The sequence below is a fragment of the Gilliamella sp. B3464 genome (assembly GCF_026536145.1).
GTDB lineage: Bacteria > Pseudomonadota > Gammaproteobacteria > Enterobacterales > Orbaceae > Gilliamella.
On record NZ_JAFNOQ010000007.1, the window covers coordinates 57,672 to 115,342 of the forward strand.

The 57,671-nt window shown below is 35.6% G+C and carries 50 protein-coding genes, 1 tRNA gene and 1 pseudogene (2 of these 52 cut by a window edge); 24 read left to right on the forward strand and 28 right to left on the reverse strand.

Annotated features, from left to right (window positions below):
• The 3 genes in view from carA to J3U57_RS09025 are tightly spaced (at most 42 nt apart) and all read left to right on the forward strand, a layout consistent with a single transcriptional unit that may run on beyond the window.
• On the forward strand, positions 1-844 hold the 3' portion of the coding sequence (gene carA, locus J3U57_RS09015) for a glutamine-hydrolyzing carbamoyl-phosphate synthase small subunit (RefSeq protein WP_267344477.1). Its footprint begins 317 nt before the window's first position; 844 of the gene's 1,161 nt are visible here — the last part of the coding sequence; its start codon lies beyond the left edge, outside the window; the stop codon is at positions 842-844.
• A gap of 1 nt (position 845) precedes the next feature.
• Positions 846-4,061: a carbamoyl-phosphate synthase large subunit gene (gene carB, locus J3U57_RS09020; protein ID WP_267344478.1), complete on the forward strand. Its 3,216-nt coding sequence runs from the start codon at positions 846-848 to the stop codon at positions 4,059-4,061.
• A 42-nt stretch (positions 4,062-4,103) separates the two neighbouring features.
• Positions 4,104-4,949 carry a fumarylacetoacetate hydrolase family protein gene (locus J3U57_RS09025; RefSeq protein WP_267344479.1) on the forward strand — a complete coding sequence of 282 codons (846 nt, stop codon included), beginning with the start codon at positions 4,104-4,106 and terminating at the stop codon, positions 4,947-4,949.
• Positions 4,950-4,992: 43 nt separating this feature from the next.
• On the opposite strand, the gene J3U57_RS09030 is transcribed toward J3U57_RS09025, so the two are convergent.
• The 5 genes from J3U57_RS09030 to J3U57_RS09050 all read right to left on the reverse strand — a co-directional run bounded on the left by J3U57_RS09030 (position 4,993) and on the right by J3U57_RS09050 (position 8,987).
• Entirely contained in the window at positions 4,993-5,490 is a 498-nt protein-coding gene (locus J3U57_RS09030; protein WP_267344481.1) for an NADAR family protein, read from the reverse strand.
• A 125-nt stretch (positions 5,491-5,615) separates the two neighbouring features.
• Positions 5,616-6,035: a GFA family protein gene (locus J3U57_RS09035; protein ID WP_267344483.1), complete on the reverse strand. Its 420-nt coding sequence runs from the start codon at positions 6,033-6,035 to the stop codon at positions 5,616-5,618.
• Between the two features lie 139 nt (positions 6,036-6,174).
• A complete protein-coding gene (locus J3U57_RS09040) occupies positions 6,175-7,434 on the reverse strand; it encodes an MFS transporter (protein WP_267344485.1) in 1,260 nt (419 codons plus the stop codon).
• Positions 7,435-7,507: 73 nt separating this feature from the next.
• Positions 7,508-8,158, reverse strand: coding sequence for a bifunctional 4-hydroxy-2-oxoglutarate aldolase/2-dehydro-3-deoxy-phosphogluconate aldolase (gene eda / locus J3U57_RS09045; protein WP_267344486.1), 651 nt, complete (start codon positions 8,156-8,158; stop codon positions 7,508-7,510).
• Positions 8,159-8,180: 22 nt separating this feature from the next.
• Positions 8,181-8,987: an IclR family transcriptional regulator gene (locus J3U57_RS09050; RefSeq protein ID WP_267344488.1), complete on the reverse strand. Its 807-nt coding sequence runs from the start codon at positions 8,985-8,987 to the stop codon at positions 8,181-8,183.
• A 183-nt stretch (positions 8,988-9,170) separates the two neighbouring features.
• Between J3U57_RS09050 and J3U57_RS09055 the strand changes: the two genes are divergently transcribed.
• Positions 9,171-9,749 (forward strand): AAA family ATPase, encoded by a 579-nt coding sequence (locus J3U57_RS09055; protein ID WP_267344489.1) that lies wholly within the window; start codon positions 9,171-9,173, stop codon positions 9,747-9,749.
• Between the two features lie 175 nt (positions 9,750-9,924).
• A tRNA-Met gene (locus J3U57_RS09060) sits at positions 9,925-10,001 on the forward strand.
• 23 nt (positions 10,002-10,024) lie between these two features.
• Here J3U57_RS09060 and metF read toward each other — a convergent pair.
• The 3 genes from metF to J3U57_RS09075 all read right to left on the reverse strand — a co-directional run bounded on the left by metF (position 10,025) and on the right by J3U57_RS09075 (position 14,024).
• Positions 10,025-10,900, reverse strand: a complete 876-nt coding sequence (metF, locus tag J3U57_RS09065; protein WP_065633764.1) for a methylenetetrahydrofolate reductase [NAD(P)H] — start codon at positions 10,898-10,900, stop codon at positions 10,025-10,027.
• Positions 10,901-11,010: 110 nt separating this feature from the next.
• Positions 11,011-13,284: a 5-methyltetrahydropteroyltriglutamate--homocysteine S-methyltransferase gene (metE, locus tag J3U57_RS09070; RefSeq protein WP_267334006.1), complete on the reverse strand. Its 2,274-nt coding sequence runs from the start codon at positions 13,282-13,284 to the stop codon at positions 11,011-11,013.
• 188 nt (positions 13,285-13,472) lie between these two features.
• Positions 13,473-14,024 (reverse strand): YagU family protein, encoded by a 552-nt coding sequence (locus tag J3U57_RS09075; protein ID WP_267344490.1) that lies wholly within the window; start codon positions 14,022-14,024, stop codon positions 13,473-13,475.
• 407 nt (positions 14,025-14,431) lie between these two features.
• On the opposite strand from J3U57_RS09075, the gene J3U57_RS09080 reads away from it, so the two are divergent.
• The 6 genes from J3U57_RS09080 (at position 14,432) to J3U57_RS09105 (ending at position 20,913) form a co-directional block, all read left to right on the forward strand.
• Positions 14,432-15,784, forward strand: a complete 1,353-nt coding sequence (locus J3U57_RS09080; RefSeq protein WP_267334004.1) for an Nramp family divalent metal transporter — start codon at positions 14,432-14,434, stop codon at positions 15,782-15,784.
• Positions 15,785-16,046: 262 nt separating this feature from the next.
• The gene (gene recN / locus J3U57_RS09085) at positions 16,047-17,708 is read left to right on the forward strand and encodes a DNA repair protein RecN (protein ID WP_267344491.1); all 1,662 of its coding nucleotides are present in this window, start codon (positions 16,047-16,049) and stop codon (positions 17,706-17,708) included.
• A 52-nt stretch (positions 17,709-17,760) separates the two neighbouring features.
• Complete coding sequence (coaBC, locus tag J3U57_RS09090; RefSeq protein ID WP_267334002.1) at positions 17,761-18,984, forward strand: bifunctional phosphopantothenoylcysteine decarboxylase/phosphopantothenate--cysteine ligase CoaBC; 1,224 nt, start codon at positions 17,761-17,763, stop codon at positions 18,982-18,984.
• The gene (gene dut, locus J3U57_RS09095) at positions 18,968-19,426 is read left to right on the forward strand and encodes a dUTP diphosphatase (protein ID WP_065633758.1); all 459 of its coding nucleotides are present in this window, start codon (positions 18,968-18,970) and stop codon (positions 19,424-19,426) included. Before coaBC ends, dut begins: the two co-directional genes overlap by 17 nt.
• Positions 19,423-20,016: a nucleoid occlusion factor SlmA gene (slmA, locus tag J3U57_RS09100; protein ID WP_065633757.1), complete on the forward strand. Its 594-nt coding sequence runs from the start codon at positions 19,423-19,425 to the stop codon at positions 20,014-20,016. The genes dut and slmA overlap by 4 nt, the downstream gene beginning before the upstream one ends.
• A 60-nt stretch (positions 20,017-20,076) precedes the next feature.
• On the forward strand, positions 20,077-20,913 hold the full coding sequence (locus tag J3U57_RS09105; RefSeq protein ID WP_267344493.1) for a mechanosensitive ion channel domain-containing protein: 837 nt from the start codon (positions 20,077-20,079) through the stop codon (positions 20,911-20,913).
• Positions 20,914-20,966: 53 nt separating this feature from the next.
• On the opposite strand, the gene cysE is transcribed toward J3U57_RS09105, so the two are convergent.
• Positions 20,967-21,728 carry a serine O-acetyltransferase gene (gene cysE, locus J3U57_RS09110; RefSeq protein WP_416379673.1) on the reverse strand — a complete coding sequence of 254 codons (762 nt, stop codon included), beginning with the start codon at positions 21,726-21,728 and terminating at the stop codon, positions 20,967-20,969.
• A 176-nt stretch (positions 21,729-21,904) separates the two neighbouring features.
• Positions 21,905-23,146, reverse strand: coding sequence for an oligosaccharide MFS transporter (locus J3U57_RS09115; protein WP_267334000.1), 1,242 nt, complete (start codon positions 23,144-23,146; stop codon positions 21,905-21,907).
• 199 nt (positions 23,147-23,345) lie between these two features.
• On the opposite strand from J3U57_RS09115, the gene J3U57_RS09120 reads away from it, so the two are divergent.
• Positions 23,346-24,350 (forward strand): LacI family DNA-binding transcriptional regulator, encoded by a 1,005-nt coding sequence (locus J3U57_RS09120; RefSeq protein ID WP_267333999.1) that lies wholly within the window; start codon positions 23,346-23,348, stop codon positions 24,348-24,350.
• Positions 24,351-24,397: 47 nt separating this feature from the next.
• On the opposite strand, the gene J3U57_RS09125 is transcribed toward J3U57_RS09120, so the two are convergent.
• Positions 24,398-25,867, reverse strand: coding sequence for a glycoside hydrolase family 32 protein (locus J3U57_RS09125; protein ID WP_267344497.1), 1,470 nt, complete (start codon positions 25,865-25,867; stop codon positions 24,398-24,400).
• A gap of 308 nt (positions 25,868-26,175) precedes the next feature.
• Between J3U57_RS09125 and J3U57_RS09130 the strand changes: the two genes are divergently transcribed.
• Both J3U57_RS09130 and J3U57_RS09135 read left to right on the forward strand, forming a co-directional pair.
• Complete coding sequence (locus tag J3U57_RS09130) at positions 26,176-27,135, forward strand: aminoimidazole riboside kinase (protein WP_065633752.1); 960 nt, start codon at positions 26,176-26,178, stop codon at positions 27,133-27,135.
• 4 nt (positions 27,136-27,139) lie between these two features.
• Positions 27,140-27,694: a sugar O-acetyltransferase gene (locus tag J3U57_RS09135; protein ID WP_267344499.1), complete on the forward strand. Its 555-nt coding sequence runs from the start codon at positions 27,140-27,142 to the stop codon at positions 27,692-27,694.
• 8 nt (positions 27,695-27,702) lie between these two features.
• Here the strand turns inward: J3U57_RS09135 and ispC are convergent, their stop codons facing one another.
• The 12 genes from ispC to miaB form a co-directional block, all read right to left on the reverse strand.
• Positions 27,703-28,881 (reverse strand): 1-deoxy-D-xylulose-5-phosphate reductoisomerase, encoded by a 1,179-nt coding sequence (gene ispC, locus J3U57_RS09140; RefSeq protein WP_267348580.1) that lies wholly within the window; start codon positions 28,879-28,881, stop codon positions 27,703-27,705.
• Positions 28,882-28,883: 2 nt separating this feature from the next.
• Positions 28,884-29,645, reverse strand: a complete 762-nt coding sequence (deoR, locus tag J3U57_RS09145; RefSeq protein WP_267333995.1) for a DNA-binding transcriptional repressor DeoR — start codon at positions 29,643-29,645, stop codon at positions 28,884-28,886.
• Between the two features lie 55 nt (positions 29,646-29,700).
• On the reverse strand, positions 29,701-30,366 hold the full coding sequence (deoC, locus tag J3U57_RS09150; RefSeq protein ID WP_267344503.1) for a deoxyribose-phosphate aldolase: 666 nt from the start codon (positions 30,364-30,366) through the stop codon (positions 29,701-29,703).
• A 599-nt stretch (positions 30,367-30,965) separates the two neighbouring features.
• The gene (gene frr / locus J3U57_RS09155) at positions 30,966-31,523 is read right to left on the reverse strand and encodes a ribosome recycling factor (protein WP_065633748.1); all 558 of its coding nucleotides are present in this window, start codon (positions 31,521-31,523) and stop codon (positions 30,966-30,968) included.
• A gap of 29 nt (positions 31,524-31,552) precedes the next feature.
• Positions 31,553-32,287: a UMP kinase gene (gene pyrH, locus J3U57_RS09160; protein WP_065633747.1), complete on the reverse strand. Its 735-nt coding sequence runs from the start codon at positions 32,285-32,287 to the stop codon at positions 31,553-31,555.
• 119 nt (positions 32,288-32,406) lie between these two features.
• Entirely contained in the window at positions 32,407-33,267 is an 861-nt protein-coding gene (tsf, locus tag J3U57_RS09165; RefSeq protein WP_065633746.1) for a translation elongation factor Ts, read from the reverse strand.
• An 85-nt stretch (positions 33,268-33,352) separates the two neighbouring features.
• Complete coding sequence (gene rpsB, locus J3U57_RS09170) at positions 33,353-34,090, reverse strand: 30S ribosomal protein S2 (RefSeq protein ID WP_065633745.1); 738 nt, start codon at positions 34,088-34,090, stop codon at positions 33,353-33,355.
• Between the two features lie 1,058 nt (positions 34,091-35,148).
• On the reverse strand, positions 35,149-36,330 hold the full coding sequence (locus J3U57_RS09175; RefSeq protein WP_065633743.1) for a serine hydrolase: 1,182 nt from the start codon (positions 36,328-36,330) through the stop codon (positions 35,149-35,151).
• Positions 36,331-36,344: 14 nt separating this feature from the next.
• Positions 36,345-37,451, reverse strand: a complete 1,107-nt coding sequence (gene mrdB, locus J3U57_RS09180) for a peptidoglycan glycosyltransferase MrdB (RefSeq protein WP_267333993.1) — start codon at positions 37,449-37,451, stop codon at positions 36,345-36,347.
• 2 nt (positions 37,452-37,453) lie between these two features.
• Positions 37,454-39,322 (reverse strand): penicillin-binding protein 2, encoded by a 1,869-nt coding sequence (gene mrdA, locus J3U57_RS09185; protein WP_267333992.1) that lies wholly within the window; start codon positions 39,320-39,322, stop codon positions 37,454-37,456.
• Between the two features lie 87 nt (positions 39,323-39,409).
• A complete protein-coding gene (locus J3U57_RS09190; protein ID WP_267333991.1) occupies positions 39,410-40,432 on the reverse strand; it encodes a PhoH family protein in 1,023 nt (340 codons plus the stop codon).
• A 119-nt stretch (positions 40,433-40,551) separates the two neighbouring features.
• Positions 40,552-41,979: a tRNA (N6-isopentenyl adenosine(37)-C2)-methylthiotransferase MiaB gene (gene miaB / locus J3U57_RS09195; protein ID WP_267333990.1), complete on the reverse strand. Its 1,428-nt coding sequence runs from the start codon at positions 41,977-41,979 to the stop codon at positions 40,552-40,554.
• Positions 41,980-42,603: 624 nt separating this feature from the next.
• Between miaB and J3U57_RS09200 the strand changes: the two genes are divergently transcribed.
• A complete protein-coding gene (locus tag J3U57_RS09200; RefSeq protein WP_323849460.1) occupies positions 42,604-43,839 on the forward strand; it encodes an N-acetylmuramoyl-L-alanine amidase in 1,236 nt (411 codons plus the stop codon).
• A gap of 9 nt (positions 43,840-43,848) precedes the next feature.
• Here J3U57_RS09200 and rsmG read toward each other — a convergent pair whose 3' ends face one another.
• Both rsmG and mnmG read right to left on the reverse strand, forming a co-directional pair.
• Entirely contained in the window at positions 43,849-44,460 is a 612-nt protein-coding gene (gene rsmG, locus J3U57_RS09205) for a 16S rRNA (guanine(527)-N(7))-methyltransferase RsmG (protein WP_267344505.1), read from the reverse strand.
• Positions 44,438-46,330 carry a tRNA uridine-5-carboxymethylaminomethyl(34) synthesis enzyme MnmG gene (gene mnmG, locus J3U57_RS09210; RefSeq protein WP_065633736.1) on the reverse strand — a complete coding sequence of 631 codons (1,893 nt, stop codon included), beginning with the start codon at positions 46,328-46,330 and terminating at the stop codon, positions 44,438-44,440. The genes rsmG and mnmG overlap by 23 nt, the downstream gene beginning before the upstream one ends.
• 576 nt (positions 46,331-46,906) lie before the next feature.
• Between mnmG and hda the strand changes: the two genes are divergently transcribed.
• Together hda and J3U57_RS09220 are read left to right on the forward strand one after the other, a co-directional pair.
• Entirely contained in the window at positions 46,907-47,590 is a 684-nt protein-coding gene (hda, locus tag J3U57_RS09215) for a DnaA inactivator Hda (protein ID WP_065633735.1), read from the forward strand.
• 1 nt (position 47,591) lies between these two features.
• Positions 47,592-48,371, forward strand: coding sequence for a Cof-type HAD-IIB family hydrolase (locus J3U57_RS09220; RefSeq protein WP_267344506.1), 780 nt, complete (start codon positions 47,592-47,594; stop codon positions 48,369-48,371).
• Between the two features lie 607 nt (positions 48,372-48,978).
• On the opposite strand, the gene J3U57_RS09225 is transcribed toward J3U57_RS09220, so the two are convergent.
• The 3 genes from J3U57_RS09225 to tusB form a co-directional block, all read right to left on the reverse strand.
• Positions 48,979-50,085, reverse strand: coding sequence for an anhydro-N-acetylmuramic acid kinase (locus tag J3U57_RS09225; RefSeq protein ID WP_267344507.1), 1,107 nt, complete (start codon positions 50,083-50,085; stop codon positions 48,979-48,981).
• A 4-nt stretch (positions 50,086-50,089) separates the two neighbouring features.
• On the reverse strand, positions 50,090-50,653 hold the full coding sequence (locus J3U57_RS09230) for a Sua5/YciO/YrdC/YwlC family protein (RefSeq protein ID WP_267344508.1): 564 nt from the start codon (positions 50,651-50,653) through the stop codon (positions 50,090-50,092).
• 131 nt (positions 50,654-50,784) lie between these two features.
• Positions 50,785-51,066, reverse strand: coding sequence for a sulfurtransferase complex subunit TusB (gene tusB, locus J3U57_RS09235; RefSeq protein WP_267344509.1), 282 nt, complete (start codon positions 51,064-51,066; stop codon positions 50,785-50,787).
• A gap of 130 nt (positions 51,067-51,196) precedes the next feature.
• Here tusB and tsaE point away from each other — a divergent pair, with 130 nt between their 5' ends.
• The 7 genes and pseudogenes from tsaE to hflK form a co-directional block, all read left to right on the forward strand.
• Complete coding sequence (gene tsaE, locus J3U57_RS09240; protein WP_267333982.1) at positions 51,197-51,670, forward strand: tRNA (adenosine(37)-N6)-threonylcarbamoyltransferase complex ATPase subunit type 1 TsaE; 474 nt, start codon at positions 51,197-51,199, stop codon at positions 51,668-51,670.
• A 60-nt stretch (positions 51,671-51,730) separates the two neighbouring features.
• A pseudogene (locus J3U57_RS09245) lies at positions 51,731-52,435 on the forward strand (N-acetylmuramoyl-L-alanine amidase); the annotation flags it as partial.
• 20 nt (positions 52,436-52,455) lie between these two features.
• Complete coding sequence (gene mutL / locus J3U57_RS09250; RefSeq protein ID WP_267344511.1) at positions 52,456-54,291, forward strand: DNA mismatch repair endonuclease MutL; 1,836 nt, start codon at positions 52,456-52,458, stop codon at positions 54,289-54,291.
• 2 nt (positions 54,292-54,293) lie between these two features.
• Positions 54,294-55,205, forward strand: coding sequence for a tRNA (adenosine(37)-N6)-dimethylallyltransferase MiaA (gene miaA, locus J3U57_RS09255; protein WP_267333979.1), 912 nt, complete (start codon positions 54,294-54,296; stop codon positions 55,203-55,205).
• A gap of 301 nt (positions 55,206-55,506) precedes the next feature.
• The gene (gene hfq, locus J3U57_RS09260) at positions 55,507-55,752 is read left to right on the forward strand and encodes an RNA chaperone Hfq (RefSeq protein ID WP_065633726.1); all 246 of its coding nucleotides are present in this window, start codon (positions 55,507-55,509) and stop codon (positions 55,750-55,752) included.
• Between the two features lie 21 nt (positions 55,753-55,773).
• Complete coding sequence (gene hflX, locus J3U57_RS09265) at positions 55,774-57,069, forward strand: ribosome rescue GTPase HflX (RefSeq protein ID WP_267333978.1); 1,296 nt, start codon at positions 55,774-55,776, stop codon at positions 57,067-57,069.
• Between the two features lie 23 nt (positions 57,070-57,092).
• Positions 57,093-57,671, forward strand: the 5' portion of a protein-coding gene (hflK, locus tag J3U57_RS09270) for an FtsH protease activity modulator HflK (RefSeq protein WP_267333977.1). It continues 636 nt past the right edge of the window; 579 of the gene's 1,215 nt are visible here — the first part of the coding sequence; the start codon lies at positions 57,093-57,095; its stop codon lies beyond the right edge, outside the window.

Here is a 57,671-nt window from a genome sequence, read left to right on the forward strand (position 1 = left end):
TGTCATTGCTATTGCAGATATCGACACCCGTCGTTTAACCAGAATATTACGTGAAAAAGGTGCACAACATGGCGTAATCATAACAGCAACAAATAAACAAACCTTATTGGATAATGCCCAAGCGGCCAAGCAACAAGCAATAAATTTTAAAGGATTATCAGGGTTAGATTTAGCGAAAGAGGTGACCTGTGCTAAAAGCTATACATGGACACAAAGTGTATGGACAAGCGAGAATGAAAATCCTATGCCGAAAGCAGAGAACACACTACCTTTGCATGTTATTGCTTATGATTTTGGCGTAAAACGAAATATTTTACGTATGTTAGTTGATCGTGGATGTAAATTAACAGTGGTACCCGCTAAAACACCCGCGGCTGAAGTATTAGCACTAAACCCAGATGGCATATTCCTATCAAATGGTCCTGGTGATCCCGCCCCCTGTAGTTATGCTATAGATGCGATTAAGGCATTTTTAACCACCGATATTCCTATCTTTGGTATCTGCTTAGGCCATCAACTGTTAGCACTGGCGTGTGGTGCTAAAACCGTCAAAATGAAATTTGGGCATCATGGCGGTAATCATCCTGTCAAAGATTTAGAAAATAATCGCGTCATGATCACTGCGCAAAATCATGGTTTTGCTGTCGATGAAGCCAGTTTGCCAAGCAATTTACGCGCCACACATAAATCTTTATTTGATGATTCATTACAAGGTATTCATCACAATCAAAAACCGGCTTTTAGCTTTCAAGGCCATCCTGAAGCAAGCCCTGGCCCCCATGATGCCGCCCCACTTTTTGATCACTTTATTGAATTAATAAAAATTTATAAGCAGGAGCAATAATATGGCTAAGCGAACAGATATCAAATCGATTTTAATTATTGGCGCTGGCCCAATTGTTATTGGTCAAGCATGTGAATTTGATTATTCAGGCGCCCAAGCCTGCAAAGCCCTGCGTGAAGAAGGTTACCGCGTTATTTTAGTCAATTCCAATCCGGCAACCATTATGACAGATCCAGAGATGGCTGATGCCACCTATATAGAACCTATTCACTGGTCAACTGTTGCCAAAATCATCGAACAAGAAAGACCTGACGCTATTTTACCAACTATGGGCGGGCAAACGGCACTAAATTGCGCTTTAGCGCTTGAAAAGCAAGGTATTTTAAAACAATTTAATGTTGAAATGATCGGTGCCACCGCTGATGCTATCGATAAAGCAGAAGATCGTAAGCGCTTTGACCAAGCGATGAAAAAAATTGGACTTGATACAGCACGTTCAGGTATTGCGCACTCATTAAAAGAGGCTTATGCCGTACTTGAACAAGTTGGCTTTCCTTGCATTATTCGTCCTTCATTTACGATGGGTGGAACTGGCGGTGGTATTGCCTATAACACCGAAGAGTTTGAAGAGATTTGCGTTCGAGGATTGGATCTTTCTCCCACCAATGAACTATTGATTGATGAATCTTTGATAGGTTGGAAAGAGTATGAAATGGAAGTTGTTCGAGACAAAAATGATAACTGTATTATTGTTTGTTCGATCGAAAATTTTGATCCAATGGGCATCCATACGGGTGACTCTATTACTGTTGCTCCTGCCCAAACCTTGACCGATAAAGAATACCAAATCATGCGTAATGCCTCGATTGCGGTACTGCGTGAAATCGGTGTCGAAACCGGCGGCTCAAATGTACAATTTTCGGTCGATCCTAAAACAGGGCGACTTATTGTTATCGAAATGAACCCACGTGTATCACGCTCATCTGCACTAGCATCGAAAGCAACTGGCTTTCCTATTGCCAAAATCGCCGCTAAGTTAGCGGTTGGTTATACGCTTGATGAACTTTCCAATGACATTACTGGCGGTAAAACACCTGCATCATTTGAGCCGTCTATCGATTATGTTGTGACAAAAATACCTCGCTTTAACTTCGAAAAATTTGCCGGATGTAATGACCGCTTAACTACCCAAATGAAATCAGTGGGCGAAGTGATGGCTATTGGTCGAACTTTTCAAGAATCATTACAAAAGGCACTACGAGGACTTGAAGTCGGTGCGTGTGGTTTTGATCCGAAAATTGAAAATTATGATGATGAAAAAAATCTCAGCAAAATACGGTATGAACTGCAAGAAGCGGGGGCTGAACGTATTTGGTATATTGCAGATGCTTTTCGAGCAGGCTTTAGTTTAGATGAGATCTTCACACTAACAAATATCGATCGCTGGTTTTTAGTGCAGATTGAAGAACTTATTCGCCTTGAAAACCAACTAAAATCACAATCATTAGCTAGCCTTAATTCAGAATCATTATGGCAACTTAAGCGTAAAGGTTTTTCAGATTTACGTATTGCTAAACTGTTGAATGTTAAAGAACAAGACGTTCGTGATCGACGAAACCAATACGATATTCATCCGGTTTATAAACGCGTTGATACTTGTGCCGCTGAGTTTGCAACCGACACCGCCTATCTTTACTCAACTTATGAGCAAGAGTGCGAAGCTAAGCCGCAATTTAGTCGTCCTAAAATCATGATATTAGGTGGTGGACCGAATCGAATTGGGCAAGGAATTGAGTTTGATTACTGTTGCGTACATGCAGCGCTGGCGCTACGTGAAGATGGTTATGAAACCATTATGGTGAATTGCAATCCCGAAACGGTATCAACCGATTATGATACTTCAGATCGACTCTATTTTGAGCCTGTCACGCTTGAAGATGTATTAGAAATTGCTTATGTAGAAAAACCAAATGGGGTTATTGTGCAGTATGGCGGACAAACACCTTTAAAATTGGCTCGTGCGCTTGAAGCGGCTGGCATACCGATTATTGGTACCTCACCGGATTCGATCGATAAAGCGGAAGACCGAAAACGCTTTCAAGCTATTGTTGAAAAATTAACATTAAAACAGCCCGTTAATGCTACTGTTACCGATATTGAAGATGCGGTGATTAAGGCCGAACAGATTGGTTATCCCTTAGTGGTTCGACCATCTTATGTTTTAGGTGGACGAGCAATGGAAATTGTTTATAACGAACAAGACCTACGGCGTTATTTTAAAACCGCGGTCAGTGAATCGAATAATGCACCGGTATTACTTGATCACTTCCTAGATGATGCCATTGAAGTTGATATTGATGTGATTGCCGACGGTGAACAAATTGTCATTGGTGGCATTATGGAACATATTGAACAAGCCGGCATTCACTCGGGGGATTCTGCTTGTTCATTACCAACGTATACTCTCAGTCCAGAAATTTTAGATAAATTACGCAAGCAAGCCAAACAATTAGCACAGGAACTTCATGTTAAAGGTTTGATGAACGGTCAATTTGCGATTAAAAATAATGATGTGTATCTGATCGAAATCAATCCTCGAGCTGCACGTACAGTACCATTTGTATCGAAAGCGACTGGTTTGCCCTTAGCAAAAATTGCAGCTAGAGTAATGACAGGACAATCACTTGCTGAACAACATATTACGAAAGAAATCATCCCGTCTTATTACTCAGTTAAAGAGGTGGTATTACCGTTTAATAAATTTAGCGGCGTTGACCCCATTTTAGGGCCTGAAATGCGATCCACTGGTGAAGTAATGGGAATTGGTAAAACCTTTGCCGAAGCCTTTGCTAAAGCACAGTTGGGTAGTTTATCGAATATGAAAAAATCGGGGAAAGCGCTCTTATCAGTTCGTGATCAAGATAAAACTCGCCTACTCCAAGTGGCTAAGCGACTTGTTGCCCATGGCTTTACAATTGATGCCACCATCGGCACAGCTAAAATATTGCAACAAGCCGGTATTGCTTGTCAAATCGTTAAAAAAGAGAACGAGGGTCGACCCAATATTCATGACCACATTAAAAATGGTGAATATAGTTATATTCTTAATACCACTTCGGGACGCGCAGCCATTGAAGCATCAAAAATCCTGCGTCGAAGTGCAATACAATATAAAGTACACTACGATACAACGATGAATGCAGCCTATGCCACCACCGCTGCACTCGATTGCGATCCGGCAAAAACCGTTATACCATTACAAGCACTGTACCAATAAGTTTTGGGCAAAATCAGCCTGTAAAATGATAGGGAGAGTAATATGCGATTACTGCGTTATGGTTTGAAAGGAAATGAGAAACCAGCCATCTTAGATGATAAAGATCAACTGCGCGATCTCAGTGCGGTAATTGCCGATATTGATGCACAAACATTAGCCGAAAATGTGCTAACAAAAATTAGCCAAATGGATATTGATACGCTACCAATAATTAATCGTCCTGAGCGTATTGCCCCTTGTGTTGGTAAAGTCGGTAAATTTATCTGTATTGGTTTGAACTATATCGATCATGCAAAAGAAACTGGCGCACCAATTCCTAACGAACCAGTTATTTTCAATAAATGGACCAGTGCCATTAGTGGTGCTAATGATAATATTGTATTACCCCGAGGCTCAACCCATACCGATTGGGAAGTAGAACTAGGTATTGTCATAGGCAAAGAAGGCAAATATATTCAAGAGCAAGAGGCATTAACTTATGTTGCTGGTTATTGCGTGGTGAATGATGTTTCTGAACGTGATTATCAAAAAAATCGTGGTGGAACTTGGGACAAAGGTAAAGGTTGCGATAGTTTTGGCCCTATTGGCCCTTGGCTAGTCACAGCCGACGAAATTAAAGATCCACAAAATCTTGAATTATGGTTAGAAGTCGATGGCAAACGCTATCAACACAGTCATACCAGCAACATGATTTTTAATGTTAAACAGATCATAAGTTATGTCAGCCAATTTATGAGTTTACAAGCCGGTGATATTATCGCAACCGGTACACCCGCTGGCGTTGGTCTTGGCATTAAACCTAAATCAATCTTTTTGAAAGCAGGACAAAAGGTTCGTTTAGGCATTGCCCAATTAGGTATTCAAGAACATTTAGTTGTCAGTGAATAATTGTGTTTATTGCAATAACGAGCTTAATACCAAATAAAAAACATTAAAGCTTTGATGTTTTTAATGCCTCCCTAACTTGCATTAAAACTTCACCCAATAAGTTTTGACCTCGCCATTTAGTCATATTAAAGCGCATCTCATCATCCATACTTAAACCTATTCCCCAAATTTTATCGTACGGACTTGCCTCTGCTAATACTTTACCTTTGGTCGATAATAAATAGGTTTTGAGCTCAGCATTTTGCGAAAACTTAGCAAAATTTCCTTTGAAAACTATCTCTTTTTTATGAATATTCCAAATATTATCATCAAAATTAGTTACCTTTTTACCCAAATTTTTCTGCATTTTGGCAGAAGACGTCGCTAAAATAGCATTAGCACAATCCAAATCTTGAAATAACATTGCCTTGGCATACATCATCCATTGTTCGGTACTGGTAAATTCAATATCATCAATAATAAAACGACAAGGATACCATTGTGACAAGTAATGATCTGGGCTAAAAAAGAAAATGATTTTCTTTTTTCCTACTGGTTTCATGTATTAACATCACTTTTTAAAAATAAGTTTATCGTCAAATTAACCAATAAAACCACACCATAATAATGCGTTTTATTGGCTAATTATTGATGATCGATAATTACGTTAACAATTAACTTTTTGTACTATTTATTAGCCGCAGCCATGGCTAAGATATCAGCCTCTGTCAATTTATGGGTAGGATTAGCAAACGCATAACAAGTTGGTTTTTTGTCGATAAATACTTCAGTAGTAAATTGTAGATCGTTAATATCTTCAAAAATCCAAGTAGAAATATAATAGTGTTGTGTATCTTTCATATGATAATAAAGGTGAGTACCACATTCTTGACAAAATGCTCTTTCTGCCCATTGAGATGAATTATACACACTAATGTTTTCTTGCCCTTCAACCACGAATTGCCCATCATACATTAATGTCATAAATGGCCCCGCACCCCATTTAAGGCAAGTATGACAATGACAAGCACTAAATTGGGTATTTTTAAAAGGTACCGTTAATTTAACCTTTCCACATAAACATGATCCATGATATTGATTAGACATAAATATTCCTTATTTTAAATGGCTAAAAATGTTTAAAATTTAGGTTAATATAGTAAAGTTTTGTCGATATAACAAGCAAGAGCCCAACGAACATCGTTGAGCTCATTAAACAATGGGCATATAGTTTTAATAATAAAACCTAATCCTGCTTAGTGATCGGTTTTCTTAAAAAGATACCATAAGAAATAGCACCTAAAATAAGTAAGCATGCCCCTAAGATAAATACATAGCCAAAACTACCTGTAATATCGAGAATAATACCCGTTACAATGGGTGCCATTGCCGCACCTAAAAAGCCACCAAAATTTTGAATTGCGCCAAGAGAGCCAACTTGATGACTAGGAGCAACGTCAGCAGCTAATGTCCAAATAACACCAGAAGGTAATTGAGAAGCAAAATAACCTACTGATAATAAGATAATACTTAATGTGGTATTATCAATAAAAGCAATAGGAGCAACAGAAGCTGCAGCAATGATCGCTCCACCAACAATAGGAATTTTTCTAGCATTAATTGGTTTAAAGCCATGTCGAATAGCATAATCAGAAATGATCCCCCCCAATAAAACACCAATAATGCCACAGAAAAACGGAATTGAAGCGATCCATCCCATTTGTTTTATAGTAAAACCTTGTTCTTTTTCTAAATAGCTCGGTAACCAAGTTAAGTAAACCCAAATGGTAAACATGATGCCAAAATTACCCAGAATCATAAACCAAGTCATTTTTTGTTTTAACAAATCCCCCCAAGACGATTGAACTTGTTTAGTTTCAGGCTGTTCTGGATTATTTTCACCTTTAATAATGCTCATTTCTTGCGGTGTTGGATTACGATAAATTTTTAACCAAACTAGCATAACCAGTAAACCGAATACGCCAATAATGACAAACATACCACGCCAACTCATAGTTAACATTAAAATGGTTAATAAGGGCGGAGCTATCGCATTCGCTATTTGCGAACCAGTATTAATAATAGAAACCGGTACCCCTCGCTCCTCTTTTGAAAACCATGTTTGTGTTGTTTTCAATCCCGAGGTAAAAAATGGCGATTCAACCACACCTAATACCACTCGCATTGCATAAAACATAGAATAGCTATTGAGAAAACCACAAATAATAGTTACGATAGACCATAAACCAGACGCCCAAGCAAACATTTTTTTAGGGCCAAATTTATCAACTAACCATCCTGCAGGTAAATTGGCTATAGCATAAGGCCAAAGGAATGCTGATAATAGAAAACCCATCTGAGTTTGAGACAAACCAAACTCTTGTGCTATGGTTGTGTTGGCAATACTTAAATTCGATCTATCTAAATAATTAACGATAGCCCCAATTACAAGTAAAATAATGAATCCCCATCTTAATTTTGGTTTTGTTGTTTGTTGTATTGTCATATCTGCACCTTTTTTTAGACAAAACGATCCCACAGACATATAAAAATATGCCTTTACTTAACAAATATCGGTATTATTTATTCTTGGCGTTATTTACTGCCGCAATAAAGTTTTGAGCAGCTTTAGTTACTTTGCTATAGTCATTATCTTGTGCCGCCGCTTTTGTAATATAACTTGCAACACCAACACATACTGCACCAGCAGAAAACCATTCATGAACATTTTCTGGGGTAACACCTCCCGTTGGTGATATTGGTGCATGCGATAGCGGTGCCAATACTGATTTTACATAACTAGGATTAACAAACTCGGCAGGGAATAACTTGACTATATCGGCACCTGCTTCTAAGGTATTTTGGATTTCCGTAGGGGTATAAGCACCACTCATTGTGACAACTTGATAACGATTAGCCACTTTAATCATCTCAGGATTCAAATTGGGACTGACCAGTAATTCAGCACCAGCTAAAATTGCAGCTCTGGCAGTTTCACCATCTAATACAGTTCCTGTACCAACTAAAATTCCTTTATTTCTATATTTATCCGACAAATATTTAACTACTTGTAATGCATTAGGAACAGCCATTGGAATTTCAATAACGTTAATACCACCTTCAATGGCCGCTTCAGCAACTTTAATTGATTCACTTTCCGTTGCTAATCTGACAATTAAGACTATGCCAGAATCTACAATTTTATTAAGATTGTCTAATTTACGATACATTTATTATCTCCAATAATCTTGGTTAACCATTTACTTGATATAATTTATTTCCAGTAAATCCTAATTTTCTTGAAATTTGTACTGCAGTTTCTTTCACCAACTTAGCAATCATTTGCTCTTTATCTTTCGTCATACCGCTATACAAACTCGCTACACTAAATGAAGCCACTGGTTGATTTTCATAATTATAAATAGCAGAGCTTATACAATACATTTCTAAGTTATCTTCCCTGTCATCAATTGCATATCCTCGCTCTCGGGTTTTATATGCGTCATGCAACACCTCTTGTTGGTTGGTATGTGATAATGGTGTTTTACTTGGGTAAGGCTCTGGTCCTAAAATCTCAATAATTTTTTGATCCGAAAAAGCATTTAACAGTGCTTTTCCCAAACCTGTAGTATGTAAATTACGTCGAGAGCCTAGTCTTGCTGTTGGCTTAATTGTTGAATGATTTTCAGCCTTATCAATATAGACAATTTTACCTTTATCTTGAACACCAAGAAATACCGTGCTACCTGTCTGGCGATTAAGTTCTTGTATAAATGGTCTTGCAGCATCAGCTATACCCATATTGATAATCACAGAGCTACCAATTTCAAACGCCAATAAACTTAATCCATACGTTTTTTGCTTTACATCTTTTATCTCAATAATGCCTTTATAAACTAGCGTTTGTACTAATTCAAAAGCACTACTTTTAGGCAATTGCATCATTTCGCAAATATTATTCAGCGTTAAAAATTTCTCACTACTGACAAATAATAAAAGTAAATCGATGGTTCGAGCAGCCGATTTATTTAGTTTTAATGGTATATCTTGTCGTTTCATAATTTCGCAAATGTGAACTGTGAAGTAAGTTAAATAATTAAACTTTAATTCTGTATTAACTATAGCATGTCATATTATTATTGCATTTCCATTTTATCTTATATTATTCAATTTATTAGTTAGTTCACAATAATGGTTCGCACTTATGAACGATGTTTCGCAGATACGAAAAGGAAATAAAATATGAACAAAAAATCTAACCCTAAAGCCATCTTCTTAATTGGTTCAGCTGGAGCAGGAAAATCAACTGTCGGTAAGTTTTTAGCAACAAAACTGCATTACTGTTATTTAGATAAAGATATTATTGCTAATCGATTTACCGGAGAACTGTTAATATCTCGGGGGTATCAACCAACCGCAAGAGATGAATGTGAATATTATAAAAAGCAAGTGATGGATATTGAATACAAAACGCTGTTGGATATTGCCAGTGAGAATTTAAAACTAAATAATTCAGTGATACTTGATGCACCTTTTTTAAGTTATTTTTCAGATAAAGATTACATTAGTAAAATAATACAACAGTTTAATTTTTCTAATGTTGATACTTATGTGTTAGAAGTTTTTGTACCAGCTGAAATATTAAAACAACGAATTTTAGATCGTAATAATCCTCGCGATATATGGAAGTTAGATAACTGGGACCAATTTATTAAAGGTATAAATCAAAAAAAATGTTTATGGCAAAACGTTACCTATATAAGGTTTGATAATAGTGCAACACAAATACCTGAATTTACTCTTTTAAAAAATTTTGAATAAAACTGACTTAGTCTTTTAATTTAAAAAGTATTCATTTTGTAAAAAAGTTTAAAGAAACCTATTCGTTTTAGTAAAAAAAGTGTCTATTTATAGATAATATGTTCAAAAATGGGGCAGTTGTGCCAAAAAGGTATTGCTTTATTATTTTAATACTATAATATAGCGACCTCTTTGACGCGGGGTGGAGCAGCTTGGTAGCTCGTCGGGCTCATAACCCGAAGGTCGTTGGTTCAAATCCAGCCCCCGCAACCAATTTTCTGTCTAATCTATCTTTTCTAAGCCGATTTTGGCACTGCTAATAACGTTGATACCGCTTCACTGATTCTTCTAGCGATATAACTATTGTTCATTGTATATAAATGAATACCGTCAACATTTTGTGAAACTAAATCCACAATCTGATCGATAGCATAAGCAATACCAGCATCACGGAATGCATCAGGATGATGTTCATATTTTTCCATCATCTGTTTGAACTTCTTCGGTAGATTCACACCACACATTGAAACCATACGTTCAATTTGATTTTTATTCGTTACCGGCATAATGCCTGCTTCAATTGGTACGTTAATCCCCATATCACGCGCTTTATCTAAAAACGCATAGAAATAGTCATTATCAAAAAAGAGCTGTGAGATTAACTGATCGGTACCTGCATTCACCTTCTCTTTTAAATGAATCAGATCTTGTTTAAGGGTAGCAGCTTCAAGATGTCCCTCTGGATAGCATGCGCCAATAATATTAAAATCCCCATTTTCTTTAATGAACGATACTAATTCGCTGGCAAAACGAAAATCATTTTTGGGTTGTACATTCGGACTAATATCACCACGCAACGCTAAAACATTGTCAATACCTGCACATTTTAGCTCATGTAAAATTTTACTCATCTCAGCTTTATCAAAATTAATACCCGGTAAATGGGCAACACTTTCAATACCATAAGTGTGTTTAACTGAATGTGCAATATCAATGGTGGTTTGACCATTTAAACTACCGCCTGCTCCATATGTAACACTGATAAAATCAGGCTTAAAATAGCCAAGTTCACGTAATGTGCTATAGATAGTCTCTAATGGTGATGTTTTTTTGGGTGGAAAAACTTCAAAAGAGAACACCGTTTTTTTATTAAAAAGTAAATTTGTTTTCATCTGTTTCATCCATTCGTGTGACAACGATTGTCCTTACTGACATTTCCGCCACCAAAAAAGGTGGCGGAATCTGAGGTATAACCAAGAGACCTTACTTGGCAAACAGAGTATTAATTAAGTGTTTTTCGAACTTCTAAGGTTGCTTGAACTAAATGCTCTAAGCTTTCAACCACTTCTTTTTCACCTCGAGTTTTTAAGCCACAATCTGGATTGATCCAAAGTTTTTGCTTGTCAATTTTTGCAAGTAATTTTTCAATGGTTGTTTTAATTTCAGCAACAGGCGGAACACGTGGTGAATGGATATCATAGACACCCGGCCCAACTTCTGTTTTAAAGTTATTAGCTTTAAGTACATCAATCAATTGTAGATTTGAGCGTGAAGCTTCAAACGAAATCACATCGGCATCCATTGCATCAATATCTTTAATAATATCTGCAAATTCGCTATAACACATATGGGTATGAATTTGTGTATCGGCTTGCACTTTGCTGTGTACTAATCTAAATGATGGAATTGCCCAATCAAGGTATTCACTGTTCCAATCCGCTTTACGTAATGGTAATTTTTCTTTAAGTGCGGCCTCATCAATTTGAATGATTTTAATACCAGCAGCTTCAAGATCTAATACTTCATCACCTATGGCTAACGCAATTTGGAATACTGATTCTTTTTGTGAAATATCTTCACGTGGGAATGACCAGTTAAGAATTGTCACAGGTCCTGTCAACATACCTTTAACAGGTTTATCAGTAAGACTTTGCGCATATTTTGAATATTCAACCGTAATCGGTTTAGAACGTGAAATATCACCCCAAACAATTGGTGGCTTAACACAACGAGTACCATAAGATTGAACCCATGCTTTTTCGGTAAAGACAAAGCCATTTAAGCTTTCACCAAAATACTCCACCATGTCATTACGTTCAAATTCACCGTGAACTAATACATCAATACCAATTTTTTCTTGAAGCTTGATACATTCTGCAATTTTTTGCTTATTAAACTCAGTATATTCATTCAAACAAATTTCACCTTTTTTGAATTTTGCACGATTTACGCGCACATCGGGTGTTTGTGGGAAAGAACCAATAGTCGTAGTTGGCAATAGTGGTAAATTAAAGGCTTTCTTCTGTGCTGCCTCACGTACTGAAAATTCCGGTAAACGGGTAAAATCAGACGCTTTTAACGCAGCCACTTTTTCACGTACAGAATGATTTGCCCCTTCACGTTCACGGGTAAATAATGTTTGATTTGCTTTATAAGCTGCACTATTTTCAGGATTAGCTTCTTTAAATAATTGGCCTAACTCTGCAAGTTCTTGCAGTTTTTCTTGAGCAAAAGCAAAGTAAGCACGTTGTTGAATGGTTAGTTTGGTTTCATTCTGCAACGTATAAGGTACATGTAATAATGAGCATGAAGTATTAATAACGATGTTAGCCGCTTTTTGTTTAATCTTACCAAGTAAAGCTAACGTTTTTTGATAATTATTTTTCCAGATGTTTTTACCATTAACAACACCTGCAAATAACACTTTATTCGCTGGAAAACCATTAGCTTCAAGTAATGCTAGTGATTGTTTTCCTTCAACAAAATCAAGACCAATACCATCGAATGGCAGAGCAACTAACTCTTTATAACAATCACGTACATCACCAAAATAGGTTTGTAGAACCACTTTAGTCGCACCTTTGACAGATAAGATTGCTTGATAAAGCTCAGTAAATAAAGCGATATCATCGTGATTAAGATCAGTGACTAAAATTGGCTCATCAATTTGAATCCACTCTGCACCTAATGCCGTAAATTTTTGAATAATATCTTGATAAGCTTTAATAATATCAGCTTTAAAGTCAGTGATTTTTTTATTACCTAAATATTGGGCCAATTTAAAAAAGGTTAATGGACCAACTACAACGGGTTTAGTTTGAATACCGAGCGCTTTTGCTTCTTGATACTCATCAAATGGTTTGTTGCCAGCTAATTTAATTTGCACTGAATCTTCAATTTCAGGCACTAAATAATGATAATTGGTATTGAACCATTTTTTCATTGCTAAAGCTCGCACATCGCCTTTGTCACCTTGATAGCCACGCGCCATCGCAAAATAGCGATCAAGCTCAGGCAAACCTAAATCTTGATAACGTTTTGGAATCACATTAAGTAAACAAGCGGTATCTAAAACCGCATCATAAAATGAAAAGTCATTAGATGAGATATAAGCAATGTTTTGTGCACGTTGTTGTTTTAAGTGCTCTGCACGAAGCGCTTTTGCTTCGTTTAATAATTCAGCTTGGGTTTTATTACCTTTAAAATAAGCTTCAGTTGCAAACTTAAGTTCACGAAGTTTACCAACACGAGGATAACCAATAACAGCAGTATTCATTTTTTGTTTCCTTTTCATCTTAATCACATTTCTTTAGTGGTTAAAAAGATAACAAAAAAAAATGTTATTGAATAATTCTACTTTTTTATTGGTTAATATAGTTTTTAACTATAACAAATTTAATTTTAGCAAAAAAAATCCCGCTATTTAGCACAATAGCGGGATTGGTTTTTTATTATTTTATCTAATTACTTACGCCATTCACCACGAATTGGTCTTGAAAAATGAGCAAGTACGGCAATCATACAAATTTCAATTGATACGCCCCAATAGATGTGACCTAAAATTTCACTCCAAAGTTCATAACCATTTAAATTCCATAACCAACCCACCGTTCCTTCTGGATCATAAGCAGGATGACGAAAACCGAGTAATGGAATTAAAAATCCATGCATGGCAACGGTAATAATAATGCCGTAAAACGCACCATACCATAAACGAATATTATTCCAAAAATAAGCGATAAAAACATACACAAAGGCAAACGCAAAACTAAATAACCAATGGTAAAGTGTCACCGCTCCAGATACTATTGCAGTTTGATAGACATAATCGAGAGAGTGAGAGTTAATACCTAGCCAGCCAAGCCATGCATCAATATGTGCTGCTGGTGGTGAAATTTCGCCAGGAACGCGAGGCGGCATATTGACTTCAGAGCCCCATTTTACTAATGCACTAATAAACCCACCAATAAGTGTGGTCCAAATAATAATTTGCCGATTTGTTTTATTTCCAAACATTTAGATTAATTCCTAATATTATTGTTAATATGTTTTTAAATTATATTACACATTAATCCACGAAAAAATAAAATTTAGTTAGTTGGCAAACATTCTTCAACAAAAGAGAGAAATCTTATAAATCTGCATAAAATTAACCCACTAAAATTTAATGCAAATATTTGATAATTAATAAAATATAAATCAATCTTACAATAAGAGTGATAAGCATTTAAAAAATATATTAAAGGGATTATATTAGTTATTAATAAAAATTATTCGAATATAAAAATATGCATTGTGAGCTAAATCGAGTATTTATATACTATAGGTAACTGGCTTAATGGAATGAAAGGTTATTTTTATTTGATAATGATTCTCATTATCAATATAATAAAAACATACACTTTACTGTAGAGATCTTAGTTATGTTAAAAACGTCGACAATAAGCCTTGAAGAAATCAATAATACAGTCCAAATTCCGGATCCTCAGTCTGGTTTTTTTCGAAAACTCTGGGCTTTTTCGGGACCCGGCGCATTAGTTGCTGTCGGTTATATGGATCCGGGTAACTGGATCACCTCTATACAAGGAGGCGCCCTTTATAGTTATCTGTTACTGTCAGTTATATTAATATCGAGTTTAATTGCTATGCTTTTGCAAGCGATGTGCGTCAAAATAGGCATAGTCACTGGTATGGATCTTGCTCAAGCAACAAAATCGATGGTAGGCAAAAAATTTTCTTTTTGTTTATGGATATCAACTGAACTGGCGATTATCGCTACAGAAATAGCAGAAGTGATTGGTAGCGCTGTCGCATTAAACCTTTTATTTGATATCCCGCTATTGATCGGTGTGTTATTAACAGTCTTCGATGTTGTCATTTTATTAATATTAATACGGTTTGGATTTAGAAAAATAGAAGCTATCGTATTTTGCTTAATTGCCACTATATTTATTATTTTTTCTTACGAAGTTTTACGGGCCTCGCCTCAATTTAGTGACATAATTAATGGATTTATTCCTAAAATAGATATTTTTACCCAATCCATTAAAGGCCATGACTCAGCATTAGTAATTGCACTAGGTATTGTTGGCGCAACGGTCATGCCACATAATTTATATCTACATTCATCTATTGTCCAAACCCGAAAATATAATAGAACAAAAACATCTAGCCTAAAAAATGCTATCAAATATGCAACTATTGACTCTAACATACAATTATCTTTTTCATTTATTATCAATTGTCTGTTATTAATTCTTGGCGCTTCGCTTTTTTATGGTAATGATCCTGACAATCTTGGTCGCTTTACTCAGCTTTATGACGCTTTAAAAAATCCGCAAATGGTTGGACCTGTCGCCAGTTCAATAATGGCAACATTATTTGCTGTTGCTTTACTTGCATCAGGTCAAAACGCCACAATAACAGGCACACTTACCGGACAAATAGTAATGGAGGGTTTTATTAATCTATCTATTCCTCTTTGGGCTCGTAGAATGATAAGCCGAGGTTTAGCGGTCGCCCCTGTTATTTTATGCATCTATATATGGGGTGAAAAAGAGAGCATTGTTGAAAATTTATTAATCTATACTCAAGTATTTCTCAGTATCGCCTTACCGATATCAATGGTTCCTTTATTGTTAGTCACTTCCAACAAAAAAATCATGGGCGAATTTGTTAATTGCAAATTAACTATCATATTAGGATGGTTAGCGGCTATTGCACTGGTTCTACTCAACCTACAGTTAATTTATGAAGTTATGAGTTCACTATTTTAAATAGATCACTTTAAAGCCATAAATAGACAACTATTCATGGCTTTTTATCTATTTTATCCCACTAATTAATAATCATTTACTTTTTACCAAATTGCATTATTAATAACATAAACAGCCCAAAAGCAATTAAAATTAAGCTTAGCACACATTATTGATTAACTAATTAATTACACGTCTTTATTTCACCAAAAAACTGTATTTATTTACAGTGTTTTTACTGTTATACTGCCTATATTATAACTAGTCTTATGTATTCATTATTATGATAACGCAATTAACTATTAATAATTTTGCTATTGTTGATCAGCTACTGGTCGACTTTACCTTAGGTATGACAGCAATAACGGGTGAAACAGGTGCCGGTAAATCTATTGCTATTGATGCTTTAGGGTTGTGTTTAGGTAATCGTTCTGACGCTTCATCTATTCGCTATGGCGCAGAACGTGTTGATATTTCTGCTTGTTTTGTACTTGATGATACACCAGCCGCCTTTAATTGGCTTACTGAAAATCAACTTGATGAAGGTAATGAATGTATATTACGAAGAGTAATTAACCAAGATGGCCGTTCTAAAGCATTTATAAACGGACGAACTGTTCCTATTTCACAATTAAAAGATTTAGGGCAAATGTTAATTCAAATTCATGGACAGCATGAACATCAACGTTTGCTACGTAGTGACTATCAACAGCTTCTATTAAATCATTATATGAACGAGCCAATATTACTTGCACAAATGCAACAAGCTCACAAACAATGGAAAGTCGCTCGACAAGCTTATCAACAATATGAAACATCACGGCAAGAACGTGATGCTCATATGCAACTGTTACAATATCAACTTAAAGAGTTAAATGAGTTTTCGCCAATTGAAGGTGAATACCAACAAATAGACGAAGAATACAAACGATTATCTAATAGCGAGCAACTGATAAATCTAAGTCAACAATCAGTTATGCTATTAGACGAAGCTGATGATTACAATGTGAGCAATCTGCTCAGTAGTGTCAAAAATAGCGTTCAGCAGTTAACTGAACTCGATCCGACGCTAAATAATATTTATACCATGTTAGAAGAGGCTTCCATTCAGATTAAAGAAGCAAGCTATGAACTGCGTCATTACAGTGAAAATCTAGATCTTGATCCAGCTCGGGTTATGCAACTTGAACAACGCCTATCAAAACAAATAGCGTTGGCTCGCAAACATCATGTGGCGCCTGAAGCACTACCAGAATTACACCAACAGTTATTGGCCGAATTCAAACAAATTAACCAACAAGATGAACAAAGTGAACAACTAAAAGCGGATATTAAAAAGTATCATCAAATCGCCATTGAACTTGCAGAAAAGTTACATCAAAAACGATTAACTGTAAGTAAAACCCTAGCTAAAAAAGTAACAGCATTGATGCATGAGTTATCTATGCCAAATGGACAATTAAGCATTGAAATTGCTTATGACGAAAATCGTTTAACTGAAGATGGTGCGGACTTAGTCACTTTTTTAGTGACGACAAATGCAGGGCAACAAGCACAACCTTTAGCTAAAGTAGCATCAGGCGGGGAGTTATCACGTATCGCACTTGCTATTCAGGTTTTAACTGCACAAAAAATGGAAACACCTGCGCTAATATTTGATGAAATTGACGTTGGGATTAGTGGACCGACTGCGGCTAAAGTGGGTCAATTATTAAGGCAACTTGGCGAGTCAACACAAGTGATAACTGTTACACATTTACCACAAGTCGCCGGACAGGCTAATCAACACTATTTTGTTAGTAAGCAAACAAAGGGAAAACAGACTTCAACCGACATGCAAAAATTAGATAATAATGGCCGTGTAAATGAACTCGCTCGATTATTAGGCGGTGATAAAATCACTGATGCAACGTTAGCCAATGCGAAAGAGTTACTTATTATCTAACTGAATTGTGGTAATATAGCGATTTAGACTGAATTATGGGGAAAGCTTGAGCATGAATCTATCTGGTAAACATATTTTATTAGGGATTACAGGCGGTATTGCAGCTTATAAATGCCCTGATCTTGTTCGCCATTTAAAAAAAGCGGGAGCTGAAGTTCGAGTCATTCTTACTGAATCAGCAAGTCATTTTGTCACACCAATGACACTACAAGCTGTGAGTGCTAATCCTGTTTCCAGCGATCTATTTGACCCGTCGGCTGAGCTTTCAATGAGCCATATCGAACTGGCAAAATGGGCAGATATTGTATTAATTGCACCGGCAACAGCCAATATTATTGCCAAAATCGCCAATGGCATTGCTGATGATTTATTATCAACAGTGTGTTTAGCCACGCCGGCTCAAATTGCTATAGCACCAGCTATGAACCAACAAATGTATAAAGCTATAGCCACACAGCATAATTTATCGGTATTGAATGATAGAAACACCTTAATTCTTGGTCCTGATGAAGGGTTCCAAGCTTGTGGTGATATCGGTCCAGGTCGAATGCTTGAACCACACGTGATTGTCGAAAATCTCAATAGCTATTTTACCCACTCATCATTATTAGATGGGATATCAATTACTATTACTGCTGGGCCAACGGTTGAAGAAATCGATCCTGTCCGTTATATCAGTAACTACAGTTCAGGAAAAATGGGCTTTGCTATTGCTAAAGCTGCGGCAGAAATGGGCGCAAATGTTACACTTATTAGCGGCCCAGTTAATTTAGATACGCCAAAACATGTCACACGAATCGATGTTAAAAGTGCAAATGAAATGTATAATCAAGCATTAACTGCAGCGCAAAAATCGTCTATTTTTATTGCTTGTGCAGCAGTTGCCGATTTTCGTGCGGCAACAATTGCCACTCAAAAAATAAAAAAAACGGACGATAATGAACTTGTGATTAAATTAGCCAAAAATCCAGACATTGTTGCAAGTGTTGCCGCATTAAAAAATTCAAGGCCTTTTGTTGTTGGTTTTGCCGCAGAAACCAATAATGTTGAAAAATATGCCTTAAAAAAATTAATCACCAAAAATTTAGATTTAATCTGTGCTAATGATGTTTCAGATAAAAAAATTGGTTTTAATTCCGATCAAAATGCATTAACCCTTTATTGGCAAAATGGCGAACAAAGGTTACCATTAAGTAGTAAACAACAATTAGCAAAACAATTACTTGAAGCTGTGATAACACGATACAAAGCGAGTGATAATGAAAAGAAAAATTGATATTAAAATATTAGATAAACGTTTAGGTAATGAGTTTCCACTCCCCACTTATGCAACTGAAGGATCAGCTGGTATTGATTTACGAGCCATGTTTGATAAAACAACCGAAATTAAACCGGGTGAAACCATCTTAACGCCTACCGGTTTATCCATGCATATTGCCGATCCAAATCTAGCAGCATTGGTCTTACCTCGTTCAGGTTTAGGATCTAAAAATGGGATTGTACTCGGTAATTTAGTCGGTTTAATTGATTCTGATTATCAAGGACAGCTTTTTGTTCCGGTATGGAACCGCAGCCAAACCCCTTTTATAATTGAAGCCGGTGATCGAATTGCACAATTGATTATCGTACCTGTGGTACAAGCCGAATTTAATATTGTTGATGAATTTACACTCTCAGCACGAGGGGAAGGTGGATTTGGGCATTCGGGTAAAAAATGATTGTGACCAGCAAAAATAAGAATCGTAAAGAAGACATCTTGCAAGCATTGGCAACTATGCTTGAGTCCAATGAAGGGACGCAACGCATTACCACGGCGAAATTAGCCGCCACTGTCGGTGTTTCAGAAGCAGCACTTTACCGACATTTTCCAAGCAAAACCAAAATGTTTGAAAGCTTGATTGTTTATATTGAAGATATATTACTTTCACGCATCAATACCATTATGCAAGATGAGCCTAAAACATTCACCCGCTTACAGCTTATTTTAGCGCTGATATTAGGTTTTTCAGAAAAAAACCCTGGATTAACTAGGATTATGACTGGGCATGCGTTAATGTTTGAACAAGAACAATTACAAGAGCGAATCAGTCAATTATTTGAACGAATAGAAACTCAAATAAAACAAGTTTTGCGAGAACGAAAAATTCGCGAAGGGGTTGCATTTACTACTGATGAACGTATTTTATCTAGTCAATTATTAGCATTTTGTGAAGGGATGATGTCACGTTATTCTCGTTCAGGCTTTAAATATCTTCCTACCACCAATTTTGATACACGTTGGGCGTTACTAGCAAAACAGTTAGTTTAAATGCTATGTATGTATGACTTTTTAAACTAACTTTTTATCGTTCTCAAATAGGATTATGTGATGAATTTTGAAAATATTTTAACTCAAACTACCGCATTTATTGATAAATATGATGGCATTGTGCTTAGCTATATAGCGCATTTTTGTTTTGCCATTATTATTTTTATAATTGGTCGAGCAATTTCTAAGTTTATCAGTCGTCAATTAAAACGCATTTTAAGCAGCCGCCATGTTGATCCAACAGTGGTGAAATTTGTCAGCGCATTATCTTATTATGCCGTTATGGTCGTGACACTGGTTGCAGTTTTAGGACAGTTAGGCGTACAAACAGCCTCAATTGTCGCAGTTATTGGTGCTGCAGGTTTAGCTGTTGGTTTGGCACTGCAAGGTTCACTGTCTAACTTTGCCGCAGGCGTCATATTAATAATATTTCGTCCGTTTAAAGTGGGTGAAACCGTTGTTATCAACAGTCAAAGAGGCGTCATTGACTCTATACAGATTTTTTCTACAACGATTGTTACACCAACTAACGAACTTGTTGTTATTCCTAATAGTCAGGTAGTTAGTGCCAATATAATCAACTTTACCCGTTTACCAGAAAGACGTTTAGATTTGGTTATTAATGTGGGTTATGATTCAAATATTCAAAATGTTTACCAAGTGCTAAGACAAGCAGTAAACCAAACCAACAATATTTTGACAAATAAAGAATCAATTATTCGTTTAGATCTGTTAGATGCATCATCAATGAACTTTAATGTTTTGGTTTGGACATCAAACGAAAATTACCCGTCAGTGAGAGCAGAATTACTGGAAAATATTAAAAATCTACTAACTGAAAATGGTATTAATATTCCATATCCAACTATGGATGTGAATGTTAATTCTAACCACTAAATTTTGGTTTTGACCTACCGTCGACTATTGTCGACGGAAATCTTTTCACGCAATCAAATATCTTGATCCATATTCAAAGCTGGTTTATCACAATCAGGGCAGCCGACCACTTTTGCTGGTACTCCAGCAACAGTTGTATGGGCTGGCACTGGCTCTAATACGACTGAACCGGCACCAATTTTTGCCCCTTTACCAATTTCGATATTACCTAAAATCGTTGAATGAGCACCAATCATGACGCCTTCTCGAATTTTTGGATGACGATCCCCATTCTCTTTACCTGTACCACCCAGTGTTACCGATTGTAAAATCGATACATCATTGTCTATGACGACAGTTTCACCAATGACAATACCTGTCGCATGATCGAACATCACACCACAGCCAATTTTTGCAGCAGGATGAATATCAACGCCAAACACAATAGCAATCTGACTTTGTAAAAATGTGGCGAGTGATTGACGATTTTGTTGCCAAAGCCAATGTCCAATACGATAAGCTTGCAACGATAAAAAGCCTTTATAATAAAGTAAAGGAGTTGAATAATAATTAGTGGCGGGATCACGCACATAAACCGCAATAATATCAGTAATAGCGGATTGAATAAGATGCGGATCAGCCTTATAAGCCTGCCGTGCAATTTCACGAATTTCAATTGCAGGCATGACTTGGGTAGCAAGTTTATTGGCTAAAATATAGCTTAATGCATTACCTAAATTTTCGTGATTAAGCAAAGTGGCATGGAAATAACTGGCTAGCATCGGTTCACTTTCTACTAATTTTGATGCTTCTTGCCTGATTGTTTGCCATAGCATATCAGGCGTAACTACTGTTTTGGTAATATTCACAACAACAACCTATAGACATTAATCATAGTGATTATCTATTGTTTCGCAAACTCATCATAGAAGCAAGCTTTGTATTTATTGATCATAAACTAAATAGCAAAATGGAAACTTCCGTTTCCATTTTATAAAGTAGATAACAATAACTATTGTGATTGAAGTCTATTTTTTCGATCATTGGTTAAGGTAAATATAGCAACAATTAAAATAAATAGCACAATACTAGCAAGCACATAAAACGTTGTTGAATAGCCAGTATTATCAAATAATTTACCCACCACCCATGACAGTGCAATCACACCAATATTAGATGAAATATTAAAGCCAACTAAATAGAGGGTTGATGATAATCTAGCATCAAAATTAGCTACAACATATTTAAATACCGCCAAAATAAACAGCGGCGTTTCAATGGCATGAAATAATTTTATTAATGAAATCAGATAAACATTATGTAGTGATGCAGATAAAGCAATTCGGCAAATCATCACGAGTGCAGCAATTAATAGTGACTTTTTAGCACCCACTTTATTAATAAAATAGGGTGCTAAGATCATACAGGCCGCCTCTAAAAAAACTTGAAAAGAGTTTAAATAACCATAAACGCGGTAACCATCTTCATTTTTTTCAAAAAAACTTGTGTAAAAATTTGGAAACAGTTGTTGATCATAAATGGTATAAAAACTATTTGTCCCAATAATAAAAAATACAAATAGCCAAAATTTTTTCATACCAAATAATGAGAAAATTTCACTTAATGTTGGAATGGTTGAGGTTTTTTCAATAACCCTATCCTTGTTTGCATCCACTGGATAACGTTTTGGCGTAAAGGTCAAATTAATAATAAAAAAGATAACAGCAACAGCAGATGCCATCCAAAAATTAATATGAGGATCGATACCAAATAAAATACCAGCAACAAACGTCGCGGCAGCATAACCAAACGATCCCCAAAAGCGAGCTGGACCAAACTCAAAACCAAATAAGCGGCTAATGCGCTCAATAAACGAATCAATTAAAGCACATCCAGAAATAAATCCGGCACTCAACACTGGTGCACCAATACAGACACCGATAATAAAATCACTTTTTAATAACGGCTCATAAACATAAATTAAAAACGGACCAATTAATATCATCACGATACTTTGAAAGGTAATAACAGCTTTGCCGATTTGTAATTTATCTTGAATGATGCCGTAAAATATCATAAAAAACATGGCAGCAGCCGAGTTTGCCGCATAAACCGTTCCAAGTTGCTCACCCGATAAGCCAATTTTACTTTTTAACCATATTGCATAAAAAGACCACCAAAGAGACCAAGCTGCATAAAAGGTAATAAGATAACCAGATGAAAACCAATAATTTCTATTTGCTATTATATTCATATTTATTACTCTTATATTGTGAAGTTTAACGTTAACATGTTAATGTTAACATTATTGTCACAATTGACAGAAAATAGATACAACCGGTTATCATAAATGATAACTCCCTCACACTTTTTATCATTTTTATTTGTGGTATCATCATTTGAAATAATTATTAGAAAAAGATTTTTTTAATGCTAAACAAAAGGATTTAATTATGGCTTCACTTAAGGATGTTGCAAAGTTGGCATCGGTTTCGTTGATGACGGTATCACGCGCAATTAATAATCCTGAAAAATTAAATAAACAGACTTATAATCGGGTTCAAAAAGCAATTGAGCAACTTGACTATGTGCCGGACTTGTCAGCACGTAAAATTCGTGGCGATAACTCTGGCCCTCGTGCAATAGGTGTTTTAGCATTAGAAACAGCAATGACCCCTTTTTCTGTAGAATTATTACAAGCGATCGAAAAAACAGCACAACAACACGGTTGGAATACTTTTATTGTTAATCTATTTGATGATAAACAAGCTAATCATGCCATTAATACTCTGCTATCTTATCGACCTAATGGCATTATTTATACCACTATGGGACTAAGAAAAATTGAACTTCCGACAAAGTTACTCGGGAAAAACGTGGTATTAGCCAATTGCATCTGTGATAGTGAAGATCTAGCGTGTTATATTCCGGATGATTACACAGGTCAATACTACGCCATGCAACAAGTGATTAAAAAAGGCTATAAAAAACCATTATGTATTTATTTGTCAAATACCAGCTTAGCTGGTAAAACTCGCCGTAAAGGTGCCGAGCAAGCATGGTTAGACGCAGGTCGTAATTTAAATGACATTATCAGTTACCACACCACAACGGTAGAAAATAACCTTACCCAAGAATATATGATGACAGTTGATATATTAAAACAGCACTGTAACAAAAAACCAGACTTTGATGTGTTAATTTGTGGCAATGACCGTATTGCATTTGTTGCTTATCAATTTTTGTTAAGTCAAGGTTTTCATATTCCAACAGATATCGCAGTTGTAGGTTATGATAATATGGTCGGCACAGGGGAACTTTTTTATCCACCGCTAACCACCGTACAATTACCTCATTATCAGATAGGCGAACAAGCCGCATTACACATCATAAACAACCAAACTAACAAAAACGTAACCTATGTACCTGCGCCATTTTTGCAACGAGATTCATTATAAACAAAAACTGTTATCCCACTACACTAAAGTAGTGGGATGATTAGCAATTATTCATAAATTGATTTTAACTGCCAACTATCTAATCTTATAATTTTTGCTTGGCCATTTTCAGCAAATAAGTTAACGATTCGTTTAGCCGGTAATTTTGGATAAATACGACTCGATAAACTATATAAATCACCATTAACAAAAACCTCAACAGATGAAGCATCAACATAAATATGCAAATTTAACTTTTTAGTTTTAGGTAACCGAACACTGCGATATCCCTTTAATGCTAATCCTGAAAGACTACGATCAAGTACAATACGATTCGATTGCAGATCCACATACAATAGTGTGGCTTGCTTACCATCTGGCGTTGCCGCTAGCTGTAAACCGAAACGTTCAGCATTACTTTGGGTTAAATCAATATCGACATTAATCTCGCAACTAATTGATTCAATATCGGTATTTTTCAATTCATTATTGAGTGTTATTTCACTCAGGTTTTTAGGCTTTTCTCGTAATGCTTCAAGCTCTTTAATTGGACGGTTACGGACATTATTATTGCGATCTAAAACTAATTCGCGCGGAAGCGTAAAGGCGCCCATCCATTTATCTTGTTTACTTGGCATCATTGATTCCCACATATCCATCCAAGCAAAAATAATGCGCCGACCATCTTTTGCAACAAACGATTGTGGTGCATAAAAATCATGACCAAAATCCATTTCTTGAAATGGTTTAACTATCGAAAACGTTTTCCCAGGTTGCCAATCACCGACAATATAGCCTGATTGGAATCGGTTACGGTATTGATAACCTTTTGCTTTCATACCTTGCGGTGAAAACATCAAGATCCATTTATCACCAAGCGGGAAAAAATCAGGGCATTCAAGCATATAGACATTAGGATCGATATGACTAACCACCACGTGATCAAATTGCCACTTTTTAAAATCGTGAGAGCGATACAATAATATTTGTCCAACATCATTGTTATCCCTTTGCCCTACCACCATCCACCATTGACCTGCTTGTTGCCAAACTTTGGGATCACGAAAATGCATAATGCCATCTTCTGGGGTTAAAATAGTGCCATGTTTTTCAAAATGAATACCATCTTTACTTGTAGCAAGGCATTGAGTTTGACAAATGTGTTCATCATTCCCTTGACCTTGTAACCAAATATGACCGGTATAAACTAAACAAAGCTCACCATTTTTATCTATTGCCGATCCAGAAAAACAACCGCTTTTGTCAAACGCATCACCCGGTGCTAGCGCAATAGGTAATCTTTTCCATGTGACTAAATCATCACTCACCACATGCCCCCAATGCATCGGTCCCCAGTTTTCATCAAAAGGATGATGCTGATAAAAAGCATGGTACTGACCTTTAAAATAGATAAGACCATTAGGATCGTTCATCCATCCAGACTGTGGTGCCAGATGAAAACATGGATAGTACTGTTTATTCATTACCTTTTCTAACTGTTTAACAGCTTGATTTGCTTGATCGATTGCAATAGACATAAACTCCCCTTTATACATTCCGCATTAAATATAATTTTCATCAATATGATGACTTTAATATAGCCACCTTTCTTATCAAGCTATATTACCCTAACTTAATTGTTAACGTTAACTTTTGATCAATTAACAGGCAAAATATGTGATAATAATCACACATTTTTAACGTTAACAATGAATTTTTTTGTAAATGCTTTAGTCTATTGTTAATGACTAATTATAAAACTTCGTTTAAGCTGACTTAACTGTTTAAATAAACCAGCCATAAAGTCACAACACTTAAACCTATTAACTTTAAATTGAGTAACAAAATGAATAAAACTAAAGTCTGGTCGCTTGGCGATGCTGTTATCGATCTTTTACCATTTGGTGATATGAATTACAAAGCCTGTGCAGGAGGAGCACCTGCAAATGTCGCTATTGGTGTAGCAAAATTGGGACTTCCTTCCGCATTTATAGGTCGTGTTGGTAATGATCCTTTTGGTCACTTTATGGAAAAAACATTTAATCAATACCACGTTGATTGCCAAAGTTTAGAAAAAGATGATAACCATAGAACCAGTACGGTGGTGGTTGATCTGGGTAATAATGGCGAAAGGAGTTTTACTTTTTTAGTGTCGCCGTCTGCCGATCAGTTTCTATCTCAGCAGGCGATTCCTGATTTTAACCAAGATATTTTGCATTTTTGCTCGCTAGCTTTAGTTGGGCAGACTTGCCGTCAAACATTAAAAACAGCGATTGAAAGGTTGAATGGTAAAAAGGGTTTAATCAGCTTTGATGTCAATTTACGCGAACAAATGTGGCATGATAAAAATGAAATGCGCACAATTATTACGCAATTTTGTCATGATGCCGACATACTAAAACTTTCCGATGAAGAGCTATTTTGGTTAACCGAATCTAACGATTGGAGTGCCGCTTTAAATAAGTTACAACAACATTATGATGCAACACTCAAATTAGTTACAAAAGGTAAAGATGGCAGTGTAGTTTTATGGCATGGTAAAACATTTTCGTTCGATTCCTATCATGTTAACAGTATTGATACAACCGGTGCAGGCGATGCTTTTGTTGCAGGATTACTCAGTAGTATTGCAACGTCCGGAATGCCAGACGATAAACTTATGTTAGAAAGCATGATGACTATTGCCAGTGCTTGCGGCGCGTTAGCAACAACTCAAAAAGGGGCGTTAACTGCACTTCCTGATAGCGCTTTTTTACAATCATTTATTAGTGATAACCCTGCATTAACAGCAAAACAAATGGCGTAGCAACATGAGCGAAAAAGAGAAAATGCTAGCAGGTATGCTCTATAACCCAGAGATCGATTTACTGGCTAACGAAAGGCTTTATGCACAAGATATTTGTTTTCAAATAAACCAATTATCGCCACTAGCCAAACAGCAACGACAACAGTTATTCCAAATCCTATTAGGCAAAACTGGGCAACAGTTTACGATCATGCCTGGTTTTCAATGTGATTATGGCTACAATATTGAAATTGGCGAAAATTTTTTTGCTAATTTCAATTGCATTATGTTAGATGCGGCTAAAATTACTTTTGGCGATAATGTATTAGTTGCACCCAATTGTGGATTTTATACCTCAGGACACCCATTAGATAGTCAAATTCGCAATAGCGGACTTGAATTTGCAAAACCAATTACAATCGGCAATAACGTTTGGATCGGCGGCAATGTGATTGTATTACCTAATGTGACCATTGGCGATAACACCGTTATTGCAGCTGGTAGCATAGTTGATCGTGATATACCAAGTAATGTCATTGCGATGGGCACACCTTGCCGCGTCTATAAAACACAGCTATAACACTTAAGTTATAGCTTACTACACTGTTGTCGAGCCCACTTATCAATTACTAACACATCCTCGATAGTCTTGGGTTCGGGTAAATTGAGTTTATCTAAGGTTGCCGCAACTTGATTTGCAATATCCATAAAACCGATTTTGCGTTGTAAAAAAGCCTCGACAGCGATTTCATTGGCGGCATTTAAAGCCGTCGTTGCCGCTTGCCCTTGATTAAAAGCATCTATCGCTAATTTTAAGCAAGGATAGCGATTAAAATCGGGGGCAGTAAACGTCAATGCCGAAACTTTTGTAAAATCTAAGGGTGGTACAGTTGACAAAATACGCTGTGGATATGACATAGCATAGGCAATAGGTGTACACATATCCGGTACACCTAGTTCAGCGATGACACTACCATCTTGGTAACGTACCATAGAGTGAATAATCGATTGAGGATGAATAATAATTTCCATTTCATCGAAACTGGCATTAAATAGCCATCTGGCTTCAATATACTCTAAGCCTTTATTCATCATCGTTGCTGAATCAACTGAAATCTTTTTTCCCATTGACCAATTAGGATGCGCAACCGCCTGCTCGGGTGTAACTGAAATGAGCGAGTTTAAAGGTAAATCTCGAAATGGACCACCCGAGCCGGTTAGTACTATTTTAGTTATGCCATAATCGGCTAAATGAGCAAAGCCTAATTGTTCTTGAACGGCACAAGGTAAACTTTGAAAAATAGCATTATGCTCACTATCGACCGGTAGTAACTGTGCGCCATATTGCTTCACCGCCTGCATAAATAAATGACCACAAGTCACTAATGACTCTTTATTTGCCAGTAATATACGCTTACCTTTTTTAATAGCAGCAAGGGTCGGTTTTAATCCAGCCGCGCCAACAATAGCCGCCATAACGTAATCTACTTCCGGTAATTGAGCTAAGTCACAGATAGCTTGTTCACCACTCGATACCTCAATATCTAAATTCAGATTTAGCAAATTAGCCTTAAGCGCTATGGCAGCTTGCTCATCAGCCATAGCCACGTATTTAGGTTTAAATTCTTGGCACTGTTCGGTCATTTTGCTGACATTTTTACCGCCGACTAAGGCATAAGCTTTAAATTGTGACCAATTTTGCCGAATAACGGCCAACGTACTACAGCCAATTGACCCTGTTGAACCTAAAATTGTAATATTTTTCATCATCAATAAATTAAACCGATATTATTATCGTTAAAAAAAGTAAGGTACTGAGCGCTTGGCGCTTTATCCGTAATCACTTGATAGAACTGATTAAGTTCAGCAATAAAAGCCGGCTTAACCTGATTAAACTTGGTATGATCAGCAATTAAAATATTCTGACAAGACTTATTTAAGGCTTGATGCTTCATACTCAGTTCATCAAAATCATAACAAGTAACACCTTGTATAAGATCTATACCTGCAGCCGAAATAAAAGCTTTATTAGGGCATATAAAATCTAATTGATTATGTGGGCTAATACTGGTAAAGATGGCATTGTTAAGCTGATAATGCCCACCGCATAAAATAATTTTGCATTTCGGTTTATGTTGTAACGCTAAAAAGGCATTAAGCGAATAACAAATTGCAGTGAAGGATATATCCTCATGAATTGCATCGATAATAAAGGGGATGGTAGTACCACAATCAAAAAAAAGAGTATCGTTTTCGTTAACTAGTTGACTAACAAGCTTACCTATGTAACGTTTTTCTTCTACCTGTTTATCTTGCTGATCGCTAACAAAGTATTGGGTAATTTGATTTTGGGACTGATTAACAATATAACCGCCTAATACCGTTAAAGGTGAAGGTTGATTGTTAATATCACGCCGAATCGTCATTTCAGATACAGCTAACATTTGAGCCGCTTCTTTTAAATGAATTTTATCGGTCGATTTTAGGTACTCAATAAGTGCGTTAACTCTTTTTTGAGGTTGTGTTTCCATTGCCATTCCATTAAATAGCAATAAGCTACTTTGCAGTAGCTTATGAAAGGATCAATTAATAGTTGCTTGATGAGGTAGAATTGCCTGAAACAATTGCAATGCCTGCACTAGCGCCTAACCGTGTAGCACCAGCTTGAACCATTTTCTCAGCAGTTTGCCGATCGCGAATACCACCTGATGCTTTAACACCCATTTTATCACCAACGGTGTCTCGCATCAATTTGACATCTTCTACCGTTGCGCCTGATGTACTAAATCCAGTAGAGGTTTTAACAAAAGCAACGCCAATTTCCTTGCAAATTGTACAAACTTTTACGATTTCATCTTTAGTTAATAAACAAGTTTCTAAAATTACTTTCAATGGCACTGAATTACATGCTTTAAAGACCGCATCGATATCTTTTTTAACGGCATCCCAATCATTGCTTTTTAGCCAACCAACATTGATAACCATATCGATTTCTTGCGCACCCGCTTTAACCGCCATTTCAGTTTCAAATGCTTTTGCAGAAGTTAACATCGCACCAAGAGGAAAACCAACAACCGAGCAAACTTTGACGTCGCTACCTTTTAATAAGCTAGCGGCTAAAGGTACATAACCAGAATTCACACACACGGAATAAAAATGGTACTGCTTTGCTTCATCACAGAGTTTACGTATTTGATCTTCTGTGGCATTCATTGCAAGTAGAGTATGATCAATATACTTTGCATAATCCATAAGCTTTCCTTTAATTATTGTTAATGATGTCTAGTAAATATTGTTAGTCATTTATAAATGTTAGTAAATGTTATAAAAATAACAAATATAGCCCTATAATGTTATTTTCATCACATTATATACTTAAATTATGATAATTAGAAACAAAACTAATCACACAATATAGACAATTTAAACCAATAATTACTAAATAAAACCTCAGTTATAATTAACCGTTTTTAAGTTTGGTAATATCAATATCAACCAGTCGTGTTTACAGTCGCTCATCCATTTGATCGAAGCATAACGATAAATCATGCCTAAAACTCTTTTCTATTTAGGATTAGTACTTTTACCATGATTAGCACTCAAATTAACTTTTTTCCGAATTTACGGTTAATTAGGCATAATACTGAACTACCTATAATGGATTGGAATCATTAACCTGCTTTTGCGATGCTGACGGTGAATAGGAATTATCACTGCATCCAACAAATAAAATAATAAAACAGTAACTATCCATTTTTATGAAACATTAATTGAAAAAACCGATCTTAAGAAGCAAATTATTTACATAAAAAAAAGCCTAGTTGTTATAACTAGGCTTTTAAGCTAAAAAATTAAAATTCCATTAACTCTTTTTCTTTATCGGCGAGTACCGAATCTAACTTTTTAATCGCCGCATCGGTAGCTTTTTGAATTAAATCTTGTGATTTACGTTCATCATCTTCTGAAATTTCTTTATCTTTTAACAGTGCTTTAATCTGATCATTGGCATCACGACGAATATTACGAATAGACACGCGACCTTGTTCAGCTTCATTACGCACGATTTTTGTTAAATCACGACGGCGTTCTTCAGTTAATGGTGGCAAAGGCACTCGAATTACTGTACCTGCTGATGCGGGATTAAGTCCTAAGTCTGAAGTTAAAATTGCTTTTTCAATCATTGGTGTTAATGATTTATCAAATACTGTAATAGCAAGGGTTCTTGCATCTTCTGCAACCACGTTCGCTAATTGACGTAGTGGTGTTGGACTGCCGTAATATTCAACCATAATACCATCTAATAAGCTTGGTGATGCACGGCCTGTTCTCACTTTAGAAATATGAGTTTGAAACGCATCAATACTTTTTTCCATGCGCGATTGCGCTTCTTTTTGAATCTCATTTAGCATAATAAAAACCTTATTTAAAATAAAAAAGACTAACAGCTAACTGTTGCCTGATTATTAATTAATGTTCCTTCTGGTTCACCTAAAATGACACGGCGTAATGCACCAGGTTTATTCATATTAAACACACAAATAGGTAAATTGTGATCACGCGCTAATGTAAATGCGGCAAGATCCATAACTTTTAGTTCATCATCTAACACTTTTTCATAATTTAATGTTTTATAAAGCGTTGCATTTGGATCTTTAACAGGATCAGCAGAATATACACCATCAACTTTAGTCGCTTTTAGAACCACATCTGCTTCAATTTCGATACCACGTAAACAAGCAGCAGAATCGGTTGTAAAAAACGGATTACCTGTACCTGCTGAAAGGATAACCACCTTACCATGACGAAGTAAGCTAATTGCTTCAGTCCAACGATAATCATCACACACACCATTTAAAGGTATAGCAGACATTAAACGCGCATTAACTTCTATTCGATGCAGAGCATCACGCATTGCAAGACCATTCATTACCGTTGCTAGCATCCCCATGTGATCGCCAACTACTCGATTCATACCTGCTTTAGCAAGACCTGCACCACGAAATAGGTTACCGCCCCCAATAACAACAGCCACTTGAACATTCATTTCGATTAGTTCTTTTATTTCTTGTGCCATACGGTCAAGAACGGTGGGATCAATACCAAAACCTTCATCGCCTTGTAGTGCTTCACCACTGAGTTTTAGAAGAATACGTTTATAGAAAGGGGTTACCATATGAAGTCTCACTATTTCGTTATTTAATTACCTGACAAACTAGGTTAGCTAGCGGGTAATAATTTTAAAATATTTTGTAGATAAACAAAACCGCCTTTACGGCGGTTTTTATAAAACAATTAAGATTGTTTCGACATCGCAGCAACTTCGGCTGCAAAATCAACTTCGACTTTTTCGATACCTTCACCCACTTCAAAGCGGATAAATGTCGCAACTGTCGCTTTTTTCTCAGCAAGTAGATCACCTACAGTTTTACTTGGATCCATTACAAATGGTTGACCAGTAAGCGATACTTCACCCGTGAATTTACGCATACGGCCTTCAACCATTTTTTCAGCGATTTCACGTGGTTTACCTGATTGCATTGCAATATCGATTTGAATATTGCGTTCATGTTCAACCACATCAGCCGGAACATCACTTGGGTTAACATATTCAGGTTTACTTGCAGCGATGTGCATAGCGATATGTTTAACTAATTCTTCATCACAGCCACTGTTAGCTGCAACTAAAACACCGATACGAGCACCATGTTGGTAACTACCAACCACATCACCAGCGATTGCTTGAACACGACGAATACCAATGTTTTCACCGATTTTAGCAACTAACGCTGTTCGCTCTTCTTCAAATTTAGCTTGTAAAGCAGCAAGATCAGTAATGTGATCATTTAATGCAGCTGTCGCTACTTTTTCGCTAAATGCGATAAAACCAGCATCTTTTGCAACAAAGTCTGTTTCACAGTTGATTTCTAAAATAATACCTGATTTTTTATCAGCAGAAATTTTAGAAATAATCACACCTTCAGCAGCAACACGACCAGCTTTTTTAGCCGCTTTTGCTTGACCTGATTTACGCATATTGTCGATAGCAAGATCAATATCACCATTCGCTTCAACTAATGCTTTTTTACATTCCATCATGCCTGCGCCTGTTCTTTCACGCAGTTCTTTTACCATAGAAGCGGTAACTTCAGCCATTTTTTAATCCTCTATTTAACCATTGTGATGATTTTCATTAGAATGGGTCGATAGTGATTATCGACCCTGAAAATATTTGAGTTTATTACTCAGCTGCTGGCGCTTCTTCAACAAAGCTTTCTTCAGATACTGGAGATTGGTTTTGTTCACGACCAGAACGTACTGCATCAGCAACCGCATTTGCATATAATTGAATAGCACGAATTGCGTCATCATTACCTGGAACAATATAATCAATACCATCTGGATCTGAGTTTGTATCAACAACAGCAATGACTGGAATACCTAAATTGTTAGCTTCTTTGATTGCGATATGTTCATGGTCTGCACCAATAACAAAAATCACATCGGGTAAGCCACCCATATTTTTAATTCCACCCAAGCTATTTTCTAATTTAGCCATTTCGCGAGCACGCATTAGTGCTTCTTTTTTGGTTAATTTGTCAAATGTACCATCACTAGCTTGTGTTTCTAAATCTTTTAAACGTTTGATTGATTGACGTACTGTTTTCCAGTTAGTCAACATACCACCTAACCAACGGTGATTTACGTAGTATTGCCCACAGCTTTCTGCTGCTTGTTTAATCGCTTCGCTAGCTGCACGCTTTGTACCAACAAATAAAATTTTACCTTTACGAGCGGCAATCTTGTTTAATTCAGCTAACGCTTCGTTGAATAAAGGAACTGTTTTTTCAAGATTGATGATGTGAACTTTATTACGAGCACCAAAAATAAATGGTTTCATTTTTGGGTTCCAATAACGAGTTTGGTGTCCAAAATGTACACCCGCTTGTAACATATCGCGCATTGATACTGTAGTCATGATTTCCTCATTTTGACGTTGGGGTTATGCCTCCACATATCCGCTTTATCCGACCTTATGACTTAAAGTAAAAGGCACCCCGGCAAAGAGTAATGATATGTGTGTGTTATAACGTTAATTAAATTTTAAAATTTTTGCTTTACCTCACAAGGATTTTTTGAAAAATGAATGTGAAGAGTTGCGCGCGTTTTATACCATATTTAGATAAGGTTTGCTAGCGTTATTTCTATAAAAATAGCAACAATAGTGTTATGCATTAAAAAGAAAGTAACCTCAAAAAATAAAAATTTGAATAAATTTCGTGAACTTACTAAGTATTTTTTTAATCCACAAATATAAACGCTAGCTTTATTAATACTGTGTGTTTACACGTTAAAAATTAGCTTTACTGTCATCTTGTTAGCTTATGTCGTTAGTCTTCATTCACTTTTTAATTATGCTTCTATTCTAATCGTATTAAGAATATACAATATCAACCGATAAAAAGATGTTATAACGAGTTAAAAGAGATATTACTAAGAGTAAGTTATATTAAAATGCTTTTGTATCCTCATGCGTTAAAGATAAATTACCGTTATTTGCCGATTGTAGTGATTAAAAATTACGTGTAACAAATGACTTTTATCCCGACTTTAGCCACGCATAAAATAGTTAATATTTAGGCTAAACCGGCCAAAATTACTTTAGAAAAACGAGAGCTTATAGTAGATGAGCTAGATGTAACATCAATAGTTGCTGATCTTAAAAGTTTTAATGCGTTACATCTGGTAGATTTTTATACCGTTTGACATCGTAACGCTCTTCTTTTCAAAACGTTGTTGGAAAGATAATTTTATAAGACCAAACAGTTATCTTTTTAAAAGCGATGAGTAATAAACAGGCAATGCTCGTAAATCAAGCAAGATAGAATAAATATTGTCGCGTGACTAACAAAGTAATAAGCGCTGTAAGAACGTTACCTTTGTGCTGTGAATAAGTTGACAAATTGTTTTATGTTATAAAAAACCATTCAATAAGTTTTGACTTATTAAATGGTTTAATAAAATTTAGTTAAATACTTAGTTAAATATTTGATTGAATTTTAAACAAATCCAATCCCATACCGATCCAAAGAATCCTGTTTCTTCAACATCTTGTAATGCAACTAATGGTTGTTCATTAATAATTTTGCCATCTAATAAAAACTGCATTTTACCTACACTGGTCCCTTTAGTAATAGGTGCGTAAATATAATCATCAATAATATATTGTACTTGTACATCAGCCGAACGCCCTTTTGGCACAGTAACATAAGCACCTTCAATTGCACCCAACTGAATTTTATTTTGATCGCCATACCAAATAGATTCTGTTGTTAATGGCGTACCTGCTTTGACTGGATTAGCTGTTTCGAAGAAACGAAATCCCCAAACTAATAACTTTTTACTCTCTTCTTCACGTCCTTTAAACGTGCGTCCACCTAATACAGCAGAAATTAAACGCGTATTACCATCAACAGCTGAGGCAACTAAATTATAACCAGCAGCATTGGTATGCCCAGTTTTAATACCATCAACATTTAAAGTGGTATCCCAAAGTAAACCATTTCGGTTTAATTGTGGTTTAGATAATGTGTAAGTAAACTCTTTTTCTTTATAAATAGCGTACTCGGAAGGTAAATCATGGATTAATGCTTTTCCTAAAAATGCCATATCTTTTGCTGTTGTATATTGCCCGGGTGCATCTAAGCCATGTACAGTTTCAAAATGCGTATGCTCTAAACCTATTTTTTTTGCATATTCATTCATTAAATTAACAAAAGCACCTTGGCTACCCGCAATATGTTCAGCCATTGCGATACAGGCATCATTACCAGATTGGATGATTATTCCTTTATTTAAATCAGAAACCGAAACCGTTTTACCCACTTCTAAAAACATCAATGATGAGCCTTTTAAAATAGGATTTCCTGTTGCCCAAGCATCTTTACTTACAACGACCATATCATCATTTTTGATACGCCCTGATTGTAATGCTTGTCCAACTACATAACTGGTCATCATTTTCGTTAAACTTGCTGGATCGCGTTGTTGTTCAGCATTATATTGCGCTAAAATTTCACCAGATTTAGCATCAATTAAAATATAAGATTCAGCATCTAATTGAGGAATAGCAGGAATAGGAAAAGCCATTTCAGCTGATGCCGAAGAACAAATTGCAAGCGCTAACAAAGCAAAAGATAATTTAAATTTCTTTTTCATTTAATTCAATTCCGTTAAATATTTTTAGATAACATGTATCGATGAGTGTGAATAGACATCATAATGCCAAAACTTGCCATTAATACGACTAAGGAAGAGCCACCATAACTTATTAGCGGTAATGGTACACCAACTACCGGTAAGATTCCACTAACCATACCAATATTAATAAAGACATAAACAAAAAACACTAAAATTAAACCACCTGAGAGTATACGACCAAATGTGGTTTGAGCTTGCGCCGCAATAACTAATCCACGGATAATTAAGCATAAAAATAACACTAATAGTATTATCGTGCCGATAAAACCAAACTCTTCAGCAATAACGGAAAAAATAAAGTCAGTATGTCTTTCCGGTAAAAATTCTAACTGAGATTGCGTGCCTTCAAGCCAGCCTTTACCCCAGATCCCGCCAGAGCCGATAGCGGTTTTAGATTGAATAATATGATAACCTGCACCACTAGGATCGAGTTCAGGATTAAATAACATTAATACTCGAAGTCGCTGATAATCATGCATAAGAAAAAACCACATTATCGGTAAAAATATCGCAATTAAAATAATAGCAATAAAAATAAATCGCCAATTGATGCCAGCTAAAAATATGATAAAAATACCTGACATAACAATTAAAATTGCAGTACCTAAATCTGGCTGCATAGCAACAAGTAAAGCAGGAACAGCAATAATAATTAAAGTTTGAAAGGTATTTTTTAATGGTGGTGGACAACCATCACGATGAATAAATTTAGCGACCATTAATGGGACAGCTATCTTAGCAATTTCAGAGGGTTGAAAGCGTAAAATACCTAAATCCAACCATCGCTGCGCACCTTTACTTACATAACCAAAAATATCGACCAATAACAACATCAATATACAGAACAAATATAAATATGGCGCCCATTTTTCAAAGGTTCTAGGCGAAAATTGCGCAATTGCAATCATGACAACATAACCAAGTAAAATTTGAATTACCCGTTTTTGCATCATATCAAAATCTTGACCAGTAGCACTCCAAAGAATATAAAGGCTATAGCCAAGTAATAGTGTAATAAATAAAAAAAATAGTGGATCGATATGGATTTTTTGCCAAAAAGTTTTTTTAATATTATTCATAATTAATCTTCATGCCCTGCATGTGATGGAGTTTCATCTAATTCCGTTGAATTATCGCCTAATAGATAGTAATCCAATATTTTTCGCGCGACGGCTCCGCCATTTGAGCTACCACCACCACCATTTTCAAGCACAATGGCTAACGCAATAGTTGGTTTATCAAAAGGAGCATAAGCAACAAATAACGCATGATCACGTAAGTGTTCAGGAATTTTATGGGCATTATAAACTTCATCTTCTTTTAAACCATAAACTTGTGCAGTGCCCGATTTACCGGCTGCTTGGTATTTTGCATCAGCATAAACTTTTCGAGCTGTTCCTCGTGCACCAAACATTACCCGATGCATGCCTTCTTTAGCTAATGCCCAGTAATTGGGATTAACATCAACTAAACTATTAGTTTCAATATAATTTTGTTGATTAACTGCAGGTGGATTCGAATTGGTATTTAAAATATCGCTCTTTTTATATAATAAAAAATGTGGCGTATAAGTTTTACCATTATTAATCAAAATAGTAAGTGCTTTAGCTAACTGTATAGGTGTTGCTGTCCAATAACCTTGGCCAATCCCTACCGGAATGGTGTCACCTTGTAACCAAGCTTTTTTATAACGTTGCATTTTCCATTCACGACTAGGCATAACGGCTTTATTTTCTTCATTTGGTGAAATATCAATACCGGTTCGTTCACCATAACCGAATTTAGTCATCCATTGATGTAAACGATCGATACCCATATCATAAGCAACTTGATAAAAATAGGTATCAACTGATTCTTCAATTGCTCTTAACACATCAACGCGCCCATGTCCCCATTTTAACCAGTCTCGATATCGTCTATCGGTACCAGGTAGTTGCCACCAACCCGGATCATTAATAGTCGATTTGGGTGTGACAACACCTTCACTTAAAGCGGCAATGGCAATATAGGGTTTTACTGTTGAAGCAGGCGGATAAGAGCCAAGTAATGCTCGGTTATAAAGAGGTTTATTAGGATCATTGAGTAATTCGCTATATTTAGCATTCGATATTCCACCAACAAACGGATTAGAATCGTAACTCGGACTTGAAACCAATGCTAAAATTTCACCATTATTAGGATCAATAGCAACCACTGCTGCTTTTCGGCCAGCAAGTAACTGTTCGATATAAAGTTGTAATTTAAGATTGATAGACAGGTAAATATCTTCACCAGCTTGTGGTGGATGCTGATTAAGTTGACGAACAATGCGCCCTCGGCTATTAACTTCAACTTTTTCATATCCTGGCGTACCATGTAATACATCTTCGTAGTATTTTTCGATACCCATTTTACCTATATTAAAGGTTGCCACATAATCACTGGTTTTATTTTCATCATCTAAACGTTGTTTATCAGCAGTATTAATTTTTGAAATATAGCCAATAATATGCGTTAATGATGCGCCAAATGGATAATAGCGATGCTGTATACCCACAATTGAAACATAAGGGAAACGATGTTGATCAACAACAAAACGCGCAATTTGCTTTTGAGTTAAATTGTCCTTAAGTGGCACCGGTCGATGAGCTTTATAATTACGGCGTTCTTTTTGAAAATTTTCAATATCTTCGTCAGTCAAATTAACAATATTTTTTAATTCATTAAATTGCTCATTAAGATTTTTGATTTTATCAGGAATAATATTGAGTTGATAAGTTATATTGTTAATGGCTAAGGGTGTGCCATTGCGATCATAAATCATTCCACGGCTAGGTGGAATGGGAATAATTTCGATACGATTATTATTCGATTTTGTACTGTAATAACTAAAATTAGAAATCTGCAAATCAGCTAAATTACCGAGTAAAACCGATATTAATAATAAGATAATAACAAAAGCAAATAACACTCGCCGCAAAAACAGGTTTGTTTCTGCCGAGTGATCTCGAATATTGCTTCTCTTTTTTTTACTTGAGATAGGGATAATATGACTCCTCTAAATACTTCTTTCGCCAGATTGATGCTTATGTTGTTCTTCCCAATTTTCATAAGCATTGACGATTCTTGCAACCACAGGATGACGAACAACATCTTCACTATTAAAAAAATTGAAGCTAATTTCGTCAACTTGGCTTAATACTTCAATTGCATGACGTAATCCAGATTTTTGATGGCGAGGTAAATCAATTTGCGTGATATCACCAGTAATGACTGCTTTAGAATTAAAACCAATACGGGTTAAAAACATTTTCATTTGTTCAATAGTCGTATTTTGGCTTTCATCCAAAATAATAAATGCGTCATTAAGAGTACGTCCACGCATATAAGCTAGAGGCGCAACTTCAATAACACTTTTTTCAATGAGTTTTTCAACCTTTTCAAAACCTAACATTTCAAATAAAGCATCATAAAGAGGACGTAAGTAAGGATCCACTTTTTGACTTAAATCGCCGGGTAAAAACCCCAGTTTTTCACCGGCTTCAACCGCAGGGCGAGTTAATACAATTCGACGAATTTGTTGCTTTTCCAAAGCATCAACCGCTGCGGCTACCGCTAAATAGGTTTTACCTGTTCCTGCCGGACCAATACCAAACGAGATATCATAATCTAACACATGCGCAATATATTGCGCTTGATTTGCTGTTCTGGGTTTGATTACACCACGCTTAGTTTTTATCATAACAAGCTTACCTGCTTGATAATCAACATAAGCAGGTAAGTGTTCACTTGCTTTTTCAAGAGCCCCAGATTCTTTGATAGCTAAATGAATCTGTTCTGGTTCAATATCAACTATTTTATTTTTTAATTTAGTTTGCTTATAAAGTACTTTTAAAATATCGTTGGCCGCAGTAACACAAATAGGATCACCGGTAATTGAAAATAGATTACCACGATGGTTAATTTCAATACCCAATCGACGCTCTAATTGTTTTATATTGTCATTATAAGGACCACAAAGACTATTTAACCGCTGATTATCAGCCGGCTCAAGTAAAGTTTCACAAGTCAAAATATTCAATGATAAGTCCTCTAATAATTAAAATTAACTGCCAATGCGTTATTGATATAATATTTAATATTTTAACGCATTAAAAAGTGCACAGCATAGTGATAACACTTCACGATATTTTCTTATAGTTATGGATGATAAATACCCACCCCTAAATCATTTTCTTTACGCGTTCGTGAAATTACTGACATTGGCGATTGATTGACTCGTAAATCCATTTCATCTTCAGTACGAACCACTCTTCCTCGTAAAGAATTAGGATAAATATCAGTTATTTCTACATCAACAAATTTTCCAATCATATCTGGTAGACCTTCAAAATTAACAATACGATTATTTTCAGTACGTCCTGTTAATTCCATTAAGTTTTTCTTCGAAGGTCCTTCAACCAAAATACGTTGCACAGTATTTAACATGCGGCGACTAAATTGCATCGCTTGTTGATTAATGCGCTCTTGCAATATATATAAACGCTGTTTTTTCTCGTCTTCTGTGACGTTATCTTCCATTTCGGCTGCTGGCGTACCTGGTCGTGCTGAATAGACAAAGCTATAACTTAAATCAAAATTCACATCAGCAATGAGTTTCATGGTTTGTTCAAAATCTTCTTGGGTTTCACCAGGGAATCCAACAATAAAGTCTGAACTAATTTGAATGTCAGGACGAACTTTGCGTAATTTACGAATAATTGATTTATATTCAATAGCGGTATGTGTGCGTTTCATCAGATTTAACACACGATCTGAACCACTTTGTACCGGCAAATGTAAAAAGTTAACTAATTCTGGCGTATCACGATAAACATCGATAATATCATCAGTAAATTCAATTGGATGACTGGTTGTAAAACGAATACGATCAATACCATCAATAGCCGCAACTAAGCGTAGTAGTTCAGCAAAAGAACAGATATCACCATCAAATGTTGGACCGCGGTAAGCATTTACATTTTGACCGAGTAAATTGACTTCACGAACGCCTTGTTCAGCAAGTTGAGCTATTTCATAAATAACATCATCACATGGCCTACTGACTTCTTCACCTCGAGTATAAGGTACCACACAGTAAGTACAATATTTATTACATCCTTCCATAATCGATACAAAAGCTGTTGGCCCTTCACTGCGCGGCTCTGGCAAACGGTCAAATTTTTCAATTTCAGGAAAGCTGACATCAACAACATGATTACCTTTACCACTACGAACTTGCTCAATCATTTCAGGCAGACGATGGAAAGTTTGTGGTCCGAAAATAATATCAACAAATGGTGCGCGTTTACGAATATGTGCACCTTCTTGTGAAGCAACACAACCACCTACCCCAATAATAATATTTGGATTATGTTGTTTTAAGTTTTTCCAACGACCTAATTGATGGAATACTTTTTCTTGGGCTTTTTCACGAATAGAGCAAGTATTGAGTAATAAAATATCTGCTTCTTCTGCATTTTCTGTTAAAGTTAAACCGTGGGTGGATTCAAGGAGATCTGCCATTTTAGTTGAATCATATTCATTCATTTGGCAGCCCCAAGTTTTGATATGTAGTTTTTTGCTCATCAATAACTCAGCTATATTTAATTGTTAAAATGAAAACGGGTTTAAATCCGCGATTTTAGCGTGCCATATTGTAATCCTTTGTAATAGTAGGGTCTATAATAAAAATGAAAAATAACAAAACAAAGTAACGTATTGGATTTTTTTATTGAATATAGCAATATGTTAGAAAAAATTTAACAGTAAAAAATAGGCTATTTTGCTAACTAAAAACATTACCAATCAATTTACTATTTAGCGTTTAGTCAAAATTTATCGTAAAGATAATTTTGCTATAACTGATTTATTAATAACGTAATTTTTAATTTTTCTAGTCGTGTAAAATAAGTAGGTAAACTGAAAAATGCATGATAACGCCAATTTGATTACTTCCTATTTTCATCAAAAATATAAATTTCATTATTTAAAAGTTTTAACAGACAGCACCAACAGAACCAAATTGATTAAACCTGAGTTAAATATAATCCTAACCTGAATAAAAAATATCAAGGCCGCGGCTATAACATAATCAATTGATAACTTATCACATAAAAAAGCTAATTAAAGATGAGAATCATTCTTTTTAATATCAATATATTTTATGCTATTATTCACGATCAATTTATTTAGAAAATAATGTGTTTAGATATGTCAAAAACATTTAGTCCAACAAAACGCCTACTCATTAAAGGTATTATTGCGACATGTTTATTATCTGTCACAAAAGTAGGTTTTGCAGCAAACTTAGCTCAGGTCATAGCTGTTAGAGTTTGGCCTTCATCGACCTATACTCGAATAACATTAGAATCGAATGTAAATTTAAAATTCAAACACACTTTATTGACCAATCCAGACAGGCTTGCCATTGATATTGAGAATATTAATTTAGATGCTACTTTAAAAAAGATTTCATCTAAAGTATTACCTCGAGATCCCTATATCAAATCAATAAGTGTTGCCCAACTTGATTCAAAAAAAGTTCGAATCATGATCAATTTGAAGCAAGGTATTCAACCCAATACTTTTAGCTTATCGCCTGTAGCTGAATTTAAACATCGTTTAGTCATCGATCTTTATCCATCTAAACCTTCATCAGCAACAGATGATGATCCTTTGCTTGCATTATTAGAAGAGTATAAAAAAGGCGATCTTAATAAAAAACAATCTCAGATCAAAACAACAGCCAATAAAAGCAAAAACGCACCTATTATTGTTGTTCTCGATCCTGGACATGGAGGTGAAGATCCTGGTGCTATTGGTAATAATAAGACGCGTGAAAAAGATGTCGTATTACAAATTGCCCGTCGAGCTTACAGTTCTTTGAAAAAAGAACCTAATATAAAAGTCTACATGACTCGTAATGAGGATGTCTTTATACCATTAAAAGTAAGAGTAGCCAAAGCTCGATCATTACACGCTGATATTTTTATTTCTATTCATGCCGATGCCTTTGCCAGCCCATCAGTAAAAGGATCGTCAGTATTTGCCTTATCCACACGCGGCGCAAGTAGCTCAGCAGCTAGCTATTTAGCACAAACACAAAATGAAGCCGACCAAATAGGTGGCGTTAGCCGTAGTGGTGATAAATATTTAGATAATACCATTTTGGATTTAGTACAAAAAACCACACTGAGCAATGGTATATTACTCGGCAATGCAATTTTAAATCGAATGAAAAGTGTCAATAAATTACATAAACCGTCACTTGAAAAAGCCGGATTTGCTGTATTAAAAGCACCGGATATTCCTTCGGTTTTAGTCGAAACTGCTTTTATTAGTAATGCTACAGAAGAACAAAAATTAAAAACAGCTTCGTTCCAAAATCAAGTATCTAAAGCAATCGTAGATGGGATTAAAGATTACGTCAAAAGACGTAAAAACTAGTATTAGTAATTAAATATAACACGATTGAATTATCACTAAATGTCTTTCCGCATCTAATTGAGGAATAGTCAATTTAATATTTTGTTTAAGCATAAAACCATCCGGAATGGTGTCGATCTCACTGCCTTTAAGCGCATAAAAAGCACCATGTTCATTAGGTAAATGTTTACACCAATTAAGCATATCTTGCAGGGAAGCAAAAGCACGACTAATCACACCGTCAAACTTTTTATCGCAATATTGTTCAATTCGACTTTGTACTGGATGTATATTAGTTAACTTTAATTCAAATTGAACTTGTTTTAAAAAACGAATTCGTTTACCTAAACTGTCAACGAGATCAAATTGTTTTTCAGGGTTGATAATTGCTAATGGAATGCCAGGTAAACCTGGCCCTGTTCCAACATCAATAAACGTTTTACCTTCTAAATAAGGCGATACAACAAGACTATCCATAATATGCTTAACTAACATTTCGTTAGGATCTCGCACGGCAGTTAAATTGTAAGCTTTATTCCACTTATGTAACATTTCAACATAATTAATTAACAGATCTATTTGCTGATCAGAGATCAAAAGATCGGTTTGATCAATTAGATTAGTGAGTTTCTTTTTTAACATAATTTTTCTTTTTTAAGTAAACCAATAACATTGAAATAGCAGCAGGCGTAATACCCGAAATACGTGAAGCTTGCCCAATAGAAACAGGTTTATGTTGTTTTAATTTAGCCACCACTTCATTAGATAACCCTGATATTTCTGCATAATCAATATGCGCAGGAATCAATGTTTGTTCATTACGTTTTTGACGCTCTATTTCTTCAATTTGTAGTTTGATATAACCATCATACTTGACTTGAATTTCAACTTGTTCAGCCGCTTGCGGATCGCTTAACCCTGGCGCAAACAGTGATAGTTTTTTTAACGTTTGATAATTCATTTCAGGGCGTTTTAGTAGCTCTTCGCCATTGGCTTCTTTGGTTAAATTAGCACTTAAGACCGCATTTACTTCATCAATGGTTTCGATGTGAGGGTGAACCCAAATATCACGCAGACGTGCCCTTTCTTGTTCCACTGCTTCAAATTTTTCATTAAATTTTTGCCAACGGTAATCATCAACCATCCCTAATTTACGTCCGATTTCAGTTAAGCGAATATCGGCATTATCTTCACGTAACATCAAGCGATATTCGGCGCGAGATGTAAACATGCGGTAAGGTTCGTTTGTGCCTAATGTACAAAGATCATCAACCAAAACGCCCAAATAAGCTTGATCACGTGTTGGATACCATTGATCTTGATCATATACAAATCTTGCTGCATTTAACCCAGCTAGCATTCCTTGGGCCGCGGCTTCTTCATAACCTGTTGTGCCGTTGATTTGACCGGCTAAAAATAGCCCTTTGATCACTTTACTTTCTAACGTTGGTTTAAGATCTCTTGGATCAAAATAATCATATTCGATCGCATAACCCGGTCTTACAATATTCGCATTTTCAAGCCCTTTCATACTACGTACAAATGCAAGCTGGGTATCAAAAGGTAGACTTGTTGAGATCCCATTTGGATAGATTTCATTACTATCTAATCCTTCTGGTTCCAAATAGATCTGATGGGAATTACGATCAGCAAAACGCATGATCTTATCCTCAATGGAAGGGCAGTATCTTGGTCCGACACCTTCAATAACCCCTGTGTACATAGGACTGCGATCTAAACTGTTACGAATGATCTCATGTGTGGTTTCGTTAGTACTTGTTATATAACATGGGATCTGCCTTGGATGTTCACTAGCATGACCTAAAAATGAGAATACTGGAACGGGATCATCGCCATATTGTGTTCCAAGTTTTGAAAAATCGATGGTTCTTGCATCAATACGAGGTGGTGTACCTGTTTTTAAACGACCCATTCTAAATGGATATTGATGCAATGATTTTGATAAACCAATTGATGCTGGATCGCCGGTTCTTCCCCCGCTGTAATTGTCTAAACCTATGTGGATCTTTCCATCTAAGAAGGTGCCTGCTGTTAATACTACGGCTTTCGCTCTGAAAGATACGCCCATTTGAGTTTTTACACCTGTGATCTGATCGTTTTCGATGATCACATCTTCAACTGATTGTTGAAATAGCATTAAATTAGGTTGGTTTTCAAGTGTTGTTCGGATCACTTTTCGATAAAGCGATCGATCTGCCTGAGCGCGAGTAGCTCGCACAGCAGGTCCTTTACTACTATTTAAGATCCTAAACTGGATCCCTGCTAGATCAATAGCGTGTGCCATGAGTCCGCCCATTGCATCGATCTCTTTTACTAGATGCCCTTTACCAATACCACCAATTGCAGGGTTACAAGACATTTGACCTAACGTATTGATATTATGGGTTAATAGTAGTGTTTTTCTGCCCATTCTAGCTGATGCCATTGCTGCTTCTGTTCCTGCATGGCCGCCACCAACAATAATGACATCAAAAAGATCTGGATAAAACATAAAAGCCTCGTTGTTTTTATTTATATACTGATGATCGTCGTTTTGGATCAGGTGATTTGGGTTTATTTAGCGTTAGGAATTGTACTCATCTTTTTGATTACGTCAAATGATCTATTTTGATCGCTATTTAAATTAAATAAGATCTTTTATTTGATCTTTTTATTTTTATTGTTATTAGTTTAGATGACTTCTGTTGATAACTTAGTTTTGCCATTATTATTTAGGATCTTAGTTGTGATCTAATGCTGTTAATTGATCGGATCTTTTTGGATTTAGACTTGTTTATAACTATTGTATTTATCCACAATTGTTTTTGTCTTTAAGGTTATTAATCCGATTATAACAGCTTATTAGCCGTATTTATCACAAAGTTATCCACAAAAAATAAGTTTGTTTGCTTAAATTTTGATATATTAGTGATGATGTTTTAAACACTGTTATTTGATCTGTATTGCTCAATTTAACTTATTAAGTAAGATGGTTATTGTGCTTGATTTGTTTTATACAAAAGTGATTGATTTTTGTGGTAGCAAATTTATACTTATCATGAAATTATTTTTATTGTGAGGTTATTTTATTACTCTTTCACAGTTACCTTTACCTTTTTCTTTATCTAATAGTGAAACTTTTGATAGTTTTTATGTGGGCGATAATCAATTATTGTTCGATTCGTTACAAGCTTTATTTGATAAGCCAGGTTTCAATGTTTTTTATATGTGGTCGGCAAGTGCTTCTGGTCGGACTCATTTGTTGCATGCTTCAAATCAAAATAAGTTAGCCAGTTATATTCCTTTAAAGCAGTATTACCATCTTGTTCCCGAAATTTTACAAGGCTTGGATAATTATGATTTAGTGTGTTTAGATGATATTGATGCTATAGCAGGTCACAGAGATTGGGAAGAGGCTATTTTCGATTTATTTAATCGTTTAACTGAGAAAAATGTAAGTAAGTTATTAATTACAGCTAATGCACCGCCTAAACAGATTTGTTTTACTTTACCTGATTTGGTTTCTCGATTATCTTGGGGACAAGTTTATCAATTAAAAGAATTGAGTGATGATGATAAGCTTAAAGCTTTACAATTAAGAGCTAAATTAAGTGGTTTTGAATTATCAACCGAAGTTGGATTGTTTTTATTAAAACGTGTTAATCGTGATATGCGTACACTGTTTTCTTTATTAGAAAAGTTTGAAGTTGCAACGCTTGCTCAACAACGTAAGTTAACTATTCCTTTTATTAAATATATTTTGGATTTGTAGTATGAGTAAAAAGCCTGAAGCTATCGTTTTTTTTGATTTAGACGGAACACTATTTAATAGTCAAATTGAAGTTTTACCCAGTTCTTATCAAGCTATAAATAAGCTTAAACAAAATAATATTATTCCCATGTTGGCGACGGGACGAACGCCTTGTGAAGTCGTTGACTTGATGCATAAAACACAAATCGATTCAATTGTTGGAATGAATGGTCAAGTGGTACTTTATCAAGGTGAAACGGTCTTTACGAATAATATTGATAAAGATGTGATAGCTAGAATTTATCAATTTTCCAAACAACAAATGGATATACCTCTATCTTTTTATAATTATGAAATTATGCGTGTTTCGCAAGATAGTCAACCTGCTAAAGTATTTTATCATTATTTAAAACAACCCGTTCCTCCCGTTGATGATCAGATCTATTTAAATCAACCTATTCAAATGTTATTGCTGTTATGTGAATCAGGCGAAGAACATTATCGTGATCTATTTCCTGAATTGACCTTTATTCGTAATACCCCCTATTGTGTTGATGTTTTTAATCACGGTGGTTCTAAAGGAAATGGCATAATTCAGTTATTACAGCGAAAAGGGTTCACCGATGTACCAACTTATGCATTTGGTGATGGAATGAATGATTTCGAGATGTTCTTAACGGTTGATCATCCAATCGCCATGGCTAATGCCGTTGATGGGCTAAAAGCACATGCTGAATTTATCACTGATGATAATAATAATGATGGAATCGCTAAAGCTTTACAGAAATTTGGTTTGATTTAATTTTATTAAAAATAAAAATAAAAATAATTTAATTTATCTATAATGATATTTAGATCAATATCTTTTTACTAAAGCAGTTATTATAATCATAACTAGCGGGTTATTTTACTCGTGCTCTCATTTTTGGTGTTGTATCTTGTTTAATCTATCTAATTGCTGAATTACTTGAGTGTGAATTGATTTGTCTAGTTTTATGCAGTAAGTAAACAAGAGACTTAATGATGCTATCTCACTTATAGGGTTAAGAAAAGTATGACTTGTTTGGTTAATGATTAAAGTAACAAAAATTTAGTCAATAGCATTGAATTTAGCCAATACACACCTAAAACTATAATCAGTAAAGATGTTTTTTTCGCTAAGCTTGACGAGGTTAAACGCCTAATGGGAAAGATGATGAAGAGTCAGAGCTTAGTTTAAGGTGTTTTGTTGTATCTATTTATGATCGTTTAAGTAACATTCTTGCCGCGTTAAGTTTATTAACGTCTATTTTTAGGTGTAATACGGGTGAAGATGGGGTTAAATTAATTATCAAAATTAACCAATATGCCGCAAAAATTTATGAGTTGATTGGTTATAATAAACAGGCAAAATCATCTGATTAATTCTTTTATTGGTATAAAACGCCTAAGCATACTGCTTGGCTTGCTCCTGTTACTTCAGGAATGTTGGATGGAATATGATTGATTCGACAATAAGCAAGCCATGCAAATGCAATTGCTTCCATATCATCACCGTTTATTCCTTTGTCATTTGTGGTTAATACTGCCCAGTTAGGTAATAATGTCGATAATCTTTGCATAATCAGTGGGTTTTTAGCACCACCACCACATACCAATAATTCGCAAGGTAAATTGTTACTGATGGGTAATTTTTCAATTTCATGTTTAATAGATACTGCAGTTAATGCCACTAAGGTTGCTTGAACATCTTGTGCCTTTAAATTCATGCCTGTCAGTTTTTTATGTAACCACGGTAAGTTAAATAATTCGCGCCCAGTGCTTTTAGGTGCAGGTAATTTGAAATATGCTTCATCAAGTAACTTATTTAATAAGTTTTGTTGAATGTGACCTGTTTTTGCCCACATCGCATCTTTATCATAGCTTTGATTAAGATTTTCATTTATCCAGCCATCAAGTAATACATTACCCGGCCCCGTGTCGTATCCAATGACTGTTTGATTAGGAATTAAGACAGAAATATTACTAATGCCGCCAATATTTAATATTACTCGATTGATGTGTGGATCTTGTAGTACTGCTTTATGAAAAGCAGGTACTAGTGGAGCACCTTGTCCACCATAAGCCATGTCTTTACGGCGAAAATCGGCAATGGTGATAATGCCAGTTTTAGCGGCAATAATATTGGCATCACCAATTTGCATGGTAAAAGGATTATTACCTGTTGGTTGATGGTAAATTGTTTGCCCATGACAGCCAATCGCTTTAATTTGATTTTTATTGATATGATTGTTTTGTAAAAATTGATTGATACTATTAGCAAATAATAGTCCAAGTTGATGATCAAGCTGACCTAAATCTTGTAATGTTGTCTGTTTTGTGTCGCATAGTGTTAGTAATTGTTGTTTAATTGAATTTGGCATCGGATAACAATCACTGATAATGGATGTGACTTTTCCTGCTTTGATATCAACTAGCGCGATATCAATTCCATCCATACTTGTTCCCGACATTACGCCAATATATAAATTTTGCATAACACTATCCTTGCCTAATAATTTGTCCTGTTTTGATATCTCTAATTTCAGAGGGCTGTGAGCGTTGCCCTGTTTCACCTTGTAAAATAGGCAATGTGTCACCAAATTGTTTAGTTACTTCAATTACGGTTCGACAAGGTTCATGACCAGAACGATTGGCACTGGTTGAGACTAATGGTTTTCCAAATAGATCGCAAAGTTGGCAAACTAAGGGATGATTTGTTACTCTTACCGCAATTGAATTATATTGCCCCGTTAAAAAATAAGGCGTGGTTTTATTTTTGGGCATAAGCCAAGTAATAGGACCTGGCCAACTGGCAATTGCTTTTTGTTGTTGCTCTATTGTTAACGCTGTTTCATCTATATAAGGGATAAGTTGTTTAAAATGGCTAGCAATTAAAATCAACCCTTTATCAATTGATCGTTGCTTTAGTTGTAATAGTGTCATTACTGCCGATTGGCAATCAGGATCACAACCTAATCCAAAAACAGCTTCGGTTGGATAGGCAATGACATCCCCTTTTTTTAATCGAGCACTTGCTTGTGATAAAGTTAATAAATTGGTCATTAATATCAGCTATTCATTAAAACACAGTTGAATTTATATTAAACTGCAAGATTTAGATTTGCAAATGTGCCAATTTTGTTTTGATATGTGGTTATTTAAGAATAATGAATTCTTTTAATGATATTAAAAGATTATTCCCAATTTATTTGTGGATAATACTTAGCAGTCAATTCAACTACTTGTTGCATAGTGATGATTTCAAGCCTTACATCGATGAATTGACTAATGCCACGAGCAATAATATCGTTGTCAAGTACATAACAATGCGTGGTTTTTTGTAAAATATCATTCAGTAAGGGATTATTTTGACAAGCAATCATAACGCCATTTTGCCAAAAAAGTACGGCATCTTGCGTAGATATGAGTGTTGTATCAATATTTACTGAGTGATGAGTTGAAATTGTATGTAACATTTTTCCACTTTTTACTAAAATATCTATTTTACTTTGAATTTTTAAGAAAAAAGCAAGTTAACCTTGCTTGGTACATCTTTAATGGTTATTAGTATATAATAAGGATCATTTATTGAGCAAAGAATTCGTTATGAAACCGATTATTTTAGCTAACGAGCAAGAAACAATTTTATTGGGTAAACAGCTTGCTGAGCAATGTTTAAATTATTTATCTAATCACAATAGTGCGATAGTTATCTACTTAATTGGCGATCTTGGTGCGGGTAAAACAACGTTTAGTCGAGGATTTTTACAACAACTTGGTCATAAAGGTAATGTTAAAAGTCCTACTTATACTTTAGTTGAACCTTATCATTTTAACGATTTTTCAGTTTATCATTTTGATTTATATCGATTAGCTGATCCTGAAGAATTAGAGTTTATGGGCATACGCGAATATTTCTCTTCTCGATCAATTTGTTTAATTGAGTGGCCAAAGCAAGCACAAGGCATATTACCCATTGCCGATATTGAAATCCATTTGTCTTATTTAGCGCTTGAACGCAGTGTTTGTTTACAAGCAAATACCAAAATAGGTCAGTCAATTATTAATTTATTACATTAACAATTAGCGAAAATACTAATGAAAAAATTAATGGCTTTTTTTATGCTTTTGCTACTTTGTAGCTCAGCTAATGCCGCTAAAGTGATTATAGCTGTTGATGCTGGGCATGGCGGTAAAGATTCTGGTGCAATAGGTAAACATAATCTTTATGAAAAAACAGTGACTTTTTCTATTGCTAAAAAGCTTACCAATTTATTAAATAATGATCCTAATTTTAAAGGGGTTTTAACACGCAGTAGTGATAATTTTATTTCGGTATCGCAGCGTTCAGATATCGCGCGTAAAAACAAAGCTAATTTACTTGTGTCAATTCATGCTGATGCAGCGCCAAATCGAAGTGCTTCTGGCGCATCCGTTTGGGTATTGTCAACTAAACGTGCGGATACTGAACTGGGGCGTTGGCTAGAACAAGATGAAAAACAGTCTCAGCTATTAGGCGGAGCTGGTGATGCGCTTAGTGATGACCATAATCGTCATTTAAGCCAGGCGGTATTAGATCTACAATTTTCCTATTCTCAGCGTGTAGGATATGAATTAGCAACACAAGTTATTAAAGAGATGAGTGGATCAATCAAACTGCATAAACGTAAACCTGAACATGCTAGTTTAGGTGTATTACGGTCTCCGGATATCCCTTCTATTTTGGTTGAGGTTGGCTTTATATCTAATGAAACAGAGGAAAGTTTACTTGCTAGTAATACTCACCAAGATAAGATTGCAAGAGCAATTTATCAGGGTATAAAAAACTATGTAAAACAAAATCCTAAATTTGGAGAACGGCACTAATGGCAATACATATTCTATCACCACAATTGGCCAATCAAATTGCCGCTGGTGAGGTGGTAGAAAGGCCGGCATCTGTTATTAAAGAATTAGTCGAAAATAGTCTTGATGCAGGTAGTACGCAAATTGATATTGATCTCGAACAAGGTGGTTGTAAGTTAATCCGTGTTCGTGATAATGGTTTTGGTATTGCTAAAGAGGAATTAGCATTAGCTTTAGCCCGTCATGCCACCAGTAAAATTAGTACACTAGATGATTTAGATTCAATTATTAGCCTTGGATTTCGTGGTGAGGCGCTAGCGAGTATCAGTTCAGTATCTCGATTGACGTTAACTTCCCGTACCGCCGAGCAATCCGAAGCTTGGCAAGTTTATGCCGAAGGTCGCGATATGAAACCGGTTATTAAACCTGCGGCTCATCCCGTGGGATCAACGGTTGAAGTCTTGGATTTATTTTATAATACACCCGCGCGTCGTCGTTTTTTGAAAACCGATAAAACCGAATTTATGCATATTGAAGAGTTTGTTCGTAGAATTGCTTTAGCGCGTCCTGATGTCTCTTTTAATTTGCAACATAATGGTAAACTGGTTAAACAATACCGATCATCCACACTTGAAAAAAGGGTTGAATTAGTTTGTGGTCGAGAATTTATGCAAAAAGCAGTTAAACTCGATTGGCAGCATGATGATTTACTTATTCAAGGATGGGTCGCTAGTAACGATGTTAGTGATCTGCAATATTTTTACGTTAATGGTCGTGTTATTAAGGATAAATTACTCAATCATGCTTTGCGTCAAGCTTATATTAATCAAACTCATGAGCAGCAAAGTTATGTTGTCTTTTTACAACTTGATCCAAAACAGGTTGATGTTAATGTACATCCTGCTAAACATGAAGTTCGTTTTCATGAAGCACGTTTAGTTCATGATTTTGTTTATCAAGCTATTATGATGGCATTGGAATCCCATTTGTCTATTACGACTCAAGCGCCAGTCATTACTCCTAATCGCCAAGCTGCGGGGGGGAATATTTTTAATCAATTGGTTCAACCTAAAAATTATCAAGCTAACAGTCAACCAACAAAAAAATCGGGTAATTTTGCTAGAGAAAATACACTATATGGTCAGCTTGTTGATGTTTCTAAATCGGGTGAAACTAAACCGGAGCCAGCAAGATTATCTCACCAAGAAGATCAAATGACTGAGGGGCAAAAAGCGGTGATTGATGCGTTGTTTCCACAGCGAAGTACATCTTTACACTCCTTACAACAGCAGCTTGATAGTTCATCATTAGTACAATTTGGTCGCGTGTTAACGGTTGTTCAACCAGATATAGCATTGCTTGAAAAGTTTGAAGATAATCAGCAAAAATTTATGTTGATGAAATTGCCTATTGCTCAACAAAAATTTTCGGCAATTAAATTATTATCTCAAGATTCTGAAAAATTATTGATTCCATTGACCATTTTAATCAATCATAAAGAACAACAAGCATTAACCAATTATCAACCTCAACTTAATTTTTTAGGATTTGATTTTTATATCGACAAAGCAAAACTACATTTGCAAAGCGTACCTAAAATGCTTAGAACGATGAATTGGCAGCAAATATTACCTGCTTTATTAGCGTTTATTTCATCGTCAAAGGAAGATGCATTAGATCCGACCAAAATTGCAGATTGGCTAGCGAGTCAATGTGATAATACTCAAGCAGTAAGTTGGAGTGTGACCAAAGTGATCCAATTACTTGCACAGCTAGAGCAAATTGATAGCAATTTATTGCAACTAGAAACATTTTTACATCCTATTGATCTTCAATCTTTTATAAAATCCATGTAACTATGAATAAAGCAAAAGTTATTTCATTAATGGGGCCAACGGCTTCAGGTAAAACCGCATTTGCAATGGCCCTTTATGAACGTTATCCAATTGATATTATAAGTGTCGATTCAGCGCTGATTTATCGCGATATGGATATTGGTACGGCCAAACCAACGAAACAAGAGCAGTTAAACTACCCACATAAATTAATTGATATATGTGATCCAGCAGAAAGTTACTCTGCCGCCAATTTTAGGCATGATGCTCTAATTGAAATTGAAAAAACGCTAAAAAAAGGGCGAATTCCATTGTTAGTTGGTGGAACAATGTTGTACTTTAAAGCGTTGCTTGAAGGGTTATCACCTTTACCTGTAGCTAACAGTGAAATTCGGCAACAAATAGAAGAAAAGGCCAATAAATTTGGTTGGCAAGTGATTCATGAAGAATTAAAAAAAGTTGATCCTGTTTCTGCTCAAAGAATTCATCCAAACGATCCACAGCGTCTTAATCGTGCTTTAGAAGTTTATTTAATTTCGGGTAAGAGTTTAACCGAACTTACCCAAGAAAGTGGTGAAGCATTACCTTACGATGTAATGCAGTTTGCCATTATGCCTTCAGATCGCGCGCAGTTACATCAGCGTATTGAACAACGTTTTTTACAGATGCTCGATCAAGGATTTGAAAACGAAGTGAAAGCGCTAAAATTACGACCTGACTTGCATTTAAATTTACCTTCGATGCGTTGTGTTGGCTATCGGCAAATGTGGGAGTATTTAGAGGGTCAAAGTAGTTATGATGAAATGGTGTTTAAAGGTATTTGTGCAACACGTCAATTAGCAAAAAGGCAAATTACTTGGCTACGTGGTTGGAAACAACCTGTTACATGGTTAAATCCTGATAATATGGATAAGGTTTTCGATCAGCTTTTTTAGGTTTGAAAATATTTTTTACTTTTTATTACTTTACTTTTTACCTCGAAATTGTTTTTTCAAAATGTAAAAAAGTTTTAGGTTAACATAATATTTTAGTATTTTTTTTTGTTTGATTAGTGTAAATTTATTAAAATTTTAGTTATTTGTGCATAAATTATTGTTGACCAGTTCAAGAGCTGAGTTTTTTATGTTATTTTGGTAAATAGACATAAGTACTTTATGTTTTAGTTAAATTAAATATTTTTAAAAAGTACGATTATATTATCTTCATATTATTATTTTCATCTTAAAGGATAAACTCATGTCAAAAGGGCAGTCATTACAAGATCCTTATTTAAATTTGCTTCGTCGCGAGCATATTCCTGTATCCATTTATTTAGTTAACGGTATTAAATTACAAGGGCAAATTGAGTCATTTGATCAGTTTGTTATTTTATTAAAAAATACTGTAAGCCAAATGGTATATAAACATGCCATCTCAACAGTTGTACCATCAAGATCTATCTCTGGATTGGTGACTCAACCTGAAGAGGAAAGCGAAAGCTGATTAATTCAGTGGAGAATCTGATTGTTTGAGCGATATAAAGGCGGGGAATCTGCCTTATTAGTCCATGTATTCTTCCCTCAAGAAAGCGATATCGAGGATCTGAAAGAGTTTGAAGTACTTGTTTCTTCTGCTCAAATTGAGATTCTCGATATTGTGACAACCTCAAGAAAAGCACCACAAGCTAAATATTTTATTGGTGAAGGGAAAGCCCTTGAAATTGCCGAAAAAGTTAAAGCGCTTGACGCATCAGTTATCTTAGTTAATCACACCTTAACTCCTACCCAAGAACGAAACCTAGAAAAATTATGTGAATGCCGTGTCGTTGATCGAACTGGGCTTATTTTAGATATTTTTGCACAACGTGCTAGAACTCATGAAGGTAAGTTACAAGTAGAATTAGCGCAGTTGCAGTATTTATCAACGCGTTTAGTTCGAGGCTGGACACACTTAGAACGACAAAAAGGTGGAATTGGTTTAAGAGGGCCGGGCGAAACTCAGTTAGAAACCGATAGACGTTTAATTCGTCATCGTATTCAATTGATATTATCTAGGCTTGCTAAAGTTGAAAAACAGCGCAATCAAAATCGACAATCAAGAAATAAAGCCGATCTACCTACTGTCTCGTTGGTTGGTTATACTAATGCTGGTAAATCAACACTATTTAATTCATTAACGCATGCTGATGTTTATGCTGCCGATCAATTGTTTGCAACGCTTGATCCGACTTTAAGACGCATTAATGTTGAAGATGTTGGCGAAGTCGTATTAGCCGATACAGTCGGATTTATTCGTCATTTACCCCATGACCTTATTGCTGCTTTTAAAGCAACATTACTCGAAACCCAAGAGGCCGCACTTTTATTACATGTGATTGATGCATCCGATCCAAACCTATTAGATAATATACATGCTGTAGAAGAGGTTCTATTAGAAATAGATGCCCACGATATTCCAACATTGATGGTAATGAATAAAATAGATTTAATGGAAGGTAAACAGCCTTGTATTGATCGTGACGAAAATGGTATGCCTATTCGTGTTTGGATTTCTGCTCAAAATGGTTTAGGATTAGATCTACTATTTACTGCATTAAAAGAAAGACTTGCTAGACAGATCCAAATTTGTCAATTAAGCTTACCTGTTCATTTAGTCAGGCTAAGAAGCCGTTTTTATCAGCTAAATGCAGTAGAACATGAAATTATAAATGAAGATGGTAGCTTTCAACTTGATGTGAGAATGCCGTCAATTGAATGGAATCGCCTCTGTAAACAAGAGCCAGATCTGTTATACTTAATTAATACGCAAAATAACAACTAATTGTTAAATGGAGCATATAAAATATGGCGTGGAATCAGCCCGGAAATAACGGACAAGATAACGATCCATGGGGAAATAATAATAAAAAACCTTCTAATTCATCCGGTGGTTTTTTAGATAAAATTAAAGACCTATTAAAAAAAGGTAATTCAAGCAGTAATAATGGGGGTTCATCAAAAATTAAATTATCGATGAATAGCTCAAAAATTGTTATTGCAGTCATTGTTGTGCTTATTCTGATTTGGGGAATAAGTGGTTTTTATACTATCAACCAAAGTCAACGAGGTGTGATTACCCGTTTTGGACAGGTTCAACCAGAAATTATTCAACCAGGTTTGAATTGGAAACCTACCTTAATCGACAAAGTTTATGTCGTTGATACCCAAGGAACACGAAATTTTAATGTGCAAGGGTTCATTGTTACAACAGGTGAAAATTTAGTTTTTGTTGAAATGAATGTTCAGTATCGTATCAGCAATCCATTAAAATATTTATTTAATGTAACCAATGTTGAGGATAGTCTTCGTCAAGCTGCTGATAGTGCTTTAAGAACAGCAGTTGGAAGTTCTAATATCGATGCGATTATTTCCGATGGACGAGCT

What these genes read in the sequence shown, in the direction of transcription:
- carB (WP_267344478.1), top strand. Translation starts at nt 846, where the DNA reads ATGGCTAAGCGAACAGATATCAAATCGATTTTAATTATTGGCGCTGGC.
- J3U57_RS09025 (WP_267344479.1), top strand. Translation starts at nt 4,104, where the DNA reads ATGCGATTACTGCGTTATGGTTTGAAAGGAAATGAGAAACCAGCCATC.
- J3U57_RS09030 (WP_267344481.1), bottom strand. Translation starts at nt 5,490, where the DNA reads ATGAAACCAGTAGGAAAAAAGAAAATCATTTTCTTTTTTAGCCCAGAT.
- J3U57_RS09035 (WP_267344483.1), bottom strand. Translation starts at nt 6,035, where the DNA reads ATGTCTAATCAATATCATGGATCATGTTTATGTGGAAAGGTTAAATTA.
- J3U57_RS09040 (WP_267344485.1), bottom strand. Translation starts at nt 7,434, where the DNA reads ATGACAATACAACAAACAACAAAACCAAAATTAAGATGGGGATTCATT.
- eda (WP_267344486.1), bottom strand. Translation starts at nt 8,158, where the DNA reads ATGTATCGTAAATTAGACAATCTTAATAAAATTGTAGATTCTGGCATA.
- J3U57_RS09050 (WP_267344488.1), bottom strand. Translation starts at nt 8,987, where the DNA reads ATGAAACGACAAGATATACCATTAAAACTAAATAAATCGGCTGCTCGA.
- J3U57_RS09055 (WP_267344489.1), top strand. Translation starts at nt 9,171, where the DNA reads ATGAACAAAAAATCTAACCCTAAAGCCATCTTCTTAATTGGTTCAGCT.
- metF (WP_065633764.1), bottom strand. Translation starts at nt 10,900, where the DNA reads ATGAAAACAAATTTACTTTTTAATAAAAAAACGGTGTTCTCTTTTGAA.
- metE (WP_267334006.1), bottom strand. Translation starts at nt 13,284, where the DNA reads ATGAATACTGCTGTTATTGGTTATCCTCGTGTTGGTAAACTTCGTGAA.
- J3U57_RS09075 (WP_267344490.1), bottom strand. Translation starts at nt 14,024, where the DNA reads ATGTTTGGAAATAAAACAAATCGGCAAATTATTATTTGGACCACACTT.
- J3U57_RS09080 (WP_267334004.1), top strand. Translation starts at nt 14,432, where the DNA reads ATGTTAAAAACGTCGACAATAAGCCTTGAAGAAATCAATAATACAGTC.
- recN (WP_267344491.1), top strand. Translation starts at nt 16,047, where the DNA reads ATGATAACGCAATTAACTATTAATAATTTTGCTATTGTTGATCAGCTA.
- coaBC (WP_267334002.1), top strand. Translation starts at nt 17,761, where the DNA reads ATGAATCTATCTGGTAAACATATTTTATTAGGGATTACAGGCGGTATT.
- dut (WP_065633758.1), top strand. Translation starts at nt 18,968, where the DNA reads ATGAAAAGAAAAATTGATATTAAAATATTAGATAAACGTTTAGGTAAT.
- slmA (WP_065633757.1), top strand. Translation starts at nt 19,423, where the DNA reads ATGATTGTGACCAGCAAAAATAAGAATCGTAAAGAAGACATCTTGCAA.
- J3U57_RS09105 (WP_267344493.1), top strand. Translation starts at nt 20,077, where the DNA reads ATGAATTTTGAAAATATTTTAACTCAAACTACCGCATTTATTGATAAA.
- cysE (WP_416379673.1), bottom strand. Translation starts at nt 21,728, where the DNA reads ATGCTATGGCAAACAATCAGGCAAGAAGCATCAAAATTAGTAGAAAGT.
- J3U57_RS09115 (WP_267334000.1), bottom strand. Translation starts at nt 23,146, where the DNA reads ATGAATATAATAGCAAATAGAAATTATTGGTTTTCATCTGGTTATCTT.
- J3U57_RS09120 (WP_267333999.1), top strand. Translation starts at nt 23,346, where the DNA reads ATGGCTTCACTTAAGGATGTTGCAAAGTTGGCATCGGTTTCGTTGATG.
- J3U57_RS09125 (WP_267344497.1), bottom strand. Translation starts at nt 25,867, where the DNA reads ATGTCTATTGCAATCGATCAAGCAAATCAAGCTGTTAAACAGTTAGAA.
- J3U57_RS09130 (WP_065633752.1), top strand. Translation starts at nt 26,176, where the DNA reads ATGAATAAAACTAAAGTCTGGTCGCTTGGCGATGCTGTTATCGATCTT.
- J3U57_RS09135 (WP_267344499.1), top strand. Translation starts at nt 27,140, where the DNA reads ATGAGCGAAAAAGAGAAAATGCTAGCAGGTATGCTCTATAACCCAGAG.
- ispC (WP_267348580.1), bottom strand. Translation starts at nt 28,881, where the DNA reads ATGAAAAATATTACAATTTTAGGTTCAACAGGGTCAATTGGCTGTAGT.
- deoR (WP_267333995.1), bottom strand. Translation starts at nt 29,645, where the DNA reads ATGGAAACACAACCTCAAAAAAGAGTTAACGCACTTATTGAGTACCTA.
- deoC (WP_267344503.1), bottom strand. Translation starts at nt 30,366, where the DNA reads ATGGATTATGCAAAGTATATTGATCATACTCTACTTGCAATGAATGCC.
- frr (WP_065633748.1), bottom strand. Translation starts at nt 31,523, where the DNA reads ATGCTAAATGAGATTCAAAAAGAAGCGCAATCGCGCATGGAAAAAAGT.
- pyrH (WP_065633747.1), bottom strand. Translation starts at nt 32,287, where the DNA reads ATGGTAACCCCTTTCTATAAACGTATTCTTCTAAAACTCAGTGGTGAA.
- tsf (WP_065633746.1), bottom strand. Translation starts at nt 33,267, where the DNA reads ATGGCTGAAGTTACCGCTTCTATGGTAAAAGAACTGCGTGAAAGAACA.
- rpsB (WP_065633745.1), bottom strand. Translation starts at nt 34,090, where the DNA reads ATGACTACAGTATCAATGCGCGATATGTTACAAGCGGGTGTACATTTT.
- J3U57_RS09175 (WP_065633743.1), bottom strand. Translation starts at nt 36,330, where the DNA reads ATGAAAAAGAAATTTAAATTATCTTTTGCTTTGTTAGCGCTTGCAATT.
- mrdB (WP_267333993.1), bottom strand. Translation starts at nt 37,451, where the DNA reads ATGAATAATATTAAAAAAACTTTTTGGCAAAAAATCCATATCGATCCA.
- miaB (WP_267333990.1), bottom strand. Translation starts at nt 41,979, where the DNA reads ATGAGCAAAAAACTACATATCAAAACTTGGGGCTGCCAAATGAATGAA.
- J3U57_RS09200 (WP_323849460.1), top strand. Translation starts at nt 42,604, where the DNA reads ATGTCAAAAACATTTAGTCCAACAAAACGCCTACTCATTAAAGGTATT.
- rsmG (WP_267344505.1), bottom strand. Translation starts at nt 44,460, where the DNA reads ATGTTAAAAAAGAAACTCACTAATCTAATTGATCAAACCGATCTTTTG.
- mnmG (WP_065633736.1), bottom strand. Translation starts at nt 46,330, where the DNA reads ATGTTTTATCCAGATCTTTTTGATGTCATTATTGTTGGTGGCGGCCAT.
- J3U57_RS09220 (WP_267344506.1), top strand. Translation starts at nt 47,592, where the DNA reads ATGAGTAAAAAGCCTGAAGCTATCGTTTTTTTTGATTTAGACGGAACA.
- J3U57_RS09225 (WP_267344507.1), bottom strand. Translation starts at nt 50,085, where the DNA reads ATGCAAAATTTATATATTGGCGTAATGTCGGGAACAAGTATGGATGGA.
- J3U57_RS09230 (WP_267344508.1), bottom strand. Translation starts at nt 50,653, where the DNA reads ATGACCAATTTATTAACTTTATCACAAGCAAGTGCTCGATTAAAAAAA.
- tusB (WP_267344509.1), bottom strand. Translation starts at nt 51,066, where the DNA reads ATGTTACATACAATTTCAACTCATCACTCAGTAAATATTGATACAACA.
- tsaE (WP_267333982.1), top strand. Translation starts at nt 51,197, where the DNA reads ATGAAACCGATTATTTTAGCTAACGAGCAAGAAACAATTTTATTGGGT.
- mutL (WP_267344511.1), top strand. Translation starts at nt 52,456, where the DNA reads ATGGCAATACATATTCTATCACCACAATTGGCCAATCAAATTGCCGCT.
- miaA (WP_267333979.1), top strand. Translation starts at nt 54,294, where the DNA reads ATGAATAAAGCAAAAGTTATTTCATTAATGGGGCCAACGGCTTCAGGT.
- hfq (WP_065633726.1), top strand. Translation starts at nt 55,507, where the DNA reads ATGTCAAAAGGGCAGTCATTACAAGATCCTTATTTAAATTTGCTTCGT.